55 protein-coding genes (2 of these 55 cut by a window edge) are annotated in these 56,074 nt (G+C 69.9%); 23 read left to right on the top strand and 32 right to left on the bottom strand.

Annotated elements, in window-relative coordinates:
- The 3 genes in view from galT to galE are tightly spaced (at most 45 nt apart) and all read left to right on the top strand, a layout consistent with a single transcriptional unit that may run on beyond the window.
- On the top strand, positions 1 to 1,056 hold the 3' portion of the coding sequence (gene galT / locus RS83_RS02410; RefSeq protein WP_045277915.1) for a galactose-1-phosphate uridylyltransferase. Its footprint begins 162 nt before the window's first position; only the last 1,056 of its 1,218 coding nucleotides appear in the window; its start codon lies beyond the left edge, outside the window; it ends in the stop codon at positions 1,054 to 1,056.
- On the top strand, positions 1,053 to 2,339 hold the full coding sequence (gene galK, locus RS83_RS02405) for a galactokinase (protein WP_045277914.1): 1,287 nt from the start codon (positions 1,053 to 1,055) through the stop codon (positions 2,337 to 2,339). Before galT ends, galK begins: the two co-directional genes overlap by 4 nt.
- A gap of 45 nt (positions 2,340 to 2,384) precedes the next feature.
- Entirely contained in the window at positions 2,385 to 3,362 is a 978-nt protein-coding gene (galE, locus tag RS83_RS02400; RefSeq protein WP_045277913.1) for a UDP-glucose 4-epimerase GalE, read from the top strand.
- Positions 3,363 to 3,364: 2 nt separating this feature from the next.
- Here the strand turns inward: galE and RS83_RS02395 are convergent, their stop codons facing one another.
- The 4 genes from RS83_RS02395 to RS83_RS02380 form a co-directional block, all read right to left on the bottom strand.
- Positions 3,365 to 4,702 (bottom strand): MFS transporter, encoded by a 1,338-nt coding sequence (locus tag RS83_RS02395; protein ID WP_045277912.1) that lies wholly within the window; start codon positions 4,700 to 4,702, stop codon positions 3,365 to 3,367.
- On the bottom strand, positions 4,699 to 5,646 hold the full coding sequence (locus RS83_RS02390) for a polysaccharide deacetylase family protein (protein WP_045277911.1): 948 nt from the start codon (positions 5,644 to 5,646) through the stop codon (positions 4,699 to 4,701). The genes RS83_RS02395 and RS83_RS02390 overlap by 4 nt, the downstream gene beginning before the upstream one ends.
- Before the next feature lie 64 nt (positions 5,647 to 5,710).
- The gene (locus RS83_RS02385; RefSeq protein ID WP_045277910.1) at positions 5,711 to 6,835 is read right to left on the bottom strand and encodes an ROK family transcriptional regulator; all 1,125 of its coding nucleotides are present in this window, start codon (positions 6,833 to 6,835) and stop codon (positions 5,711 to 5,713) included.
- 215 nt (positions 6,836 to 7,050) lie between these two features.
- The gene (locus RS83_RS02380) at positions 7,051 to 8,583 is read right to left on the bottom strand and encodes an HNH endonuclease signature motif containing protein (RefSeq protein ID WP_045277909.1); all 1,533 of its coding nucleotides are present in this window, start codon (positions 8,581 to 8,583) and stop codon (positions 7,051 to 7,053) included.
- Positions 8,584 to 8,763: 180 nt separating this feature from the next.
- Here RS83_RS02380 and RS83_RS02375 point away from each other — a divergent pair, with 180 nt between their 5' ends.
- A complete protein-coding gene (locus tag RS83_RS02375; protein ID WP_045277908.1) occupies positions 8,764 to 9,294 on the top strand; it encodes a GNAT family N-acetyltransferase in 531 nt (176 codons plus the stop codon).
- Positions 9,295 to 9,762: 468 nt separating this feature from the next.
- On the top strand, positions 9,763 to 10,497 hold the full coding sequence (locus RS83_RS02370; RefSeq protein ID WP_045277907.1) for a M23 family metallopeptidase: 735 nt from the start codon (positions 9,763 to 9,765) through the stop codon (positions 10,495 to 10,497).
- Positions 10,498 to 10,530: 33 nt separating this feature from the next.
- On the opposite strand, the gene RS83_RS02365 is transcribed toward RS83_RS02370, so the two are convergent.
- Positions 10,531 to 11,964, bottom strand: coding sequence for a gamma-aminobutyraldehyde dehydrogenase (locus tag RS83_RS02365; RefSeq protein ID WP_045277906.1), 1,434 nt, complete (start codon positions 11,962 to 11,964; stop codon positions 10,531 to 10,533).
- A 99-nt stretch (positions 11,965 to 12,063) separates the two neighbouring features.
- On the opposite strand from RS83_RS02365, the gene RS83_RS02360 reads away from it, so the two are divergent.
- From RS83_RS02360 to RS83_RS02350, 3 genes are read left to right on the top strand one after another with little or no spacing between them, the layout of a single operon-like run.
- Entirely contained in the window at positions 12,064 to 12,528 is a 465-nt protein-coding gene (locus RS83_RS02360; protein WP_045277905.1) for an Lrp/AsnC family transcriptional regulator, read from the top strand.
- A 28-nt stretch (positions 12,529 to 12,556) separates the two neighbouring features.
- Positions 12,557 to 13,960 (top strand): NAD(P)/FAD-dependent oxidoreductase, encoded by a 1,404-nt coding sequence (locus tag RS83_RS02355; RefSeq protein ID WP_045277904.1) that lies wholly within the window; start codon positions 12,557 to 12,559, stop codon positions 13,958 to 13,960.
- Positions 13,957 to 14,313, top strand: a complete 357-nt coding sequence (locus tag RS83_RS02350; RefSeq protein WP_045277903.1) for a cupin domain-containing protein — start codon at positions 13,957 to 13,959, stop codon at positions 14,311 to 14,313. The genes RS83_RS02355 and RS83_RS02350 overlap by 4 nt, the downstream gene beginning before the upstream one ends.
- A gap of 192 nt (positions 14,314 to 14,505) precedes the next feature.
- On the opposite strand, the gene RS83_RS02345 is transcribed toward RS83_RS02350, so the two are convergent.
- Genes RS83_RS02345 through RS83_RS02325 form a run of 5 tightly spaced genes read right to left on the bottom strand, consistent with a single transcriptional unit; the run spans position 14,506 to position 21,251 of the window.
- Positions 14,506 to 16,089 (bottom strand): ABC transporter ATP-binding protein, encoded by a 1,584-nt coding sequence (locus RS83_RS02345; RefSeq protein ID WP_045277902.1) that lies wholly within the window; start codon positions 16,087 to 16,089, stop codon positions 14,506 to 14,508.
- Positions 16,086 to 16,952, bottom strand: a complete 867-nt coding sequence (locus tag RS83_RS02340; RefSeq protein WP_045277901.1) for an ABC transporter permease — start codon at positions 16,950 to 16,952, stop codon at positions 16,086 to 16,088. Before RS83_RS02340 ends, RS83_RS02345 begins: the two co-directional genes overlap by 4 nt.
- Complete coding sequence (locus RS83_RS02335; protein WP_045277900.1) at positions 16,949 to 17,905, bottom strand: ABC transporter permease; 957 nt, start codon at positions 17,903 to 17,905, stop codon at positions 16,949 to 16,951. Before RS83_RS02335 ends, RS83_RS02340 begins: the two co-directional genes overlap by 4 nt.
- Complete coding sequence (locus tag RS83_RS02330) at positions 17,902 to 19,560, bottom strand: ABC transporter substrate-binding protein (RefSeq protein WP_045277899.1); 1,659 nt, start codon at positions 19,558 to 19,560, stop codon at positions 17,902 to 17,904. The genes RS83_RS02335 and RS83_RS02330 overlap by 4 nt, the downstream gene beginning before the upstream one ends.
- Entirely contained in the window at positions 19,557 to 21,251 is a 1,695-nt protein-coding gene (locus tag RS83_RS02325) for an amidohydrolase (protein WP_045277898.1), read from the bottom strand. The genes RS83_RS02330 and RS83_RS02325 overlap by 4 nt, the downstream gene beginning before the upstream one ends.
- A gap of 184 nt (positions 21,252 to 21,435) precedes the next feature.
- Here RS83_RS02325 and RS83_RS02320 point away from each other — a divergent pair, with 184 nt between their 5' ends.
- The 4 genes from RS83_RS02320 to RS83_RS02305 all read left to right on the top strand — a co-directional run bounded on the left by RS83_RS02320 (position 21,436) and on the right by RS83_RS02305 (position 24,419).
- A complete protein-coding gene (locus tag RS83_RS02320) occupies positions 21,436 to 22,113 on the top strand; it encodes a TetR/AcrR family transcriptional regulator (RefSeq protein WP_045277897.1) in 678 nt (225 codons plus the stop codon).
- A 79-nt stretch (positions 22,114 to 22,192) separates the two neighbouring features.
- A complete protein-coding gene (locus RS83_RS02315) occupies positions 22,193 to 23,473 on the top strand; it encodes a flavin-dependent oxidoreductase (protein ID WP_045277896.1) in 1,281 nt (426 codons plus the stop codon).
- Positions 23,470 to 23,946 carry a MarR family winged helix-turn-helix transcriptional regulator gene (locus RS83_RS02310; protein ID WP_045277895.1) on the top strand — a complete coding sequence of 159 codons (477 nt, stop codon included), beginning with the start codon at positions 23,470 to 23,472 and terminating at the stop codon, positions 23,944 to 23,946. The genes RS83_RS02315 and RS83_RS02310 overlap by 4 nt, the downstream gene beginning before the upstream one ends.
- Positions 23,943 to 24,419 carry a DUF3237 domain-containing protein gene (locus RS83_RS02305; RefSeq protein ID WP_045277894.1) on the top strand — a complete coding sequence of 159 codons (477 nt, stop codon included), beginning with the start codon at positions 23,943 to 23,945 and terminating at the stop codon, positions 24,417 to 24,419. Before RS83_RS02310 ends, RS83_RS02305 begins: the two co-directional genes overlap by 4 nt.
- Positions 24,420 to 24,569: 150 nt before the next feature.
- Here the strand turns inward: RS83_RS02305 and RS83_RS02300 are convergent, their stop codons facing one another.
- The 4 genes from RS83_RS02300 to RS83_RS02285 form a co-directional block, all read right to left on the bottom strand.
- A complete protein-coding gene (locus tag RS83_RS02300) occupies positions 24,570 to 25,436 on the bottom strand; it encodes a hypothetical protein (RefSeq protein ID WP_156153084.1) in 867 nt (288 codons plus the stop codon).
- A gap of 150 nt (positions 25,437 to 25,586) precedes the next feature.
- Positions 25,587 to 26,576 carry a hypothetical protein gene (locus RS83_RS02295; RefSeq protein ID WP_045277892.1) on the bottom strand — a complete coding sequence of 330 codons (990 nt, stop codon included), beginning with the start codon at positions 26,574 to 26,576 and terminating at the stop codon, positions 25,587 to 25,589.
- Positions 26,577 to 26,787: 211 nt separating this feature from the next.
- Positions 26,788 to 28,320, bottom strand: a complete 1,533-nt coding sequence (locus tag RS83_RS02290; protein WP_045277891.1) for a carboxylesterase/lipase family protein — start codon at positions 28,318 to 28,320, stop codon at positions 26,788 to 26,790.
- Positions 28,321 to 28,349: 29 nt separating this feature from the next.
- A complete protein-coding gene (locus RS83_RS02285; RefSeq protein ID WP_045277890.1) occupies positions 28,350 to 29,657 on the bottom strand; it encodes an MFS transporter in 1,308 nt (435 codons plus the stop codon).
- Between the two features lie 148 nt (positions 29,658 to 29,805).
- On the opposite strand from RS83_RS02285, the gene RS83_RS02280 reads away from it, so the two are divergent.
- Positions 29,806 to 30,375 (top strand): TetR/AcrR family transcriptional regulator, encoded by a 570-nt coding sequence (locus tag RS83_RS02280; protein ID WP_045277889.1) that lies wholly within the window; start codon positions 29,806 to 29,808, stop codon positions 30,373 to 30,375.
- A 36-nt stretch (positions 30,376 to 30,411) separates the two neighbouring features.
- Here RS83_RS02280 and RS83_RS02275 read toward each other — a convergent pair whose 3' ends face one another.
- The 5 genes from RS83_RS02275 to RS83_RS02255 all read right to left on the bottom strand — a co-directional run bounded on the left by RS83_RS02275 (position 30,412) and on the right by RS83_RS02255 (position 35,072).
- Positions 30,412 to 31,332 carry a DNA-methyltransferase gene (locus RS83_RS02275; RefSeq protein WP_045277888.1) on the bottom strand — a complete coding sequence of 307 codons (921 nt, stop codon included), beginning with the start codon at positions 31,330 to 31,332 and terminating at the stop codon, positions 30,412 to 30,414.
- 98 nt (positions 31,333 to 31,430) lie between these two features.
- Entirely contained in the window at positions 31,431 to 32,480 is a 1,050-nt protein-coding gene (locus RS83_RS02270; RefSeq protein ID WP_045277887.1) for a lipoate--protein ligase family protein, read from the bottom strand.
- 46 nt (positions 32,481 to 32,526) lie between these two features.
- Complete coding sequence (locus tag RS83_RS02265; RefSeq protein ID WP_045277886.1) at positions 32,527 to 33,264, bottom strand: DUF1684 domain-containing protein; 738 nt, start codon at positions 33,262 to 33,264, stop codon at positions 32,527 to 32,529.
- A gap of 168 nt (positions 33,265 to 33,432) precedes the next feature.
- The gene (locus RS83_RS02260; protein WP_045277885.1) at positions 33,433 to 34,302 is read right to left on the bottom strand and encodes an alpha/beta fold hydrolase; all 870 of its coding nucleotides are present in this window, start codon (positions 34,300 to 34,302) and stop codon (positions 33,433 to 33,435) included.
- A gap of 20 nt (positions 34,303 to 34,322) precedes the next feature.
- Positions 34,323 to 35,072, bottom strand: coding sequence for a copper homeostasis protein CutC (locus RS83_RS02255; protein ID WP_045277884.1), 750 nt, complete (start codon positions 35,070 to 35,072; stop codon positions 34,323 to 34,325).
- 55 nt (positions 35,073 to 35,127) lie between these two features.
- Between RS83_RS02255 and RS83_RS02250 the strand changes: the two genes are divergently transcribed.
- From RS83_RS02250 to RS83_RS02240, 3 genes are all read left to right on the top strand, one after another.
- Positions 35,128 to 35,568: a MarR family winged helix-turn-helix transcriptional regulator gene (locus tag RS83_RS02250; protein ID WP_045277883.1), complete on the top strand. Its 441-nt coding sequence runs from the start codon at positions 35,128 to 35,130 to the stop codon at positions 35,566 to 35,568.
- A gap of 5 nt (positions 35,569 to 35,573) precedes the next feature.
- Complete coding sequence (locus RS83_RS02245) at positions 35,574 to 36,902, top strand: MFS transporter (protein ID WP_082071477.1); 1,329 nt, start codon at positions 35,574 to 35,576, stop codon at positions 36,900 to 36,902.
- 87 nt (positions 36,903 to 36,989) lie between these two features.
- Positions 36,990 to 37,271 carry a hypothetical protein gene (locus RS83_RS02240; protein ID WP_045277881.1) on the top strand — a complete coding sequence of 94 codons (282 nt, stop codon included), beginning with the start codon at positions 36,990 to 36,992 and terminating at the stop codon, positions 37,269 to 37,271.
- A 116-nt stretch (positions 37,272 to 37,387) separates the two neighbouring features.
- Here RS83_RS02240 and rocD read toward each other — a convergent pair whose 3' ends face one another.
- From rocD to RS83_RS02210, 6 genes are all read right to left on the bottom strand, one after another.
- Complete coding sequence (gene rocD / locus RS83_RS02235) at positions 37,388 to 38,575, bottom strand: ornithine--oxo-acid transaminase (protein ID WP_197072048.1); 1,188 nt, start codon at positions 38,573 to 38,575, stop codon at positions 37,388 to 37,390.
- Complete coding sequence (ddaH, locus tag RS83_RS02230) at positions 38,572 to 39,384, bottom strand: dimethylargininase (protein ID WP_197072049.1); 813 nt, start codon at positions 39,382 to 39,384, stop codon at positions 38,572 to 38,574. The genes rocD and ddaH overlap by 4 nt, the downstream gene beginning before the upstream one ends.
- Before the next feature lie 300 nt (positions 39,385 to 39,684).
- Positions 39,685 to 40,686 carry an NAD(P)-dependent alcohol dehydrogenase gene (locus tag RS83_RS02225; RefSeq protein WP_052678756.1) on the bottom strand — a complete coding sequence of 334 codons (1,002 nt, stop codon included), beginning with the start codon at positions 40,684 to 40,686 and terminating at the stop codon, positions 39,685 to 39,687.
- Position 40,687: 1 nt separating this feature from the next.
- Positions 40,688 to 40,903: a helix-turn-helix transcriptional regulator gene (locus RS83_RS02220; RefSeq protein ID WP_045277879.1), complete on the bottom strand. Its 216-nt coding sequence runs from the start codon at positions 40,901 to 40,903 to the stop codon at positions 40,688 to 40,690.
- Positions 40,903 to 41,337 (bottom strand): hypothetical protein, encoded by a 435-nt coding sequence (locus RS83_RS02215; RefSeq protein ID WP_045277878.1) that lies wholly within the window; start codon positions 41,335 to 41,337, stop codon positions 40,903 to 40,905. The genes RS83_RS02220 and RS83_RS02215 overlap by 1 nt, the downstream gene beginning before the upstream one ends.
- A 325-nt stretch (positions 41,338 to 41,662) precedes the next feature.
- Positions 41,663 to 45,361 (bottom strand): proline dehydrogenase family protein, encoded by a 3,699-nt coding sequence (locus RS83_RS02210; RefSeq protein WP_045277877.1) that lies wholly within the window; start codon positions 45,359 to 45,361, stop codon positions 41,663 to 41,665.
- A gap of 124 nt (positions 45,362 to 45,485) precedes the next feature.
- On the opposite strand from RS83_RS02210, the gene RS83_RS02205 reads away from it, so the two are divergent.
- The 3 genes from RS83_RS02205 to RS83_RS02195 are packed head-to-tail and all read left to right on the top strand — an operon-like array spanning position 45,486 to position 47,304.
- Positions 45,486 to 46,181 (top strand): hypothetical protein, encoded by a 696-nt coding sequence (locus RS83_RS02205; RefSeq protein WP_156153083.1) that lies wholly within the window; start codon positions 45,486 to 45,488, stop codon positions 46,179 to 46,181.
- The gene (locus RS83_RS02200) at positions 46,178 to 46,726 is read left to right on the top strand and encodes a hypothetical protein (protein ID WP_045277875.1); all 549 of its coding nucleotides are present in this window, start codon (positions 46,178 to 46,180) and stop codon (positions 46,724 to 46,726) included. Before RS83_RS02205 ends, RS83_RS02200 begins: the two co-directional genes overlap by 4 nt.
- Entirely contained in the window at positions 46,723 to 47,304 is a 582-nt protein-coding gene (locus tag RS83_RS02195) for a hypothetical protein (RefSeq protein ID WP_156153082.1), read from the top strand. The genes RS83_RS02200 and RS83_RS02195 overlap by 4 nt, the downstream gene beginning before the upstream one ends.
- Here the strand turns inward: RS83_RS02195 and RS83_RS02190 are convergent.
- Together RS83_RS02190 and RS83_RS02185 are read right to left on the bottom strand one after the other, a co-directional pair.
- Entirely contained in the window at positions 47,259 to 48,659 is a 1,401-nt protein-coding gene (locus tag RS83_RS02190) for a hypothetical protein (protein WP_052678753.1), read from the bottom strand. The genes RS83_RS02195 and RS83_RS02190 overlap by 46 nt on opposite strands.
- A 39-nt stretch (positions 48,660 to 48,698) precedes the next feature.
- The gene (locus tag RS83_RS02185; RefSeq protein WP_045277927.1) at positions 48,699 to 49,259 is read right to left on the bottom strand and encodes an acyl-CoA thioesterase; all 561 of its coding nucleotides are present in this window, start codon (positions 49,257 to 49,259) and stop codon (positions 48,699 to 48,701) included.
- 130 nt (positions 49,260 to 49,389) lie between these two features.
- Here RS83_RS02185 and RS83_RS02180 point away from each other — a divergent pair, with 130 nt between their 5' ends.
- Positions 49,390 to 49,896, top strand: coding sequence for a GNAT family N-acetyltransferase (locus RS83_RS02180; protein WP_045277873.1), 507 nt, complete (start codon positions 49,390 to 49,392; stop codon positions 49,894 to 49,896).
- A gap of 110 nt (positions 49,897 to 50,006) precedes the next feature.
- Here the strand turns inward: RS83_RS02180 and RS83_RS02175 are convergent, their stop codons facing one another.
- Genes RS83_RS02175 through RS83_RS02165 form a run of 3 tightly spaced genes read right to left on the bottom strand, consistent with a single transcriptional unit; the run spans position 50,007 to position 53,483 of the window.
- On the bottom strand, positions 50,007 to 51,731 hold the full coding sequence (locus RS83_RS02175; RefSeq protein ID WP_197072047.1) for a cytochrome b/b6 domain-containing protein: 1,725 nt from the start codon (positions 51,729 to 51,731) through the stop codon (positions 50,007 to 50,009).
- A 2-nt stretch (positions 51,732 to 51,733) separates the two neighbouring features.
- A complete protein-coding gene (locus RS83_RS02170) occupies positions 51,734 to 52,705 on the bottom strand; it encodes an electron transfer flavoprotein subunit alpha/FixB family protein (RefSeq protein ID WP_045277871.1) in 972 nt (323 codons plus the stop codon).
- A gap of 1 nt (position 52,706) precedes the next feature.
- Positions 52,707 to 53,483, bottom strand: a complete 777-nt coding sequence (locus RS83_RS02165; protein ID WP_045277870.1) for an electron transfer flavoprotein subunit beta/FixA family protein — start codon at positions 53,481 to 53,483, stop codon at positions 52,707 to 52,709.
- Positions 53,484 to 53,623: 140 nt separating this feature from the next.
- Here RS83_RS02165 and RS83_RS02160 point away from each other — a divergent pair, with 140 nt between their 5' ends.
- Genes RS83_RS02160 through RS83_RS02150 form a run of 3 tightly spaced genes read left to right on the top strand, consistent with a single transcriptional unit; the run spans position 53,624 to position 55,072 of the window.
- Positions 53,624 to 54,160 carry a MarR family winged helix-turn-helix transcriptional regulator gene (locus RS83_RS02160; RefSeq protein ID WP_045277869.1) on the top strand — a complete coding sequence of 179 codons (537 nt, stop codon included), beginning with the start codon at positions 53,624 to 53,626 and terminating at the stop codon, positions 54,158 to 54,160.
- Complete coding sequence (locus RS83_RS02155) at positions 54,114 to 54,632, top strand: SRPBCC family protein (RefSeq protein ID WP_082071476.1); 519 nt, start codon at positions 54,114 to 54,116, stop codon at positions 54,630 to 54,632. The genes RS83_RS02160 and RS83_RS02155 overlap by 47 nt, the downstream gene beginning before the upstream one ends.
- The gene (locus RS83_RS02150; protein ID WP_045277867.1) at positions 54,629 to 55,072 is read left to right on the top strand and encodes a YdeI/OmpD-associated family protein; all 444 of its coding nucleotides are present in this window, start codon (positions 54,629 to 54,631) and stop codon (positions 55,070 to 55,072) included. The genes RS83_RS02155 and RS83_RS02150 overlap by 4 nt, the downstream gene beginning before the upstream one ends.
- Before the next feature lie 99 nt (positions 55,073 to 55,171).
- Here the strand turns inward: RS83_RS02150 and RS83_RS02145 are convergent, their stop codons facing one another.
- Both RS83_RS02145 and mmsB read right to left on the bottom strand, forming a co-directional pair.
- Positions 55,172 to 55,948, bottom strand: a complete 777-nt coding sequence (locus RS83_RS02145; protein ID WP_045277866.1) for an enoyl-CoA hydratase-related protein — start codon at positions 55,946 to 55,948, stop codon at positions 55,172 to 55,174.
- 88 nt (positions 55,949 to 56,036) lie between these two features.
- On the bottom strand, positions 56,037 to 56,074 hold the 3' end of the coding sequence (mmsB, locus tag RS83_RS02140; protein WP_045277865.1) for a 3-hydroxyisobutyrate dehydrogenase. 868 nt of this gene lie beyond the right edge of the window; the window shows 38 of its 906 coding nt (coding positions 869–906); the start codon falls outside the window, past its right edge; its stop codon occupies positions 56,037 to 56,039.

Raw genomic sequence — 56,074 nt, 5'->3', positions numbered from 1 at the left:
CGCCCCGAGACCGCATCGATGCGACTCGACGTGCTCACCGGCGACTGGATCACGGTCGCCGCGAACCGGCAGAACCGCGTCATGATGCCCGGCGCAGACGCTGATCCGCTCGCCCCGCAGACGCCGACGAACCCATCGGAGGTGCCGTCGACCTACGACGTCGCCGTGTTCGAGAACCGCTCCCCCGCGTTCGGCCCCGCCCTCGCCGAGGCGCTCGGCACCGCGCCGGCGGCATCCAATCCCCCGCGCGGTCTCGACGACCTCGGCGCCCTCGGACTCGGACGCAGCCGCACCTCGGTCGGCCGCTGCGAGGTCGTGTGCTTCAGCCCAGAGCATTCCGGCTCGTTCGGCACCCAGTCGGTGGTTCGCGCGCGCACCGTGATCGAAGCATGGGCAGACCGCACCGCCGCACTGTCGCAGCTGCCAGGCGTCGAGCAGGTGTTCCCCTTCGAGAACCGCGGCGAGGCGATCGGCGTGACACTGCCGCATCCGCACGGCCAGCTCTACGCCTACCCCTACGTGACCCCGCGCACGACCCGGCTGCTCGACTCGATCGACCGCACGGCGCCCGACCTGTTCCAGCGTGTCCTCGAATTCGAGCAGGCGTCGGAGCGCGTCGTGTTCCGCGGCGAGCACTGGACGGCCTTCGTGCCGTTCGCTGCGCGCTGGCCGCTCGAGGTGCACCTGATGCCGCACCGCCACGTGCCCGACTTCGCCGCGACGAGCGAGGCCGAGCGCGACGAGCTCGCACCGCTCTACCTGCGACTGCTCCGCGGGGTCGACGCCCTCTACGACACCCCGACGCCGTACATCGCCGCATGGCACCAGGCTCCCGTGCACGTGGGTCGCGACACCGTTCGTCTGCACCTGCAGCTCACGAGCCCCCGACGCGCAGCCGACAAGCTCAAGTTCCTCGCCGGCTCCGAAGCCGCGATGTGGGCCTGGGCGGCCGAGGTCCCCCCGGAGCTGGGCGCAGCACGCATCCGCGAGGCGATCGCCCGCACCGACACTGATGGGGCCGAGAGCCCGTCGAAGGGTCCGGAGGCCCAGGCATGACCGAACAGCACACACAGACCACCGCCCAGCGCGACGCCGTCGCCCTCTTCGAGACCCTCACCGGGCACGCCCCCGACGGACTCTGGTCGGCGCCTGGCAGGGTGAACCTGATCGGCGAGCACACGGACTACAACGAGGGCTTCGTGCTGCCGTTCGCGATCCCGCACCGCACGGTCGCCGTCGTCGGCCGCCGCGACGACGGCCGCATCAGGGTGGCCTCGACGTTCGCGCCCGACGCGGTCGAGGTCGGCGTCGACGAGCTCGACTCGCTGTTCCCGGCCCTTCGACAGGCTCAGGGACCCAAGGCGGGGGCTGAGGGAACCGGGACCGGGGCGGAGGCGCAGGCCGAGGCGGAGGCTCAGGGACCCACGGCGGAGGCTCAGAAGCCGACCGTGCCGGAGTGGGCCGCGTACCCGCTCGGCGTCGCCTGGGCGCTGCAGCAGGCCGGCGCGACCGCATCCGGGGTCGACATCGCGATCGCCTCCGACGTGCCGGTCGGCGCGGGGCTCTCCTCGTCCGCCGCGATCGAGGGTGCGGCGGCATCCGCCCTGAACGACATCTGGGGTGCTGGTCTCGACCGGGTCGCCCTGGCCCGCATCGGCCGCCGTGCCGAGAACGAGGCGGTCGGCGCTCCCACCGGCATCATGGACCAGATGGCATCGATGCTCGGCGAGCCGGATGCGGCGATCTTCCTCGACTGCCGCTCGCTCGAGGCGCTGCCGGTCGTGGTCGGCGCCGCGCCGGCCGGTCTCGCCATCCTCGTGATGGACACACAGGTGCAGCATGCGCACTCCACCGGCGGCTACCGTGAGCGTCGGGAATCGTGCGAACGCGGTGCCGCCGTCATGGGCGTGCCGAGTCTGCGCGACGTCTCGGTCACCGACCTCGGCCGCGCCGAGGAGCTCATGGACGACGTCACGTTCCGCCGGGTGCGGCACATCGTCACCGAGAATCAGCGCGTGCTCGACACCGTACGGGTGCTGCGGGAGCAGGGCGCCCGTGGCATCGGCGATCTGCTGGTGGCGTCGCACGCGTCGATGCGCGACGACTTCGAGATCTCGGTGCCCGAGCTCGACACCGCCGTCGAGGCGGCGCTCGCAGCGGGCGCGATCGGCGCTCGGATGACGGGCGGCGGCTTCGGCGGCGCGGCCATCGCGCTGATCGAGGAGGACTCGGTGGATGCGGTGTCGGATGCCGTCGCCACCGCCTTCGCCGAGCGCGGCTTCGCGGCCCCGCATCTGTTCACGGTCGTGCCATCGGCCGGCGCACAGCGCGACGCCTGAGAGAATGGACCGGTCCGCGCCCGAGCGCGGCAGGAGAGGAACGCAATGTCCTGGATCGTCACCGGCGGCGCCGGCTACATCGGTGCCCACGTCGTCCGCGCGCTCGCGGATGCCGGGCTCACCCCGGTCGTCCTCGATGACCTCTCCAGCGGCGTCTCGTCGTTCGTTCCCGAGGGCGTGGCCTTCGTGCAGGGCAGCATCCTCGACCGCGAGCTGGTCGAGCAGACGCTCCGTGACCACGACGCGGAGGGCGTGATCCACGTCGCCGGCTACAAGTACGCCGGCGTCTCCGTGCAGCGTCCGCTGCACACCTACGCGCAGAACGTCGAGGGCACCCGCGTGATCCTCGAGGCGATGGAGGCAGCCGGGGTCACGAACATCGTGTTCTCCTCATCCGCTGCCGTGTTCGGCACGCCGGACGTCGCGCTGGTCGTGGAAGAGACCGCGAAGAAGCCAGCGAGCCCGTACGGCGAGTCCAAGCTGATCGGCGAGTGGCTGCTGCGCGACCAGGCGATCGCGACGGCCGACTCCGCTGCGCCGCTGCGCCACACCTCGCTGCGCTACTTCAACGTCGTCGGCTCAGCAGACCCGACCGTGTACGACGTCAGCCCGCACAACCTGTTCCCGATCGTGTTCGAGGCGCTGATCGCGGGCAGGACCCCGAAGATCTTCGGCGACGACTACGCGACGGAGGACGGCACGAACGTGCGCGACTACGTGCACGTCGGCGACATCGCGGCAGCGCACGTGGCCGCAGCGAAGCGTCTGTCGGCCGGCGAGCCGATCGAGGCGGCGTACAACCTCGGCTCCGGCGACGGCCTGAGCGTGAAGCAGATCATGGACGCGGTCGCCCGCGTGACCGGCATCGACTTCACGCCCGAGATCGGCCCGCGTCGTCCCGGCGACCCCGACCGCATCGTGGCGACCGGCGAACTCGCGGCCCGCGACCTCGACTGGACGATGCGGTACACCGTGGACGAGATGGTTCGCACGGGCTGGGAGGCTCGGCGCAACGCCGGCTGACCTCAGAGGTCGCGTGCCCTGATCGGGTAGAGCCAGAAGCACAGCCAGGCGAGCGCGGTGAAGCCCAGCGGGATCACGGCGAGCATCAGGCGGATGCCGCCGTCGACGGTCTCCGGCTGCGCATCCTCGAGCGCGGCATCGAAGCCGGATGCCGTGAGCACCACCGCGGCGACGATCGCCTGGAGCACCACCGAACCGCGCACCACGAAGCCGTTCACGCCGAAGTAGGCCCCCTCGCGACGGTGGCCGGTGCGGACGGCATCGTCGTCGATGATCTGCGCGAGCATCACCTCGAGCAGCTGCAGCAGACCGCCGACGCCGACACCCACACCGACCCCCACCAGCGCGGCACCGAGCACGCTCGACGGGATCAGGTAGCCGAGCACGGCGATGCCGAACACGCCGACGCTCCACAGCACGGCGGTGCGGGGACTGGTGCGGCGCACGACGGCGCTCCACAGCAGGATCGAGGGGATCGCGGTGACGAAGATCGCAGCGAGCAGCACGCTGCTCTCACCCTCGGCGGCATGCAGCGAGTACCGCACGTAGAACGGGACCGACGCGAGGATCACCGCGACCGACGTCTGGACGAACAGCGACCCGAGCACGTACGGCACGAAGGCCCGGTTCGCGAAGGTGTAGGTGAGCTGGTCGCGGAATCGCATGGCCTCGGATGCCGCTTCCGGTGCCTCTTCGGGCACACGCCGCTCGATCATGCCGCCGAAGAACGACCACACCAGCAGCGCCAGGCACACCGCCGACAGCACGAGCGCCATCCCGGCCCATCCGATCGAGTCGTACAGTGCCGGCGCGCCCGCGGTGCCGAGCACCATGCCGAGGATCGCGAAGATCTGCCGCGGCACGTTGCCGCGCGAGCGCTCTGCGGTGGTGCGGAAGATCTCGGGGAACAGGGCGGAGATGTTCAGCACGACCACGACGAAGGCGATGTCGTAGACCGCGACCACGATGAGGAACCAGGCGATGAGCCCGCCGACCGGCAGCGCCGGTGGCATCCAGATCATCGCGAATGCCACGACGAGCGGCACGATGCCGATCCCGATCCACGGGATGCGTCGGCCCCACGGCGTGCGGATGCGGTCGGACAGCGCACCGACGACCGGGTTCATCAGCGCGTTCACGATGCCGTGCGCGATCATCGCGACCGCCACCCAGCCGGCCGGGACCGCGAGATGCGAGACGTAGAAGTAGACGATGAAGGCCGAGAACGTCTGCGCCATCAGCTGGGTCGGGAACCCGGATGCTCCGAACGCGATGGACTGCTGTCGGGTCGGCGCCGCGTCGAGGCGGCGGTCGCGGAGGCGCGTCGTGAGCGAGGTCACCTGGAGCCGCCCCGCTGCAGATCGCGGAGGTCGCGCCAGCCGATGCGCACCAGCCCCTCATCCTCGATCGCCTGCCGCACGACCGGGTCGGCGAGCAGTCGCAGCTCGTACCCGCGTTTGGCGGAGCCGTAGTCGACGGCGGCCTGCAGCTCGTCCCCGTCGACCATCGGATGCAGGTAGATCTCGGTGACCCCGGCCGGCACCGCGCGCAGCAGGGCGACGAATCCGTCGCGCACCTGCTCGTAGGTCTCCTCGTCGGGGGTTCCCTCGCCGACCAGCTCGAAGGGGTGCGACCAGAGTCGGTCGATGATCTCGACGCCGAGCGCTGCCGCCGCGGCCGATGCGCGCTCGAGGGTCGCCTGCATGGCCGGGTCGGTCCCGGCACCGTCCATGCGGCGGGGCAGCCGGAAGGGCAGACCGTGTCGGGCGGCGAGCGTGAAGACCTCGTCGAGGAAGTCGCGGCCGGTGGCCAGTCCGTAGACCGACCCCATGTGGTTGTCGAGGTGCGTCACGTCGACGCCCGCATCGAGCGCGGTCTGCAGTTGCGCGGCGAGTTCCGCAGCGACCTCGCCGGCGTCGGCGCGCTGCTCGACGGCGACGACGTCGATCGGGAAGTATCCGGCCGCGTCGACCAGGCTGCTCGCGCCACCGGTCAGCGGCCGCCAGCGGTAGCGGGACCATTCGCTCGTGAGCACGAGGTGCACGCCGACGTCGAGGTTCGTGCGACCGGCGGCGAAGGCGAGCGCCTCCGGCGACCAGGAGCACGGCACCATGACGGTGGTGGAGTCGATGTGCCCGGCATCCAGCAGCTCGATGATCGCGGTGTTCGCCGCGTGGCACATGCCGAAGTCATCGGCGTTGAGGATGATCGCCCTCGCGCCCGGGGCGAGCCCGAGGCGCTGGGTGAGATCGGAGGGTTCGGTGAGGTCGGAGGGTTCGGTCATCGTCGACTCCTGTCTGCGGGGTGGATGCTGCGCCGCGAAGCGCCGGTTCGGGCCGGCGCCCCGTTCATGTGGCGAGCACGCGGGTGAAGAGCATGGCGCGGAGAGCTGAGGCGGCTTCGCGCACAGCGCCGACGAGCGGCGCCTCGACGCCGAAGGAGGCGATGAGGAAGCGCACCGTGAGCAGTGGAGCGAACTCTTCAGCGACCCGCACCATCGCCTCGGCGAGCACGGGGTGAGCGGCGTCACCGCTGAGGATGAACGCTTCGGGGTCGAGCACGAGCGTCATGGTGCCGGCGATCAGCACCAGCCGTCTGGCGACCTCGGCGACGATCTGCAGGGCAGCCTCGTCACCTGCGGCCGCCGCCTCGAGGTGCACGCTGAGCGCGGCGCGCGGATCGCGATCGTGGGTCAGCGCCAGGTCGCTGACGACGACGTCGCTCACGACGGGAGCACCGATCGGGAGCGGACTCTGTGGCAGGTACATGACTTCGCCGGCGAGACCGGATGCGCCACGGTGCAGCGCACCGTCGATGACGATCCCGGCGCCGAGTCCGTCTTCGACCAGGAGCAGGAGCGCGAAGCTCGACAGCGATCCCGCTGTGCTCTCGGTGAGTTCGGCGAGGGCGGCGAGGTTGACGTCGTTCTCGATGCGCACGTCGCAGCCGAGGGTCGCGCTGAGCGCGGTGTGGAACTGCCCGCCATCGGGGCCCTCATCGTTGCGGATGCCGCCGTCGGGCGTCACTGCGCCCGGCACGGCGACCACCGCCATGTGCAGCGGACCCTTGGCTGCGCGACGGCATTCGTCGACGAGCCCTGCGATGCAGGCGACGCGGTCGTCGTTCGTCCTGAAGTCGCCATGCGCCTCGGCGCGGACGGAGCCCGTGGCGTCGACGAGCACGACGTGCGCCGCATGATGATCGACGTGGATCGCTGCCGCGTACCCGAGGTGCGGGTGCAGCGAGACGCGTCCGGCTGCCGGTCCTCGAGTGTCGCGGTCGACACCGGCGGGGACGACTGCACCCGCGGTCTCGAGCATCCGCAGCACCTGCGTGACCGCGGTTCGGGACAGCCCGGTCGCCGACATGAGCTCGGCGCGGGTGCGCGGACCGCTGCGTGCGAGCGCCTCGAGGATCGCGCGACCGTTCAGCGTGCGCAACAGCGTCTGTGGTCCTGCCAGCGGCCTGGTCATGAGTGTCGATCCCCCCGGGTCGGCCCCTAGCATGACACATCGGGTCGCACCAGCGTCCGGTCCGTCCGGAAGATGACGACGGCACACGGACGGCGGACTCTGGAATGGGGCTCTCCCGCTGCGCGCACACCGATACGTGGGTCGGTCAACCGAGGTGCGTGCGGTCGTCCGGTGAGCGCGGTCGTCCTCGGTGGGTGTGGTCATCCGGTCGGGCGTCAGCCGGTGAGTGCGTGCGTGAGGGCGGGTTGTGGGGTGCGCCATCGCCGGGCGGGGTCCCACCAGGCCGGTCCGCGGACCTGCGGGGTCCCGTTGCCCATGCGAATCTCCCACCCGCTCGTGTCGAGGGTGCGGTGATGATGCCAACACAACGCGACACCGTTATCCGTGTGGGTGGGTCCGCCTCTGGCGTGTTCGTGCACGTGGTGGATCTCGCACCACGACGCGCGCACGTGGCACCCGGGGATCAAGCATTCCTTGTCGCGGAGGGCGATCGCCCGCCGTTGGTGGGTGGTGAAGATGCGGTCGGTGGTCCCGATGCCGATGATGCGTCCTTCGGGGTCGAACAGCACCCGTTGGATCGTTCCCCCACACGCGGTGTGCCGGGCGGTGGCGACGGAGACGGGGGTGTCGACCCCGTCGACATACGCCCACCCGCGGCCGGTCGCATAGTCGTCCGCGGTGACGGACACGAGCAATGTCGGCGCCGCCCCACCGAGTTTCGGCGTCTCATCGTGTTTCGCGGCGATGCCGAGGATCGCCGCGAACGCATCATGCTGTTTCTGCGGCCGGGTGCGGGTGTCGACCATCCCGCCCGGATCAGCCGACGGCAACACGTCATCGTCGCCCCGCTCATCACTGGCCCGCACATACCCGCCACTGTCGGCATCAGCACCCGCACCCGCTGTGGTGGCATCGGCGGTGTCGCCGGATGGCACGAACCGCACCCCGGGCACCGGTGGCCCGTCGACTTTCGGGTTCAAGTACGCGTCGAACTGCCGTTGCAATGCTCCCGCGGTCTCGGGGAGCAGGTCACCGTGGATCGGGACCAGGCCATGCTTCGCTCGCCCGAACCGGATCCCCCGCCCACGCATCGCAAGCTCCTCCGCCGGCTCCGCCCCGTCGGGGTCGAGGTACGCCATGATCACCCGGGCATAGGTCCGCAGATCCTCCGGCGTCGCCGGCGGCCCGCCCTGCGCAGCCGCATCCGGATCAGCGGGAGCATCCTCCTCGTCGACTGCGACCATCCCCCGCGCAAGCGCCGCGAGCTGGGCATCCGCCCGCCACCGCAACTGCTCACTCACCCGCCGTTGCGCGGCATCCACCGGGCCCACCGCCGCCAACAACCCCGACACCCCGATCGTCCCGTCCAGCAGGGCCTCCCGCAACCTGGGCCACCGCGCCTGCTGCCATCCGCCCGATGACAGGTCCACCTCCCGGAACACCGACGACGCGGCCTTCACCACCCGCCCAGCCCCAGACGCGTCCACCCGCAACACCCGCTGCAACAACTCGCTCATCGTCCGACATCCGAACAGCCCACAGAACGCCGGATCCCCCGACCCCGAAGGCCTGGCGGGCACCGATGCGACCGTCTCCACGACCACCGCATCCACCCGCCGCTGCGCCGCACCAGCCAGCCGCAACACGCGCATCTTCGCCTCATCCGACAGGAGGCCGAACGCAGCCGCGGACAGCACCAGATCCAGGTCGGCGACGACCCGCTCCAAGGCTTCCTCAGTGCTGTTCATACCTCCGATTCAACCCGGGGCCACCGACATTCAGACCCTGAAAACCCCAGACCAAACCAATATTCCGGAATACGATCCACACCTCCGACCCACATCCGAAACCACCCTCGAAACCATCCCGAATCCCGCGCCGACCGACGCCCAGCGCCACCCGCCCACAACCGCCAATACAGTGAATCCATGCCGCAGCTCACTGTCAGAGAAGCCACCATCGCGGATGCCGAGGCCATCGCCGGCATCCATGTGCGCTCATGGCAGGCGGCGTACCGCGGACTCATCGACCAGGCATTCCTCGACGCCCTGTCGATCGCGGACCGCACGGCAGGCTGGCGCGGGATCTTCACGGATCCGCATCCGCTCACACTCGGAACGCTCGTCGGCGTCCGCGACGACACGATCCTCGGCTGGGTCTCGTTCGGCGCATCCAGAGACGAGGAGGAGGGCGGGACTGCCGACGGCGAGATATACGGCATCTACGCCGATCCACTGTTCTGGTCCACGGGAGTCGGCGCCGCCCTCCTCTCCGCGGCGGAACGACGGATGACCGACGCCGGACACGCCCGCGCGCGCCTCTGGGTCCTCGACGGCAACGACCGTGCCGACGGCTTCTACGCCCGCCACGGCTGGGCCGCGGACGGCGCGACCAAGGTCGAGGAGCGCCCCGGCCTCACGCTCGCCGAGCACCGCAGGATGAAGCTCCTCGCCCCCTGAACGGCCCTCACCGTCACCGGGCCTGAGGAGCATCGCGAGCGGCGCTCGATTTGACCCCACGCTGTACAGCGCTTAGATTACAGAACGGTAACGGCGGCATCTGGGGGATCGACTGCCGAACCCGCCCGCCTCCGGAAGGACCCCGTCACGAACTCCCTGCCCACCGAGCCCACTCAGGGGTCATCGGAACCTGCCACAGACGTCTCCGACTCGCAGCGCCCGCTCCTGCGCCGTGATCTCCGGCGCTCCGCGTCCGCGAATGCCGAGAGCTCCCGCACCGCGAACGCGACCGATACAGCCACGACCGATACACCCACATCGGACACAGCGGCTGCACCCGCAGCGGATGCACCGGCGCCCGCCCCGGATGCACCGGCGCCCGCCCCGGATGCACCCCAGCAGCCTCCGACGACGGCCCCACCCCGGCAGACTCCCCCAGCGACGCCCGCACCGACCTCACGAGCGCAGGTGCGCCGCGAGCAGCGGCACTGGGCGAAGGTCAAGACACTTGGGGCCACGCTCGCGATCGGCGTGATGCTCACCGGAGCAGCGTTCCCCGGCCTCAACCCGCTGGGCGATCAGACCGCGTCGGCCAACGCCGCAGCGGTCTCCACGACGGCAGACGGCGACGCGCAGTCCTTCACGGCGACGAATGAGATCCGCGCGGAGATCGCTCCCCGCGGAGCCTTCTCGGCGACGACGCCGGAGGAGATCAAGGAGACCCACTCGCGTGCTATCGCCGCGGCGGTGGCCGCCGGCATGCCGCTCGGCAGCGCGATCGAGATCCCGCTCGCCGATCGCATCGTGATGCCGATGGCAGACGGCACCTACTCGTTCACCGATGGCTTCGGCGCCTCGCGACCAGGGCGATCGCACCTCGGCCAGGACTTCGCCGCCCCCGTCGGCACGCCGATCAATGCGGCCATGAAGGGCTGCGTCTCACGGTCGACCGAGAGCTACCAGGGCTACGGCGTGACCATCCAGATCGAGAGCATCGTCGACGGCAAGGCCGTGAGCACCGTGTACTCGCACATGACCTACGGAAGTCGCGCGGTCGAGGTCGGAGACTGCGTCGAGGCCGGCCAGTACATCGGTGACGTCGGATCGACCGGATACGTGTTCGGCTCGTGCCTGCACTTCGAGGTGCACATCAACACGGTGGCCGTGGATCCCCGGCCCTGGCTCGCGAAGAACGTGACCTGACCCGGATCGTCTCACCGACGCTGCGGGCCCACCTCAGTCCAGCGCGCTCATCACGTGCTTGATGCGCGTGTAGTCGTCGAAGCCGTACTGCGAGAGGTCCTTGCCGTAGCCCGAGTGCTTGAACCCGCCGTGCGGCATGTCCGACACGAAGGGGATGTGCGTGTTGATCCACACGCAGCCGAAGTCGAGGTCGCGTGAGAACCGCATCGCGCGCGCGTGATCCGTGGTCCATACCGATGACGCGAGTGCGTACGGCACGTCGTTCGCCATCGCCAGTGCCTCGGCCTCCGTCTCGAAGGACTGCACCGTGAGCACCGGTCCGAAGATCTCGCCCTGCACCGCCTCGTCGTCCTGCCGCAGTCCAGAGACGATCGTCGCCTCGAAGAAGTAGCCGCTGTCGCCCTGGCGCCGCCCGCCCGTCTCGATCGTGGCATGAGCGGGGAGGCGGTCGACGAAGCCCTGCACCTGGGCGAGCTGCGCCGCGCTGCTGAGCGGTCCGTACAGCACGCCCTCCTCGTGGGGACCGCCGGTACGGGCATGCGTTCGAGCCCGAGCGACCAGCGCCGCCACGAGCTCGTCGTGCACGGAGGCATGCACGAGCACGCGGGTGGCAGCCGTGCAGTCCTGGCCGGCGTTGAAGAACGCGCCGGTGATGATGCCATCGACGGCCTTCTCGATCGAGGCATCCGCGAAGACGATCGCCGGCGCCTTGCCGCCGAGCTCGAGGTGCACCCGCTTGACGTCGTTCGCCGCCGACCGTGCGACAGCCATGCCGGCGCGCACCGATCCGGTGATCGCGACCATCTGCGGCGTCGGATGCTCCACCAGCGCCACCCCAGTGTCGCGGTCGCCCAGCACCACGTTCAACGTGCCGGCCGGCGTGTGCAGCGCCACGATCTCAGCCAGCAGCAGCGTCGTGAGCGGCGTCGACTCGGCCGGCTTCAGCACGACCGTGTTGCCTGCGGCGAGCGCCGGTCCTATCTTCCACACCGCCATGTTCAGCGGATAGTTCCAGGGCGTGACCTGTCCGATGACGCCGATGGGTTCGCGGCGCACGAACGAGGTGTGCCCTGCGAGGTACTCCCCCGCTGCCCGCCCCTCGAGGCTTCGCGCTGCACCGGCGAAGAACCGCAGCTGGTCGATCGACTGCATGATCTCGTCGGCGACGAGGCTCGCGCGCGGCTTGCCGGTGTCCTGCGACTCCAGGTCGGCGAACTCCTCGGCACGGGCGAGCATCTCATCGGCGATGCGGAACAGAGCGAGCTGCCGATCCGCCGGCGTCGTGTCGCGCCAGAGCGGGAAAGCAGCGGATGCCGCGGCGTAGGCGGCATCCACATCACCGGCGTCCGACAGTGGCAGCGAGCCGTACTCCGCCTCGGTCGCCGGGTCGATGAGGGGCAGGCTGCCCGCTCCGCGCACGGGAACGTACCGGCCGCCGATGAAGTTCTGCAGGAGATCTGTGGGCATGCCCTCATGGTAGCCATGCGGAAACGAAATCTGAAGAACTATTTGTCTATGACGACGGAATCAGTTGCCTGAACCGCCTTCACCTGTCAATATCGACACATGAGTACGCCGAAGCAGCCCCTCCTGGACGATGTCTCGAAGAAGATCGTCGAACTCCTCCAGGAAGACGGCCGTCGCCCCTACGCCGAGATCGGTCGCGCGGTCGGACTCAGCGAAGCCGCGGCCCGCCAACGCGTGCAGCGGATGACCGAAGCCGGCATCATCCAGATCGTCGCCGTCACCGACCCGATGCAGCTCGGCTTCCACCGCATGTCGATGATCGGCATCCGAGTCACCGGCGACCCCCGCGATGTCGCCGAGGAGCTCACGAAGATCCCTGAGCTCGCCTACGTCGTGGTCACCCTCGGCACCTTCGACATCCTGGTCGAGGCCGTCTGCGAGGACGACCAGCACCTGATCGAGCTGATCGCCTCCCGCATCCGCACCGTGCCAGGCGTCGCGCACACCGAGAGCCTGCTGTACGCGGGCCTCTACAAAGACCTCTACAACTGGGGAACGCGCTGAGGCGCGCCTCGCAACGATCGGAGTGAACATGGGCACCACCGTCTTCGAGCGCCGTCGACCGGCACAGTCCGTCATCGACCAGTCGCTCAGCGACACCGCCTTCGGGGTGTTCTGGCTGGATGACGTCGCGCGGCCGAAGCATCCGTCCCTCACCGGCAGCGTCCGCGCCGATCTCGCGATCGTCGGCGGCGGCTACGCCGGGCTCTGGACAGCGGTCAGGGCGAAGGAGCGCGACCCGGAGCGCCGCGTGGTGCTACTCGAGGCCTCGCGCATCGCGTGGGCGGCGTCGGGTCGCAACGGCGGATTCTGCGAGGCGAGCCTCACGCACGGGCACGAGAACGGACTCACCCGCTGGCCGGAGGAGATCGACCGCCTCGAAGAGCTCGGCCTCGAGAACCTCGACGGCATCGAGCAGACGATCGAGCGCTACGGCATGCAGGCGGATTTCGAGCGCACCGGCCAGCTGGCCGTCGCCGTCGAACCGCACCAGGTCGAGTGGTACCGCGACGAGGAGGGCTTCCTCGACCGCGAGGCCGTGCAGGCCGAGGTGCACTCCGACACGTTCCTGGCCGGCGCATGGGAGAAGGATGCCTGCGCACTCGTGCACCCGGCGAAGCTCGGCATGGAGCTCGCCCGCGTCGCCGTCGAGCTCGGCGTCGAGATCTACGAGCACAGCCTGGTCCGTCGCGTCGAAGGCGACGGCTCGTCGGCGATCACTCTCGTGACCGAGCACGGGAAAGTGACAGCGGATGCCGTGGCGCTCGCCACCAACGTCTTCCCCTCGCTGCTCAAGCGCAACCGTCTGATGACGGTGCCGGTGTACGACTACGTCCTGATGACCGAGCCGCTCTCCGACGAGCAGCTCGCATCGATCGGCTGGTCGAACCGTCAGGGCCTCGCCGACAGCGCGAACCAGTTCCACTACTACCGGCTCACCGCCGACAACCGCATCCTGTTCGGCGGCTACGACGCGGTCTACCACTACGGGGGCAAGGTACGACCCGAGTACGAGGACCGCATGGAGAGCCACCGCAAGCTCGCGTCGCACTTCTTCACCACGTTCCCGCAGCTCGAGGGCTTGCACTTCACGCACCGCTGGGCCGGCGCGATCGACTCCTCGAGCCGCTTCTGCGCGTTCTTCGGCACCGCCCGGAAGGGACGCGTCGCCTACGCCACCGGCTTCACCGGGCTGGGCGTCGGAGCCGCGCGCTTCGCAGCCGACGTCATGCTCGACAAGCTCGCAGGCGAGCGGACCGAGCGCACCGAGCTGCAGATGGTGCGCGAGAAGCCGATCCCGTTCCCGCCCGAGCCTGCGGCGTCGATCGGTGTGAACCTCGTGCGCGCGGCGATGAACCAGGCCGATCACAACGAGGGCAAGCGCAACCTGTTCCTGAAGACCCTCGACGCCGTCGGTATGGGCTTCGACTCGTGAGCGCACCCGAGGAGCTCGCTGCCGGAACGGGAGCGGATGCCGCGACGCTGCCACTCTCGCATGCCCCGCTCCCGGCCGACGAGGTGCTGGCGGGCTCCCCGACCACCGCAGTGCACGCACTCTCGACGCTCGGCGGGGTCGAGGTCGGCATCTGGGAGATGACGCCTGGCACGGCATCCGATACCGAGACCGATGAGGTCTTCGTGGTGCTGTCCGGTCGCGCGACGATCGCGTTCGACGACCCGGCCCTGCCCGACCTCGAGATCGGACCGGGCTCGGTGGTGCGCCTCGCCGAGGGCCAGCGCACGGTATGGACCGTCGCCGAGACCCTGCGGAAGGTCTACATCGCCTGAGCCCGTCGATGCGTCGCAGCACCCGTCGACTCGCTGCGTCGAGGTGGCACCCGTTGCCGCTTCGGCGCTCCGATTCCGACCAGGGGTGCCACCTTCACGCAGACTCGCTGCACCGAGGTGACACCTCGCGTCGCAATGCGGCGTCCAGAACGGCGACAGGTGCCAACGCTCGCAGCACCGACCGCGCCGCGCTCAGACCACCGGAACCGGCACCGAATCGATCAGCAGTCGCGTGTACGGGTGCTGCGGGTCGCCGAGCAGTTGCTCGGTCGGGCCCGCCTCGACGATCTCTCCTCGGCGCATCACGATCGTGTCTGCGCAGACCGTGCGCACGACCGCGAGGTCATGGCTGATGAACAGCAGCGTCAGCCCCTGCTCGCGGCGGATGCCGGCGACGAGGTCGAGCACCTGGGCCTGCACCGAGACATCGAGGGCGCTGGTCGCCTCGTCCATCACCAGGAGCTCCGGCTCGACGGCGAGCGCCCGCGCGATCGCGACGCGCTGTCGCTGACCGCCCGAGAGCGTGCGCGGCCTGGCGCCGAGATGCTCCTCGCCGAGGCCGACCGCGGTGAGCAGTTCCAGTGCTCGCGCCCGCGCAGCGGCACCGGTTCGCCCGGTGTGCAGTCTCAGCACGTCTTCGATCGCGCGTCCTGCGGGGATCCGCGGGTCCAGCGACAGGTACGGGTCCTGGAACACCATCTGCACGCTCTTGGCCCGCTCGAGCCGCTCCGCCCGTGACCGTGGGATGCCGGCCATCGAGCGTCCGCCGATCCGGATGTCGCCGGTGTCCGGCTCCTCGAGTCCGACGATCATCCGCGCGAGCGTGGACTTGCCGGAGCCCGACTCGCCCACCACGGCGAGCGAGCCGCCACGGGCGATGGCCAGGTTCGCGCCGGCGACCGCCGAGACCGGGTCCTTCCCTCGGCGTCGATACGTCTTGCCGACGCCGGCGACCACGAGCTGCGGCGTCGAATCGGATGCGGCGGCCGGCGCCGTGATCGTTCCGGCGATGCGCGGCGTCGCGGCGACCAGACGACGTGTGTACTCGGCGGTCGGTGCCGTCAGCACCTCGCGCGCCGTCCCCTCCTCGACGATCGATCCGTCCTTCATGACCACGAGCCGGTCGCACAGCGAACCTGCGAGGTTCAGGTCGTGCGTGATGAACAGCATGCCCATGCCGGTCTGCGCGCACAGGTCACGCAGCACCTGCACGATCTCGGCCTGCGTCGTGACGTCGAGCGCGGTGGTCGGCTCATCGCAGACCAGCAGTCCCGGCGACGTGCTGAGGGCCCCTGCGATCATGACGCGCTGCAGCATGCCGCCGGAGAGTTCGTGCGGATGCTGCGACAGGTGATCGGCGGGAGCCGGCAGCCGCACGGCGGTCAGGAGCTCGACGGCGCGCGAGTGCGCAGCATCCTTCGACCAGCCCTCGCACAGGCGCAGGGCCTCCGTGACGTGATCGCCGATCGTGCGCATCGGGTTGATGCCGGCTCGGGGATCCTGGAAGACCATCGCCGCTTCGTGCCGACGGATCTCCTGGCGTCCGACCGCACCGGTCAGGGGCGACCGTCCGTTCACCTCGACCGTGCCGCCGGTGATCGCCCGGTCGGGGAGCAACCCGAGCACCGAGCGGGCCGTGAGCGACTTGCCGGAGCCGGACTCGCCGACCAGGCCGACCGTCTCCCCCGGCGCGACCTGCAGGGTGATGCCGTGCAGCAGCCGGGTGCCGTCAGCCAGATCCAGCGTCAGTTCGTGGATGTCGAGAAGCGTGCTCATGCGGGGATCCCTCCGCCGATCCGATCGGACAGTTCTTCGCCGATGATGTTCACGCACACGACGACGAGCACGACGGCCACCGCCGGTGCGATCGCCGGCAGGAACTGACCGGCCGCCACACCCGACTGCGCCTCGTTGATCATCGCGCCCCAGTCGGCGGTCGGTGCCTGTACGCCGAGCCCGAGGAACGAGAGTCCGGCGAGCTCGGCGAGCACGTACCCGAAGTTCAGCGTGGACTGCGCGCCGACGATCGGCGTGACGTTCGGCAGCACACGCCGCAGCGCGATCCACGCGCCGCCGAACCCCTGCACCCGGTATGCCGAGACATAGGGCCTGGTGCGCTCTGCCGCCACCAGCGATCGGGTGAGCCGTGCCACGAACGGGGCATAGGCGATGCTCATCGCGATGATCGGAGCGACCAGTCCCTTGCCGAACAGGGCGACCGCCATGATCGCGATCAGCAGCGAGGGGAACGCGAACAGCACGTCGAAGACCCGGCTGAGGGCGGCATCGATCCAGCCGCCCCGCCATCCGGCCCACAGCCCGAGCAGGATGCCGATCACGGTCGAGAAGATGACGACGAGCAACGGACCGATGAGCGCGGTGCGCCCGCCGTAGACGAGCCTGCTGAGCAGGTCGCGACCGAGCGAGTCGGTACCGAGCCAGTGCGCGGCCGACGGCGGAGCGAGGAACGACGTGAAGTCCACGGCATCCGGGTCGTACGGCGCGACGAGCGGCGCGAAGATCGCGGCGAGCACGACGGCAGCGAGCACGATGACACTGCCGAGGTACAAAACACGCGGACGCCGTCTGCGGGGAGCGCGGAGCATCCGCACGGCGAGGGTGGGGGGCGTCGCGGTCATCGGGCACCAGCTCCTGCAGCGGATCGCGGGTCGATCCAGGGTTCGAGGATGTCGACGATCGCGTTCATCACGACGAACGCGCAGACGACGAGGAGGACGATGGCCTGCACGACCGGGAAGTCGAGCCGGTCGACGGACTGCACCAGGAGCGACCCGATGCCGGAGAGCCCGAACGCCGCCTCCACGATCGAGCTCGCCACGATGAGACCGGCGACGAGCACGCCGCTCACGGTGAGGATCGGTCCGAGGGCATTGCGCAGCACGTGGCGCCAGACGACCATCGGGCGGGGAACGCCGCGACTCGTCGACACCTCCACATGCTCTCGGCCCAGCTGATCGACCATGGCCGAGCGGGTGACCTTGCCGACCAGCACGATGAACACGAGCGCCAGCGCGATCGAGGGAAGCGTCAGGTGGTAGACCATGTCGAGGAAGCCATCGCCTGCCCCGAACGAGGGGAACCAGCCCAGTTGCACGGAGAAGAGCGCGATGAGCACGATCGCGCCGACGAACGACGGGATCGCCCCGAGCACGGTGAGCCCGATCAGCACCAGCCGGTCGAGCGCCTTCCCGCGGTTCAGCGCTGCGACCGCGCCGAGCACGACGCCGGCGATGAGCACGATCGCCCCCGCCATCGCCACGAGCACGAGCGTGACCGGCAGCCGATCACCCAGCACCGCGGTGACGTCCTGCCGATACTGCAGCGACCGGCCGAAGTCGCCCTGCAGCAACCCGAGCACCCACCGGAGGTACTGCTCCACCGGCGGGAGGTCGAGCCCGTACTGGGCTGTGACCTGTGCCACGGCCTCCGGGCTGGGCTTGCGACCGCGCAGCAGGAAGCTCACGGGGTCGCCAGGCACCAGGAAGCGCGAGAAGAAGACGAGCAGCGATGCCAGGAACAGCGTCAGCAGCAGTCCGCCCAGCTTTCCGGCGACCCGGCGAGCAACGGTCATCGGGCGCCGATCGTGGCGGCCCATGGGTAGTACATGAACGCGATGGACGGCTGGACGCCGGTGATCCGCTCACCGAGGTAGAGCGAGATCGGCGCCCGATACAACGGCAGCCACGGGAGTTCCTCGTTCACGATCTGCTGCGCCTTCGCGGTGAGATCGCTGCGTGCCGCCGGATCGTCGATCGCGACGGCATCCTGCACGACCTGGTCGAACTCCGGGTTCGACCAGCCGCCGTAGTTGCTGAAGTCGCCGGTGCGCAGCACGGAGTACATCTCGAGCGCGTCAGGGCTGGAGAGGTACCAGCTCGTGTAGAACAGGTCGACGCCGTCGCGGGCGCTCGGGTCGGAGAACAGCGCGGTGTAGGCGTTCGGGGTGACGGTCTCGACCTTCACCTTCAGACCGATCGACTGTGCCGCGGCGACCGTCGCCTGTGAGATGACGGCGAAGTCGTTGCTGATCGGCGCCGTGACATACGTGAGCTCGGCGCCCTCCGCTCCGGCGTCCGCGATGAGCTTCTTCGCCTCCTCGACGTTCCGGTCGTACGAGGTGATGTCGTCGAACGCTGCGGTGCGCGCGGCATCCGATGCGTCGCGCCAGACCGATTCGGTCGTCATCACATCGGTCGTCTCGCCGACCCCGCGGTAGGCCGCCTGGAGGATGCCGTCTCGATCCAGCGCGAGCAGCAGCGCCTTGCGCACGCGGACGTCGCCGAGCGGGCCGTCGAGGTTGCTCACCACGATGTCGCCGACCGCCGTGTTCACTCCGAAGAGCACGTCGCCCTTGCCTGCCGCCCTGAGGGTGGGAACCGCTTCCATCGGCACCATCCACGACCCGTCGACGCTGCCGGACTTCAGCGCGTTGATCCGCGCCGTCGGGTCGTTCATGAAGACGAACTTCACCTCGCCGGAGTGGGCTCGCAGGCTCTCGTCCCAGTAGTCGTCGAACCGGGTCATCGTGATCGACTCGCCGGATTCCCACGTCGTCAGCTCGAACGGGCCGGTGCAGTTCACCCCGCCGGTGGAGTTGCCGTAGTCGGCGCCCTTCTCGGCGAGCGTCGCCGCCGACTCGATGACGCCGGCCGAGCCGCCCATGCCGAGGTTGAACTGCGAGTCGGGACCCGTCATCGTGACCGTCACCTGACGGTCACCGGTCTGCTCGATCGACTTCACGTTCTGATACACCGAGAACCAGAACGATCCGACGGCTGGGTCGATGTGCCGGCGCATCGAGGCGACCGCATCGGCGGCGGTCAGCGGTGTGCCGTCGTGGAACATGACCCCCTCGCGGATCGTGTAGACCCAGGTGTCGGGTGTCGGATGCTCGAACGATTCGGCGAGTCCGGGGCTGAGCGAGTAGTCCGGGTTCAACCGCAGCAGCGATTCGCAGACGTTGGCGAGCACGGAGTTGTCCGCATAGTCGAAGGCGTAGGCGTAGTCGAGGGAGTACGGCTCGGCATAGCTCGCGAAGGTGAACGAGTCGATGTCGCCGCTGGGGGCCGCCGTGGTCTCGGTCAGCTTCCAGTCGATCGGTTCGTCCGATCCGGAGCCGGTCGAGCCGGCGGGGCTGCAGCCGGCGAGCGCGGCGACCGCGAGCAGCCCGGCGAGTGCAGCCGCGCCGCAGCGGGCGATGGGACGGGAGAGGAGCGTGCGGTTCATCGGGACTCCGTGGGGTGGGTGTCGGGAACAGCGGGAACGGATGCGGTGTGGACGCGCCGGCCTTCGATCCAGGTCGACGCGACCCTGGCGAGGTGCAGCTCGGGGGCCGGCAGGTCGAACGGGTTCGGCTCGATGACGACGAGGTTCGCGAGATACCCCTCGCGGATGCTGCCGGTGTCGCCGTCGCGACGGTTCACGTACGCGGATCCTGAGGTGTAGGCGGCGAACGCCGTCTCGAGGTCGAGCCGCTGGTGCTCGCCGCCGAGCGGTGGCCGCTCAGAGCCGGGGTAGGCGCGGTTCACGGCGATGTGGATCGCGGCGAGCGGATCCGCGGTGGAGACCGGCCAGTCACTGCCGGCTGCCAGTCGGACACCCTCGCGGACGAGGTCGCCGAACGGATACTGCCGATCGACCTGTCCGTCCTGCAGGAACGGCAGGGTGAGCTCGTCGAGCTGGTCCTCGTGGGTCGCCCAGAGCGCCTGGATGTTGGCGATCGCGTCCAGCGGCGCGAAGCGCGAGACGTCATCGGCCGCGACGACCTGCAGGTGGGCGAGGTGGTGACGACCGTCGGTGTCGCCGTTCGCGTCGCGGGCGACCTGCAGCGCATCGAGGGCTTCGCGCACTGCACGGTCACCGAGCGCGTGCATGTGCACCTGCTGCCCTGCGGCGTCGAGCGCGGTCACGTACTCGCGCAGCTTCGCCGGCTCGATGAAGCTGAGCCCGTGGTTGCAGGTGTCGTGCCCGGTCTCGTCGCGGTACGGGGTGAGCATCGCGGCGGTCTGGTTCTCGGCGACCCCGTCGACCATGATCTTCGTCGTGCCGAGATCGATACGACGGTCCGGATGCGCAGCGGCTGCGTGCGCACGTCGCTCGGCCATCCGCTCGACCTGCTCGATGCCGCCGCCGCGAACCCACCACTGCGCACCGACGACGTGGACGAGCAGTCGCCCGTCCGCGGCAGCCCGCTCGTAGGCGGCGAGCGGATCGGCGATCCCGCCGGAGTCCGCCCCGACCATGGCGTCCTGCCAGCCGGTGATGCCGAGGGCGATGAGTTCGTCCTGTGCCCGCAGCAGCCCCTGGTAGGCGAGGTCGGCCGAGGTCGCAGGACGCACGGCGGCGAAGAGGTCGCCGGCTCCCTCGTGGAAGGTACCGGCCGGGAAGCCGTCCGCGTCGCGCACGATGCGCCCGTCGCCCGGGTCTGGCGTCTCGGCCGTGATCCCTGCGCGCTCGATCGCCGCGGTGCTCGCCCACGTGCTGTGGTGGTCACGGCTCTGCAGCAGGACCGGACGTCCACCCGTCGCCTCGTCGAGCAGCCCGCGTGGCGGGTTGCCGCCGGGGAAGCTGTCCATGCTCCAGCCGCCACCCAGGATCCACTCCTCGTCGGGGTTCGCCTCGGCGTAGGCGCGGATGAGGGCTGCCGTCTGCGCGGCATCCGCTGCCTCCGTGAGATTGCACTGCAGCAGCTCGATGCCGCCGCCGACCGGGTGGATGTGCGCGTCCTGGAAGCCGGGGCTGAGCAGCGCTCCGGCGAGATCGATGCGGGTCGCGTCGGGCGAGGCGAGCGCGGCGACCTCGGTGTCGGCGACCACGGCGGCGATGCGCCCGTCGCGGACGATCACGGCCTGCCCGGTGATCGGTGTGCCGGTGCCGGTGAAGACCGCACCGCCGTGGAAGACGAGCTCGGTGGACATCGTCGTGCCTCTCTACAGCGTCGAAGGGGGAACAGCGTCGAAGGGGAATTGCGATCACGCTAGCCTTCGGCATCACCGGTGTCAACAGCGTTGACCACACTGGGGACTCGCTCTAGGTTGAGAGGGTCGGTTCGCGATGGGAACAGAGCGGACTGCGATGATGGACCAGGAAGAAGGAGGCGCGATGAGCGCGGTCACGAAGAAGGACCGACCGGCCGGACGAACTCGGCTCGATCGAGCACTCATCGTCGAGGCCGGGCTGCAGCTCGCCGCAGCGCCGGGCGTGACGTCGATCTCGGTGCGCGATCTGGGCGCCAGGCTCGGGGCCGACCCCACCGCGATCTACCGCCATTTCCAGAGCAAGGATGCACTGATGGGCGCCCTGCTCGACGAGCTCAACGGCCGCGCCGCGGAGTCGGTCAGCAGCCCCGCGGAGCGGTGGGACGACCGTCTGCGCGAGCTCGCCGTCGCGACGCTCGACCTGTTCAAGCGGCATCCGGCGATCGGCGCGGAGGCGATGACGCTCACGACGCACGGCCAGGGCGAGCTCGCCGCGATCGAGTTGATGCTCGACGCATTCCAGCGCTGCGGCCTCGACGGCGAAGAGCTCGTGCGGCACTACGCCCTGCTCGCCTCGCACGTGCTCTCACTCGCCGCCGGCATCGCCAGGGCGAGAGCGGAGCGACCGAACGACGAGGAGGGCGACCCGTGGGTCGATGCGCCGCTGCTCGCGGACCCGCGGAAGTTCCCCCTGATCGCACAACACTCGGTGCTGCTCTCCGAGCTGCAGGATCGCGATCTCTTCCTGAGCGGCGTCGAGCTCGTGATCGACTCAGCCAGACGCACGGCAGACCCGCACTGAGATTTTCCTTGCACTCCAAATAGTTTTGTGACAAAACTATAGATCACTGTTCGGCACGAGCAGGGATCAGGAGAGATCGATGAAGATCATCATCATCGGCGCGGGCATCGGCGGCCTCGCCGCAGCGGTCAGCCTGCACGAGGTAGGGCTGCGCGACATCACGGTGTACGAGCGCAGCACGAGCATCCGCGGGCTCGGGGTCGGCATCAATCTGCTGCCCCATGCGCTTCGAGAGCTCAGCGAGCTCGGCATCGCCGAGTCCATCACCGAACTGGGCGTCGCGCCGACCACGCTCAGCTACTTCAACCGCCACGGCCAGGCGATCTGGAGCGAACCCCGTGGCATCGCCGCCGGCTACCGGTGGCCGCAGCTGTCGGTGCACCGCGGTCGCCTCCAGCTCGCGCTGCGCGACCTCGCAGAAGCACGCCTCACCGAGCCGATCCGGCTCGGCCACCGCCTCATCGGCGTCCGATCGAACGCCGACGGCACGGAGTCAGCGCGCTTCGCGACCGACGACGGCGAGCTCGAGGTCACCGCAGACGTGATCGTCGGCGCAGACGGCATCCACTCGGCACTCCGCGCCCTGCGCCATCCCGCCGAGGGCGCCCCACCGTGGAGCGGGCTGACCCTGTGGCGAGGCGTCACCCGCATCCCCGCCTTCCTCGACGGCCGCACCATGATCATGGCCGGCGACGCCGAACAGAAGTTCGTCGCCTACCCCCTCTCCGCAGCGGATGCCGATGGGCGGATGCTGGTGAACTTCATCGCCGAGCGTCGGGTCGGCGGCACCGGAGACGCGGACTGGAACCGCGCAGTCGACCCGGCGCCGATCGCCGAGCTCTTCCGCGACTGGCGGTTCGACTGGCTCGACGTCCCAGCAGCGATCGCCGCCGCGGACGAGATCCTCGAGTACCCGATGGTCGATCGGGATGCGCTCGGGCAGTGGACCTTCGGCCGGACGACACTGCTCGGCGACGCAGCACATGCGATGTACCCGAACGGGTCGAACGGCGGCTCGCAGGCCATCCTCGACGCCCGCACGCTCGCGTTCCACCTCGCCACGGCGGAGGACTCACCCGCCGGCATCGACACCGCGCTCGCCCGCTATGAGGACGCCCGCCGCCCCGCGATGACGGCACTCCTCGCCGCGACCAGAGCGACGGGGCCGGAGCGCGTCATGCAGCTCGCCCGCGAACGGGCACCGCAGGGCTTCGCCGACATCGACGAGGTGATCCCCCGCGCCGAGCGGGAGCGGATCGCCGCCGACTACAAGACCGCGGCCGGCTTCCTGCCGGAGATCCTCAACGATCGACCGTCGCTCACGCCGGCGGCGATCCGGCCGAACGGGGCGGTGCGATGAGCGGGTTCGACGCGGCTCGGCTCGCCGCCGTCATCTCGCCGCTGCGCCGCGCGCTGCTCGCCGCGGCGCGAGCCGACGCCAGACTCCCCGAGCTCTCAGAAGCACAGATCGACGTGCTGCGGACGCTCCCCCGCGGCACCGCTCGCGGCCCGGCCCAGATCGCGGCGCAGCTTCGTCTGAGCCGACCGACCGTGAGCAACCTGCTGAGTTCCATGGAGGCCGACGCGCTGGTCGAACGCACGCCGGACCCGACTGACGGCCGCCGTGTCGTCGTGCGCGCCTCGGCCCGTGCGCTCGATCTGTTCGACCGCTTCGATGCGGCGAACTCCGCCCTGGTCGCGACGGCGAGCGCCGACCTCGACGACGACGACCGCGCAGCACTCGCCGCCGCACTGCCGGTGCTGGAACGGCTGTGCGCCGCGCTCACCACCCCTGATCCCACCGCCATCGCACCCGAGGAGACCATCGCATGAGCCACGTCCACGACCTCCTGCCCCTGCCGACGCTCGAGGCCGCCTTCGACGTCTCCGTCGACCTCGGCCAGCTGGAGGACCATCTGGCCACAAGCGCCGGCTCGCGCCGCGTCGTACCGATCCTCGGCGGAACGATCACCGGCTCGATCGACGCCGAGATCCTTCCCGGCGGCGCGGACTGGCAGATCGTCCGTCCCGACGGCACGATCGAGATCGACAGCCGCTACTCGGCCCGGACGGCATCCGGTGAGCATCTGCTCCTGCACGCTCGGGGGCTGCGCACCGGCTCTCCCGAGGTGTTGGAGCAACTGGGCCGCGGGATCGACGTCGATCCGAGCTCGTACTATTTCCGCACCACCGTCTCGATCGAGACCGCCGCAGCGCCGCTGGCTCCCCTGCAGCGGAGCCTGTTCCTGGCCGTGGCCCAGCGACAGGCGAGCACCGTGCACTACCGCGCCTACCGGGTCGGCTGACCCGCCGCATCCGTCCCTGCATCCGCATCCGCATCCGCCGACCCGCCGTGTTGACACCTCTTGCCGCATCGCCGCCCGAATTCCGGCGCCGGGTGCCACCTCCGCACGGCGCCGCCTGATCGACTCGACACCTGGTGGTGGTCGGTTGCCTCAGGAGAGTCGTGCCGAGACGGTGAGGTCGTCTCCCGCCGTGACGCGCAGGTCGGTGAGACGGGGCCCGCCGGCCGACGTGAGGTCCTCGTTCAGGTCGAAGCTCTTGCCGATCTGCTCCTGCACCGACTGGCGGACCGCTCGGAGCGCGAGCATCACGAGGGGGTTCCGGCTCCCGACCTTCAGGTCACGCAGAGTGACGATCCCATCGGGCGAGACCTGGACGTGCGCGGTTCCCTTGGCCGATGCGCCCAGCAGCCGCCAGCGGATCCCTGCCCCGGCGTCGAGGCGGATACCGTCTGCGCCGTCCTGCGTGACCTTCGTCTTCAGCCGGCTCAGATGGATGCCGCTGCCGGTGAGCAGCGGACGAACCAGCGACTCGATCAGCGGAGAGAGATCCTCGGAACGAACTGAAACTGTGAACGCTCCGCGCATGCCGGCACCGTCATCTGCGAGGTCGATGCCGTGGATCGTCTCCGGCTGATCGATGATGCTGGGCTCCGCATAGACGAGCCACTCCACGGGAATGTCACGGAGCTGAGCGTCGATCGAGACCGCGATGCCCTCGATTCGGACGGGGTCGGCGATCAGGCGCACTGTCCGAATCACGCCAGGACGCCGGTGCACGATCTCGGGCACACCGGGGGCGGGGGAACTTTCGCTCGCAGCGTCGTTCACCGGGAGGAGGCCCAGCTCGACACCGCTCGCATCGATCGAGAGCAGTTCGAGGGTCGTCCCCGATGCCTCAGCGGAGATCCGCACGGCGTCCAGGCCGCGGACCAGCTCGGCATCGGTGGGCTGCAGTCCGGCGCGGATCCACCGGATCACGGTGTCGCCGTCGCCGGGCCAGTGCGAGTCAGGTGCCATCTCGCCATTCTCGCGCACCGCTGCGCGGCTTCGGAGTCCTCCCGCCCCGCCGCCGCTGCCCGGCCGATCTGACACCTCTTGCCGCATGGCCGCCCGAATTCCGGCGCCGAGTGCCACCTCCAGCGGGTATCAGCCACCTCCAGCCAGCTGTCATGGGCGCCAGCCGCGCCGGATGAGCGCATCGCGGACGATCGCCGTCGCCGTCGGGCGTTCACCTCGGATGTGCGCCGACGTGAGCCGAACGACCTCGAAGCCCAGCGCGACGTAGGCCGCATACTTCTCGATATCGCGGTGCCATTGCTGACGCGACGTGCGATGGTGGTCGCCCTCGATCTCGACGAGCACGCCGTACTCGGGGTACTCGAACTCCGTGACGCCGAGCAGACGGCCCCGGGCATCGCGGATCTCCACGTCGAGTTCCGCGTCGGGAACTCCAGCGTCCTCGGCATCCAGCCGGTACTCGGTCTCCAGCGGCGACGCACTCTCAGTGCGGATCCGTCCCACAGCGTCACGCAGCCGCCCCACGCAGCGACGGGGTCCTGCAGCGGTCGCAGCCAGCAGCTGTCCCACCGTCGCGAGCGCGCGTTCGGGGCGCCGTCGCGCCTGGTTGTCTCGAGGCACCCGCACAACTGCATCGCCGAGGATGACCAGTTCTCGCACAGAGAGCGTCGCTGCCATCATCGCCCAGGTCGAGGCCGGGCTCGAGACGGGAAGACCTTCGACTTCCCTCACGGTGACGAGGCCCGGCGACATCTGCCGCCCGACGATCCCCTGCCGTCGTGGAGCCCGGTGCGGTGCCGGCACGCCCACCTCCAGATCGCCCGAACAATCGACGGGCAGGCCCCAGATGCCAGCGGCAGTCCGGCCAGCGAAGAAGGCGTGATCGACCATCAACGGTCGATACAGGCGCACCCGCCGACACACGTCCTGGCGCTGTGCCCGGTCTCTCGCCAACGGCTCGCGGTCGCCGCGCCGATCGTCGAGCTGATGCTCATTCGGGGTCACGACGAGCACGCCGCGGTACGGACGCTCCAGGTCTTTGGCACGCAGCCGCCTCGCCGTCAGCCCTGCCGCACGCGCCTGCTCCGGAGTGAACACGGCGCCGAGATCGGCGGGGAGACGGCGGGGATGTCGCGACATGGTTCGAGTGTGCAAGGCGGGAACCGGCGGGCGCGGCCCGTGCACCGGCATCCGTGCAGAACTCGCCGCTGCCAATGCATCGTGGAGAACGAGCACAGACGCAGATGCCGCGTCCGGGACGCCTGTCGGTGTCGTGTTGGCACCTGAGGTCGGAATCAGGCTTCGATTCCGACCTCAGGTGCCAACTCGACGCACCCCCAGGCCGCAGGGGCTACTGCGAGACCAACAAGGGACGAACGGATGCGTACGCGTCGGCGACGTCCCGCGTCGGAGTGTCGTAGACCCGCACGATCCCGGCATCGCCGTGATGCCGCGGCCAGCCGGGGTCGCCCGTGCTGATGAAGGCGACGGCCGCGCCGTGCACCTCGTCCGCCAGCTCCTGCGGCGGGTTCGGTCCGGCGAGCGGTTCCATCGCCGGACCGTCGAGGCAGTCGAAGAAGAACGGCACGTCGAGGCAGTGCTCCGCGAACCCGAAGCGCCCGGAGGGCCACGAGAATCGGTACACCCAGGTCGGCGCATCGCCGCGGTCTGCGACGACGCGCAGCATCGCGGAGCGGAACATCAGGTCGGTCAGCAGCCGGCCGGCGATGCGGGCGGTGCTCAGCGCGGCGATATCGGCGTTGGCCGCGAGATACTCCCGCCTGGCGCTCTTCGGCAGCCCGAGCTTCTTCAGCAGCGGCCCCCTCGGCACCCAGCGCAGCGACTTCTCCGCGCCGGAGAACGCCATCGTGAACTCGTCGTCGGTGGCACCGAGGACGAGCGGCTTGTCGGCCCCGACGCCGGCCGCGAGCGACGCCCGCGTCGACCGGAGCAGCAGATCATCGTCGATCGTGGGTCCGAGCGGCAGCCCCTCGGCGACGACACTGCCGATGGATGCCGGCCCGAGCTTCGTCGCCTGCTTCTGCAGCTCGAGCAGCCGTTCCTCGCCGACCGAGGAGAAGCCGGCGACGGTCGGCTCGACACCGGCCGTCGCAGCCAGCCCCCGCCCGAACGCCTCAGCCCGCGCCGGAGTGACATCGGCGAGCGCACCCGAGATCGCGTAGACGTTGTGGAACAGGTGCTGCGCCTGCTCCATCCCGAGCAGCGTCAGCACCGCACCGCCGCCGGCGGACTGCCCGGCGATCGTCACGCGAGCGGGGTCGCCGCCGAACGCCGCGATGTTCTGCTGCACCCATTCGAGCGCGAGCAGCCAATCGCGAACGCCGCGGTTCGACGGGGCATCCTCGATCCAACCGAAGCCGTCGAAGCCGAGCCGGTACGAGATCGACACGGTCACGACGCCGTCGCGGTTGAAGTTGCGGCCGTCATACCAGGGGCTGGCCGGCGAGCCGGCGAAGTATCCGCCGCCGTGGATCCAGACGAGCACCGGCAGGCCGGCGCCCTCCGCACCCCTGGGTCCCTGAGCCGCACCGCTGGGTCCCTGAGCCTGTCGAAGGGCAGGCGTGAACACGTTCACGTTCAGCGTCGACTCGCCCTCGACGCTCGGCTCCGGGATCAGCGTCACGCCAGGGTCGCCCCGCTGCGCGGTGGCGGCGAACTCGAGCGCGTCGAGCACGCCGTCCCACGGCCGCTTGGGCACCGGCGCCTGGAACCGCAGCGGCCCGATCGGCGCCTCGGCGAACGGGATGCCGAGGAACGCGGCGGAGCGCGGATTCCCTCGGCCCCCAGCGGTCGGACGCCAGCGTCCCCTGACTCGCCCTGCAGCGGTGTCCACCTCGACGAGATCGGTGTCGGTATCGGTCATCACAACATTCTCCCGGTGATTCCTGCGCATCAGCGCACTCCCTTGATCGGCGCGGTCGCCACGGCGGCGAGGATCACGAACACGATCGCGAAGACGAAGAGCGTCGCGTAGCCGCCGAGGCTCGTGATGATGACACCACCGATCGCGGGGCTCAGCGCCTGGGGCACGTTCGTCGCGACGTTGAGGATGCCGAGGTCCTTGCCCGCCGAGACGCCCTCGTTCGGCAGCACCTCGGTCATCAGCGCAGCATCCACCGACATGTACAGGCCGAAGCCGATGCCGTTGATGATGCTCATCAGGATCATCCCGGTCATGTTCGGCTGCAGCAGCGGCATCGCCAGCCCCACCACCATGACGACGGATGCCGCGTAGATGAACACCTTGCGACGGCCGACCCTGTCGCTCCACCACCCGGAGAGCGCGATCGCGATCAGCGTGGGGATGAAGGCCACGAGCGTGAGGGTGACGACGGCACCCTGCGCGTCGGCGAGTGAGAGTCCGATGTAGTCGGTGAGCATGTACAGCTGGTACGACGTGACGACGAAGTAGCCGAGGATCAGCAGGAATCGGGCAGCGAACGCCCATGCGAAGTCGGGATGACGGCGAGGGGCGATCCAGAAGCCCGCGAAGAAGGCACCCCAGCGGAACGCGTCGACCGCGGCATCCTTCGATGACCAGTCCCGATTCACGAGTGCGAACAGCACCGCCGCGACGATCACGGCCCCACCGAACACGGCGTAGCCGATGCCGATCTCAGCCGCGAAGGCCCCGGCGAGCATGATGCCGACCGTCATGCCGAGCTGCGTGCCGAGTCCGATCATCGCGCTCGCGCCACCGCGCTTCGCCCGCGGGAAGCGGTCGGCGGTGATCGCGGTGAGCGGCGCTTGGAAGAAGTTCAGCGCGACCTGGATGATGACCCAGAACACCGTGATCCAGAGGATGTCACTCAGTGACCCGAGGCCGAACAGGAAGATGCCGCCGACGATCGCGCCGATCACCATCCACGGCACCCGGCGCCCGAGACGCGAGCGCGTGCGGTCGCTCAGTGCGCCGACGATGGGCTGCGCGAAGAGGGTGAACACGAACGAGATCGTGGTGACGAGGGCGAGGTTGCCCACTTTGTCCGCCTCGTCGATCAGCAGCACCTGGCTCGGCAACAGGATCGCGATGAGTCCCCCGTAGGTGGCGAACAGGGTGAGCGAGGCGATCAGCAGGCTGGGCAGCAGTCGGCGGTTCGCAGGCGGGCTTGCGGCCGGTTCGCCAGCGGCCGGTGGCGCGGATCGGATCGTGCCGGTGGGTGCGAGATCGGTGGTCGGGTCGAGCGGGGACACAGACATGTCGGCTCCTCGTTGAGCGGATCAGGGCCAATACCAAACCGCGTTTGGTATTCATCGCACATCGTGACAGATCCCCGGATGCCGACGCAAGGGAATCGCGAACATTGTTTGGTTTTTGGGATCCGAGATGGGCGGATACGCTGAGGGAATGGCGACTCGAGGGGCATACGCGAAGGGTGTCGTCAAGCGCGAGGAGATCCTCCAGGCGGCCCTCGCCGCCGTCGCCGAGCACGGCTATCGCAAGGCCTCGGTGCGTGAGATCGCGGATGCCGCCGGCCTCAGCCCCGCCGGACTCCTGCATTACTTCGGCACCAAGGAGGAGCTGTTCGTCGCGATCCTCCGCGCCCGCGACGCCCGAGACGAGCAGGAGTACGCCGGCGAAGACGTCGTCCAGGCGTTCCTCGCCATCACGCGCCACAACGCCTCCGTGCCCGGACTCGTGCAGCTGTACGCGCAGCTCGCCGCAGAGGCCGGCGACCCGGAGCATCCGGCGCACGCCTACTTCCGCGAACGCACCGCCCGCGTGGAGGAGTTCACCCGCGCGCAGGTGGCCGCCGACCAGGCGGCAGGGCTCGTGCGCGACGATCTCGACCCGGCCTGGATCGTCCGGACCATCCACGCACTCGCCGACGGACTGCAGTCGGCCTGGATGCTCGACCCGACGATCGACATGGCCGCCGAGCTCAAACAGTTCCTCGTGCTGCTGCGCCCGGCCTGACACCTTCGGCACCAGCCGCAGCGCCGGGCCCCAGGCTCAGTCGACTCGCGTCACCTCGGCGTGCGACATCCGCTCCTGCATGACGCGGATGGCCTCCGGGTTGTCGTCGACGAGCACGGCATCGCGGCCGAGCGCCGAGGCCACCGCACCGGTCGTGCCACTGCCGGCGAACAGGTCGAGCACCCGATCGCCCGGACGGCTCGACGCGCGCACGATCCGACGCAGGATGCCCTCCGGCTTCTGCGTCGGGTACCCGGTCTTCTCGCGGCCGGTCGTCGGCACGATCGTGTGCCACCAGACATCCGTCGGCAGCTTGCCTCGCGCCGCCTTCTCGGGGGTGACGAGTCCCGGGGCCATGTAGGGCTCGCGGTCGACCTCGTCGGAGTCGAAGAAGTATGCCCGCGGATTCTTCACGTACACGAGGATCGTGTCGTGCTTCGTCGGCCACCGGCTGCGCGACTTCGCGCCGTAGTCGTACGCCCAGATGAGCTCGTTCAGGAACGAGTCGCGGCCGAACACCGCATCGAGCATGACCTTCGCGTAGTGCGCCTCGCGGTAGTCGAGGTGCAGGTACAGGGTGCCGTCGTCGGCAAGCAGACGCCACGCCTCCTCGAGCCGCGGCATCAGGAACGCGCCGTAGTCGTCGAACCGGTCGTCGTAGGCGCGCAGCATCCCCCGCACCCGCTCGTACTGGTGGCCATGGAAGCCGTGGCGCACCTCGGTCGCGGCGGACGGCTGTGCAGTATTCAGCAATTCCGCCGGCGGCGCGTCGTGTGCGCCCGTTTCAGCCCCCGGCTCGACGGATTCTTGCTGAATTGTGAACGCCCGCGTGGCGGTCACCACCTGCCGCTCCTGCGTCCGGCCGGTGTTGAACGGCGGATCGAGGTACACGAGCGTGAAGGATGCCGACGGGAGCGTCGCCGCGACGGCGAGGTTGTCTCCCTCGATGATCGACACGGTCCCCTGCGCCGACCCCTCCTGGGCCCCTGCTGCCGACGCCTCCTGGCTCCCTGCCGCCGACCCCTCCTGGGTCCCTGAGCCTGTCGAAGGGTCCGTCACGGCACCCGATGCAGCCACGCGTCGGTCGCGAACTTCGACTCGACGAGGGCTTCCGCATCCGCGTATTCGTCGGCGCTGATCTCACCGATCTCGGCGTCGGTCAGCGAACGGAAGGTCGCGATGAAGCGGTCGATGATCTCAGCGCGGGTGAGCCCGGTCTGGCTGCGCAGCGGATCGACGCGCTTGGCGGCCGAGGTCGTGCCCTTGTCGCTGAGCTTCTCGCGTCCGATGCGCAGCACCTCGGTCATGACCTGTCCGTCGAGGTCGTACGAGAGCGAGGCGTGGTGCAGCACTCCCCCATTCGCGAGGCGCTTCTGGGCGGCGCCGCCGATCTTGCCTGACGGGCTCGCGATGTCGTTGAGCGGCTGGTAGACCGCGTCGATGCCGAGCGAGCGAAGCGCCTGCAGCACCCAGTCGTCGAGGAAGGCGTAGGAGTCGGCGAAGGTCATGCCCTGCACGAGGGATGCCGGTACGTACAGCGAGTACGTGATGATCTGCCCTGCGGGGATGAGCATCGCGCCGCCGCCGGAGATGCGGCGGACGACCTCGAAGCCGTGGCGGGCCGCCCCCTCGGGGTCGACCTCGTTGCGGTACGACTGGAAGGAGCCGATGACGACCGCCGAGCCGTCCCATTCCCAGATGCGGAGCGTGGGGCGGCGACGCCCTTCGCCGACCCGCGACGTCAGCACCTCGTCGAGTGCCAGATTCATGCTCGGCGACACGGCCTTGTCGTGCACGATCTCCCAGTCGAAGTCGCGCCATCCGGGTGCGGTCACGAGCGCGCGACGCACCGTCGTGCCGACGGCCTCCGGTGTGAAACCGAGCAGCTGTGCGCCGTCGGGGAGCGCGCCGCGGACGACCGCGGCGATCGCCGATGCGTCGGTCTCGACGGGGAGGCCGTTCACTGCGGCGTTGATCGCGTCGAGCGCGGTGTCGGGCTCGAGGAAGAAGTCACCCGCCAGGCGGAACTGCGCGATCCTGCCGTCCTCGACCTCGAGGTCGACGACGACGAGCTTGCCACCTGGGACCTTGTATTCTCCATGCACGGTTCCAGCTTAAGGCGCGCACCGCCGCCTGGCCCGGTGTGCCGGGTCAGCGTCCGAGCACCACCGCACGCTCGCCGGCACGGATGGGGGCCGAGAAGCGGTTCGCATCCGGCGGGAGCGGGCAGATGAACTGGTCGGAGAATGCGCACGGCGGCAGGTAGGCGCGGTTGAAGTCGATCACTGCGGAACCGTCTGCAGCCGGTTCGTCCGCCGGCAGGAACCGGAAGCGGTAGGTCTCGTGGCCGTTCGTGCCGTCGCCGAACACCGCGTTCAGTGCGCCTGCGGAGTTGCGTGTGACGGTGAGCTGCTGCTCCTTGCCGCGCAGCGTGAAGCGCAGCCGTCCGGCGATCGGCGCCTGGTGCTGGCGGCCGTCGACCGAGGTGAAGGTGACGGTCTCGTGCGGCGTCGACTCGAAGTCTGCCGGCACGCGCCAGCTCTCATCCGGCCGGTACGTGTCGATGCCGCTGAACCGCTCCCGCTGCGGCCGCGCCGGGTTGAACACGCGCAGCGCCAGCAGTTCGTCTCGTGGGAAGACCCGCAGCTCTCGCCGACCGAGTCGCAACGTGTCAGCGCCGTGCAGCGCGACGGTCGCGCCCTCCTGTCCGAGCTCGCTGCCACGGATGCCGCCGTCGCCGGTCAGCGCCCAGAGCCCCGGGATGCCGTCGACCGCGGAGGGGATCGTGATCAGCCAGTTCGTCGACTCGAGCGCCGCCGGCCCGTATTCGGCCCCCGCGTAGCGCTCGCGCGCCGCATGCCACGCGCGCCAGTCGTCCTCGAAGCCCATCCGGCCCGCTCCCTCTCTGCGGGGAGGTCGCCGTTCGCACGGGACGCCTCACCCGACCGTCCACGGAATGATGAGCCGAATCTACGTCGGCGCCCACGGCGGGCGAGCGGCGCGTGTCACACGCCTTTATGCGGCGTCACACCGCGTCACATCCCCGGCGACGGGGCCTCAGCGTGCGGGGAAGCGAGCGTCGAGCCAGGCGAGCACGTCTGCGCGCACCTCGTCCTGCTGCAGCTCCGCGAAGATCTCGTGCCGTGCGTCCGGATAGACGAGGGTCGTGATGTCCTCGACCCCCGACCGGGTGCGGTACTCCTCGGCGAGCTTGTGGACGCTGCGGGGTCCGCCGACGGAATCGTCGCGTCCGACGAGCAGCAGCATCGGCAGGTCGACCCCGCCGCGCGCCGCGCGGAGCTCTTTCGCCGGGCGGCCGTACAGCTTGGCCGCCTCGACCGGGCCGAACAGCTTCAGCAGTGGCACATCGGTCGTCAGGGGGTCTTCGTCGAACTGCTTCCAGACGGCGGGGTCACGGCTGAGCCATTCGAGTCCGGTCGCCTCCGGGCCAGCCCACCGTGCGTTGAGCGGCGCGGCGTTGAGCAACCCCGGCATGCGCAGCGCCGAACCCGAGAGGATCACGGCGTCCCAGGCGTCCGGGTGGTCGTTGACCAGCATCTGCGCGAGGAACGAACCCCACGAATGGCCGAGGAGGATCAGCGGCAGGTCGGCGTGCTCGTCGCGGATGATGCCGGTGAGCTGCCAGATCGCGTCCTTGGCGGCGCGGATGCCGCCGGGGCCGAGACGGCCGAGCTTGGCGGGCCCGCCGTGCTGACGGATGCCGGTGCGACCGTGACCTCGATGGTCGTCGGCGTAGACGTGGAAGCCGGCGCCGGTGAGGGCACCGATCAGGGCGCCGTAGCGTCCTGCGTGTTCGCCCACGCCGTGCAGCAGCTGCACGACGCCGCGCGGGGTTCCCTGCGCGGGGTGGACGTCGTAGACGATGGCGATGCCGTGGGCATCCGTGAACTCGCGGGTATCCGTCACGGTGCGAGCCTACCGACGGATCAGCCCAGCGGCGACCGGTCGAGCGCGGCGAGCACTGCCAGTGCCGTCTCGAGATCCGTGACCTCGTACCCGCCGACGCCGTCTGCGGCCGAGCCCATGCGCACGCCGCCCTGTTCCTGCACGGAGCGCTTGGCGGAGAAGTGGATCGCATCGACGCCGATCGCGGCGAGCGCCGGAGCACTCGCCGCAGTGACACCGCTGCCGGCCATGATCTCGATCTCGCCCGCTGCCGCGGCGACCAGCGCGCGCAGGGTGTCGATGCCGTCGATCGCGGCGGATGCTCCGCCGGAGGTCAGCACGCGGCGGAGTCCGAGCTCGCGGGCGACGGCGAGCGTCCCGAGCGGGTCGCCGGTGACGTCGATCGCCCGATGCAGGGTGACGGATGCTGCGCCCGCGGCGTCGCGCAGCCGCGCCATGACGTCGCGGTCGAGGCGACCGTGCTCGTCGAGCGCACCGATTACGACACCGGCGGCCCCGGCATCCACCGCCCTGCGGATGTCGAGTTCGGAGACCGCGATCTCATCGTCGTCGTAGTGGAATCCGCCGGCGCGGGGACGGATCAGCACGTGCACCTCGGGGCCGTGCTCGCCGGCGGCTGCGATGGCGAGTTCGAGCGTGGCCGGCGACGGCGTGAGTCCGCCGAGGGCCAGGGCGGAGGCGAGTTCGACGCGCGCGGCGCCGACCTGTGCGGCGATGCGGACGCCTGCGGCATCCTGCACGGCGAGTTCGAGGGCGGGGGTTCTGGTCACCCGTCCATTGTGCCGCCTTCCCTCCGAGCAGAAGATTAGATAGGCTATCTAAGTAATGTCTGCGTCCGAAGAATCCCTCAGCCTCACCGCCACCGATCTGCGCATGGCCACCTTCCGCCTGGCTCGGCGACTGCGTCGGGTACGCGCGACCGATGCGATCAGCGACGCCCAGCTCTCGGTGCTCGCGACGCTGCGCATGCACGGACGCCGCACGATCTCGGCCCTCGCCGAGCACGAGCGCGTGACCGCCCCCTCCATGACGAGCACCGTGAACGGACTCGAGGAGCTCGGCTACCTGACCCGCACCCCGGATGAGGACGATCGTCGCCGCGTGCAGGTCGACATCACCGAGACCGGCGAGGCGATCGTGGTCGAGACGATCCACCGCCGCGACGCCGTGCTCGCCGACATGCTCGGCGAACTCGACTACACCGAGGAGGAGCTCGAGACGCTCCGCGCTGCGAGCGCCCTGATGCGGAGGGTGACCGACCGATGAGCGCCATGTTCCGTTCCTTCTCGAACATCAACTACCGCATCTGGTTCGCCGGCGCCCTGGTGTCGAACGTCGGCGGCTGGATGCAGGCGACCGCGCAGGACTGGGTCGTGCTCACCGAGCTCACCGACAACGACGCCGCAGCGATGGGCGTCACGATGGCCCTGCAGTTCGGCCCACCGCTGGTGCTGGTGAGCCTGACCGGCCTCGTCGCCGACCGCTTCGATCGCCGCCGCATCCTGATGGTCACGCAGTCCACGTTGCTGGCACTCGCGATCGCGGTCGGCGTGCTGCTGCTGAACGGCGTCATGACGTTGCCGATGATGTTCTGCTTCGCGCTCGGTTTCGGCATCGTGAACGCCTTCGACGCCCCGGCACGCCAGGCCTTCGTCTCTGACATGGTGTCGACGGGCGACACCTCGAACGCGGTCGCCCTGAACTCGGCATCCTTCAACCTGGCCAGGATGATCGGCCCTGCGGTCGGCGGTCTGCTGATCGTGGCGATCGGCTCAGGGTGGGTGTTCATCGTGAACGCGGCGACGTTCCTCGCAATGATCCTGGCGCTGCTGATGCTGCACCGCGAGCTGCTCGCCCCTCGTCTGAAGAACCGCAACCGAGGTGGCCTCGCCGCCGGGTTCCGGTACGTCTGGGGTCGCAGCGACCTGCGGGTCGTGTTCGTGACCGTCTTCCTGATCGGCGCGTTCGGCATGAACTTCCCGATCTTCGCCTCGACCATGGCGATCGAGTTCGGCTCCGGCGCCGACGGTTACGGGGTGCTCAGCTCGATCCTCGCGATCGGCTCCCTCGCCGGGGCGCTGCTCGCCGCCCGCCGCGACCGGGCCAGAGTGCGCGTGGTGATCCTCGCGGCCGGCGGGTTCGGCATCGCCGCGTTCGTGTCATCCGCGATGCCCAGCTACGCCTCCTACGCCGTGACGCTGATGTTCACCGGGTTCATGATCGTGACCCTGCTGACCACAGCGAACGGCTATGTGCAGATGACGACCGACCCGGCGTTGCGCGGCCGTGTGCTCGCGCTGTACATGGCGGTCATCATGGGCTCGACCCCGGTCGGCGCCCCGATCGCCGGGTGGGTGGCCGACACCCTCGGACCACGAGCAGCGATCATGCTCGGCGGGACGGCCGGTCTGATCGCCTGCGCGATCGGCACCGTGTGGGTGCTCACCTCCGGACGGCTGAAGCGTCGGGAGGACCGGCGGTTCCTGCTCACGCTCGACGAGACGCGTCCGCTCAGCATCATCGACGAGGTCGACCCGATCGAGTTCAGCGACGAGGCGGCGGTCACGACGCCGATCCGCTCGGCCAAGCCGAAGGATTGATCCGCGGGGCGCACTGATCGTCGCCCCCTCGACCGCGCGCCTGTCAAGGCCCTCCGCGCCCGATCGGGGCACGTTTACGCTCGCCGCATGGACGAGAACAGCACACCGCACCCCCAGGACCCCGCCGAAGGCGCCGAGCACCCCGACGGCACCGACCACGACCCCCAGGGCGGCAGCCAGGGCGGCGCCATCCAGGGCGACAGCTCGCACGGCGACTCGCCGCACGGCGCGATCCAGGGCGACAGCTCGCACGGCCACTCGACCGACGGCGCGATCCAGGGCGACGCCAGCCGTGGCGACGCTCCCGCTCCCCTCGGCGGCGACGAGCACACCGAGGATCAGCTGCAGGCAGACAACCCGGCAGACTGAGCTCCCCCGCTCGCCCCCACCCCCTGCCGAGCGGCCCCCTTCTGCGCGAACCGGCCCCTTGCGATCGATCGCAAGGGGCCGGTTCGGCTGCAAGGGGGCCGCTCGGCAGCTCTGGGCTAGGCGCCCAGCACGAGCTTGAGCTGCTCCACCGCCCAGTCGAGCTCCGTCGCGCGGATCACGAGCGGCGGCGCGATGCGGATCGTCTGCCCGTGCGTGTCCTTCACGAGCACGCCGCGGCCGAGCAGCCGCTCGGCGATCTCGCGCCCGGTGCCCTTCGCCGGATCGATGTCGACCCCGGCCCAGAGTCCGGCGATGCGCACCTCGGTGACACCGTGACCGATCAGCGGCTGCAGCGCCTGCTCGAGGTGGGCGCCGAGTGCGCGGGCGCGCTCCTGGAACTCCCCCGACTCGAGCATCTCGACCACACGAAGGCCGACCGCCGCAGCGAGCGGGTTGCCGCCGAACGTCGAACCGTGCTCACCGGGCTGGATGACACCGAGCACATCGGCATCGCCCACGACGGCCGACACCGGCAGGATGCCGCCACCGAGCGCCTTGCCGAGCAGGTACAGGTCGGGCACGACACCCTCGCGATCGCACGCGAACGTCTCGCCGACGCGGCCGAGCCCGGCCTGGATCTCGTCGGCGATGAACAGCACGTTCTTCTCGTCGCAGATCTCGCGGATGCGGCGCAGGTACCCCTCCGGCGGGATCACGACGCCGGCCTCGCCCTGGATGGGCTCGACGAGCACGGCCGCGGTGTCCTCCGTGATGGCGGCAGCCACGGCATCCGCATCACCGAACGGGACGATGTCGAACCCGGGCGTGTAGGGACCGAAGTCGTCGCGCGCCGACTCGTCGTCGCTGAAGCTGACGATCGTGGTCGTGCGACCGTGGAAGTTGCCGGCAGCGACGATGATCCGCGCCTTGCCCTCGGCGATGCCCTTGACCCGGTAGCCCCAGGCGCGAGCGACCTTGATGCCCGTCTCGACCGCCTCGGCACCGGTGTTCATCGGCAGCACGAGCTCCTTGCCGGCGAGCTTCGCGAGCGCGGCCGCGAACGGCTCGAGACGATCGCTCTGGAACGCGCGGCTGATCAGCGTGACCCGGCCGAGCTGCTCGGTGAGTGCTGCGACGAGGGCCGGATGCCGGTGCCCGAAGTTCACGGCGGAGTACGCCGCGAGCAGGTCGAGGTAGCGCTTGCCCTCGACGTCGGTCACCCACGCGCCGTCGCCGCGCGCGATCGTGACTGGCAGCGGATGGTAGTTGTGGGCGACGTGCGGCTCTGCGACGACGTCGGTCACTTCGCACCGCGCAGTTCGAGCGTGCAGCACTTGATGCCGCCGCCGCCGAGCAGCAGCTCGGAGAGGTCGATCATGATCGGGTTGTAGCCGCGCTCGCGCAGCTGCTGCTCGAAGCCCTTCGCCCGCGGCGAGATGATCACGTTGTATCCGTCGCTCGCCGAGTTCAGGCCGAACACCGAGCCGTCCTCATCCGACACGAGGATCGCATCGGGGAAGCGCTCCTCGAGGATCGCGCGGCTGGCGTCGTCGAACGCACCGGGGAGGTACGCGATGTTGGCGTGCTCAGGGCCGCCGTGCTCGGTGCCCTGCACCGGATCGAGCACCGTGAGCGCGGTGTCGAGGTGGTAGAAGCGCGGGTCGACCAGGTTGAGCGAGATGACCTCGCGGCCGAACACCTCGCCGACCTCGCGGTGGCTGTCGCCGGTGGAGCGGAAGCCGGTGCCGGCGAGGATCACGTCGCCGACCAGCAGGAAGTCGCCTTCGCCCTCGTTGACCTCTTCGGGCACGACGGTGTCGTAGCCGGCTGCGCGGAACCAGTCCTCGAACGCGGGGGCCTCGCCGGCGCGCTCCTGGAAGCGGAACTTCGGCACGTACGCGCGGCCGTCGATCAGGAAGCCGCCGTTCGCGGTGTAGACCATGTCCGGGAAGCCGGGGAGCGGCTCGATCAGCTCGACCTCGTGGCCGAGCTCGATGTACAGGTCGTGGAGCGTCTGCCACTGCGCGACGGCCTTGGCGGTGTCGGTCGGGTTGGCCGGCTCCATCCACGGGTTGATCGTGTAGCTGACCGTGAAGTGCTCGGGACGGCACATGAGGTACCGGCGGTGCTGCGCGGTGCGGACGGAGGCGGTCTCAGGCGTCGACAGCGTGTTTTCGAAAGACAAGGTGCTCCTCGGAACGGGACGCGGCGGACGCTGTCCAGGGGCCCGGCGGTCCTTCCACTCGCTGCTCACGGAGAGCCTGTGGCGAGGAAGATGCGACTCGGGCACGCCGGTTCCCATTCTGTCACCCGGCGCCTGTGCCTCGCCAGGGTGCAGCATCCGATTGCTCCGGTCGCAGTCGATGCCGCCTTCGACACCCTGGGGCGGCAGCATGTGCGACCGGAATCCCCATCAGGGTGCGGCGGCGACCACGACCTTGCCCACGGTGTGCCCGGCCTCGACATGGGCCAGGGCAGCGGATGCCTCGGCGAAGGGATACGCGCGCTCGATCACCGGCACGATGCGGCCATCGGCGGTGAGCTCCAGGAGTTCGCGCAGCACCTCGGGTCTGGTCGAGGCGGCGAGCGGACGGATGCCGGGGCGCGAGCCGATCGACAGGACGGCGGCCCTCAGCATCCGTGGCACCGGGCCGAGCACGTGGCCGCCGTCACCCGTCGCGAGCACGACCGTGCCGCCGGGCGCGACCAGGCGCTGGAGCTCGCGCAGCGGCATCCCCCCGGCGATGTCGATCACCGCGTCGAAGCGCGCCGCCGGCAGTCCGGCCAGGGGCTGTGTGCGGTGGTCGAGCGTGCGCACGGCGCCGAGCTGCTCGACCAGCGGGGCGTTGCGCGCACCGCAGGTGGCCCACACCTCGGCACCCCGGATCGCCGCGAGCTGCACCGCGAAGGTGCCGACGCCGCCAGAGGCTCCGATGATGAGCACGCGCGGCGCGGTCGCACCCGTCAGCCCGACGCCGGCCAGGTCGAGCGCCTGCCACGCGGTGCCGCCGGCGATCGGCAGGCACGCTGCGCGCTGCGGGGCGATGTCGGCTGGACGCGGCACCAGCCGTGACGCCGCGACCGTGGCGTAGCCGGCCAATCCGCCGCCGCCGGCGAGCTCGCCGACGACCTCGTCTCCGATGGCGGCGCCGACCACATCGGGACCGACCGCGACCACGGTGCCGGCGACATCCATCCCCCGCACCGGCTGCTTCGGCCGCGTGAGTCCGAAGACCGGTCGCACGAGCAGCGGATCGCCGAGCATCAGGCGCACATCGCCGGCGTTCAGCGCGGTCGCCCTGATGCGCAGCAGCACCTCGCCGCGCCGGGGAACGGGGATCGGCACCGCTTCGAGCGTCGTCCCGGCGGCCGGGCCATAGGCTTCGCGCCGCCAGGCGTTCATCGTCTGGGTCATGTCACTGCTCCGGGTAGGCGAAGAGGTCGTCGAGCCCGACCCCGAACGCGCGGGCGATCTGGAAGGCGAGCTCGAGCGTCGGAGAGTACTTCTCCTGCTCGATCGCGATGAGGGTCTGCCGGGTCACGCCGATCGTGCGGGCGAGCTCGGCCTGCGTGAGACCTGCGGCTTCACGATGGGCACGGATGCTGTTCGAGACGAGTGTGGGCTTCACCATCAGACGAGGCCCCGCCGGTAGGCGATGACTCTCGCGATGCCGCCGATGATCGCCGACACCGCGAAGCCGAGGAACATCGTGTGCGCGATCCAGAAGACATCTGCACCGATCGCGCACAACACGATCACCCCGAGTCCGGCGATCACGACGAAGGCCTGCTCGACTCGTCCGCCCATGCGGCTGATGTCGCGGTCACGGATGTCGGAGCGGCCGGTGCCATCGGGGTCCTTCGCATGAGCGATCAGGCCCCAGAGGATGCTGAGCACGATGATGGCCAGGATGCTCAGGCCGATCATCCAGAGCATCAGCGGGAACCAGTCGACAGCGGTCAGCGGACCTCCCCCCGCCCGCTGCAGCACCACCAGGATGTAGATCGGCAGCGCGATGATCCCGACGATGAGCCCCGTCCAGGCGTTGCGCTCCTCGTACGTCATGATGGCCTCCTCGTGTAAAGAATTCTTGACACGTTGAGCGTACGCCCGACATCGGCACATGTCAAGAATCTTTGACACACTTGTCGCTCCGCCACCCGAGGGGTCAAAACACGCCCCACGCGGCCCGCGAGGCGCGGCGCGTCTTGACCCCTCACCACTCCACCACGTGACCTTGGCGCGGCCGACCCCAGGGCGCGGGCCACCCCTGGGTCCCTGAGCCTGTCGAAGGGCCGGGGCCACCCCAGGGCGGGGCCACCCCAGGGCGGGGCCGACCCCAGGGCGGGGGCCACCCCAGGGTCCCTGAGCTTGTCGAAGGGCCGGCGCGTCAGATCACGTCGGCGAAGGTCGCGTCGGGGTTGCCGAAGCGGTGCGCGGTGATCGCGATCGCCTGCTCGTGCACGAACGGCAGCAGCTCGATGCGCCCGGCCGAGGTCACCTCTCCGCCGTACACCGCGAGGTCGGGGTCGCCCTCAAGCGCACGAGCCAGCGCCGAGGACACCGCGTCGACCGATGCGCGAGGCCCGACCAGCCGCACCCGACCGGCACGCGGCGCAGTCGGAGCCTCGCCGGGCGCGGCAGCGGGGCGCGGCCGCATCCGCTCGATCCACTCCTCGTCGCTCTCCAGGAACACCGCTGCATCCAGGTCGCCGAGCGCGTGGCGCACCGCCGACGGCAGGCCGACCGGCGTCGAGAGCGTGAAGCCGGCACCGGCGCGCACCGCCGCGATGACGATGCGCAGCAGGTCCTGCAGTGCGGCATCCGCTGTCGCCCTGATCTCGACCGGCACCGGGCGATACCGGAACAGGTTGCGCTCGACCTCGAGGTGCGAGACGTCGCGCACCTGACCGAACTCGCGGTCCCAGGCGAGCGCATCCGACAGCGCCGAGCGCCGCAGCCACTCGAACGATTCGAAGTCGAGCGATGGCTGAGCCGACTCGATCAGACCGGTGATGCGCGAGTCGAGGCCGCGCAGATGCAGCGTGCTCGAGGGCATGGCGCTCGGCTGCGAACGCCACGAGCCGAGACCGATCAGGTAGTTCGGTCCGCCCGCCTTCGCGCCGGGGCCGACCGAAGAGCGCTTCCAGCCGCCGAAGGGCTGGCGTTGCACGATCGCGCCGGTGATCCCCCGGTTGACGTACAGGTTTCCGGCCTGCACGCGGTCGAGCCAGAACGAGAGCTCGTCCGGGTTCTGGGTGTGCAGGCCCGCCGTCAGCCCGTACGCGACGGCGTTCTGCAGCTCGACGGCTCTGGCCAGGGTCGGCGCGTGCATGATGCCGAGCACCGGGCCGAAGAACTCCTCGAGGTGGAACCGTGAGCCGGGCTGCACGCCGACGCGCACGCCGGGTCGCCACAGTCGCCCGCTCGGGTCGTCGGTCGACACGGCCGGCTCGATCAGCCACTGCTCGTCGCCCTCGAGCTCGGTGAGCGCCCAGGCGAGCTTGCCCTGCGGCTTCTCGATCACGGGCCCCACCTCGGCGAGCGGATCCGTCGGCCAGCCGACATGCAGCGACCGGACGGCATCCGCCAGCTGCCGGGCGAAGCGCTGCGAGCGTCCCACCGGCCCCACCAGGATCGCCAGCGATGCCGCCGAGCACTTCTGCCCTGCGTGCCCGAAGGCGCTCTTCACGAGGTCGGCGACCGCGAGATCGAGGTCGGCGGACGGCGTGATCACGATCGCGTTCTTGCCGCTCGTCTCGGCGAGCAGCGGCAGCTCAGGGCGCCAGGAGCGGAACAGTGCTGCGGTGTCCCAGGAGCCGGTGAGGATGACGCGGTCGACGGCCTCGTGGGCGATGAGCGCCTGACCGAGCTCGCCCTCCTCGATGTCGACGAGCGCGAGCACATCGCGCGGGACGCCGGCCTGCCACAGGGCCTCGGCGATCACGGCTGCGCAGCGGCGGGCCTGCGGCGCCGGCTTGAACACGACGCCGGATCCTGCGGCGAGCGCTGCCAGCACGCCGCCGGCCGGGATCGCGAGGGGGAAGTTCCACGGCGGGGTCACGACCGTCACCCGTGCGGGCACGAATGCGGCGCCGGAGATCGCGTCGAGCTCCCGCGCCTTGGAGGCGTAGTAGCCGGCGAAGTCGACCGCCTCGCTGACCTCGACGTCGGCTTCCGCGATGACCTTGCCGGTCTCGGATGCCGCGACCTCGATCAGCTCACCACGGCGGGATTCCAGCGCGGCGGCGGCGCGCAGCAGCACCTCGGCGCGCTCGGCGGCAGGACGCGAGCCCCAGGCTGCAGCGGCTGCCTCGACCCGTCGCACCGCGCGCTCGAGCGCGTCGGCGTCAGTGATGCGGGCACTCGCGAGCGTCGTGTCGCCGGCCGTCGACCCCTCGATGCCGGCGCGGATACCGGCCGCCCACTCGCGGTTCGCGGGCAGCGCCGGGTCGCTGTCGACCGCGTTCTCGAAGCCCGGCGCTCCACCGGTGCCGGTGTCGACCTCGCGAGCGGAGTAGATGGCCGTCTCGAGGAATCCCTCGCCGGCCGAGTCGTCGAACACGTCTGAACCGTCCGAGCCGCGGGAGATGCCGAGCACGGCCCTCGTCAGGTCGATCTCGGGCTCCGGTGCGGCGAGCGCAGGGCGGACGGACTCGTGCATGGGTGCGAGACGGTCCTGCGTGCGTCGAGGACCCCGCCAGAACGCCGGGTCGCGCGACAGGTCGAGCGCATCGAGGAAGCGGTCCTGCTCGCGCACGAACAGCGACTCGTCGCTGTCGAGGTGGAACGCCGCCGAGAGGAAGTTCTCCGACGAGGCGTTCTCCTCGAGTCGCCGCACCAGGTAGCTGATGGCGACGTCGAACTCGGCCGGTGCCACGACGGGCACGTACAGCAGCACCGGGCCGACCTCGCGCGCCACGGCCTGCACCTGCCCCTGGGCCATGCCGAGCAGCATCTCGAACTCGACGTCGTCGCGCACGCCGCGCTCCCCCGCGAGCAGCCAGGCGTACGCGATGCTGAACAGGTTGTGCCCGGCGACGCCGATCCGGACCGCATCCGTGTGCTCAGGGCGCAGCGCCCAGTCGAGGCAGCGCAGGTAGTTCGCGTCGGTCTCGAGCTTGGTGTCGTAGGTCGCGGGCGTCCACCCGTGCATCTTCGCCTCGACGTGCTCCATCGCCAGGTTCGCGCCCTTCACGAGGCGCACCTTGATCGGGGCTCCCCCGTACTCGACGCGCTCGCGCGCCCAGGCGGTGAGTTCCTGCAGTGCGGGCAGCGCATCCGGCAGGTAGGCCTGCAGCACGATGCCGGCGGTCAGCCCGGTCAGCCGTGGATCCTCGAGCAGTCGGGTGAACACCGCGATCGTCAGGTCGAGGTCGCGATACTCCTCCATATCGAGGTTGATGAACGTCTGGGTCCCTGAGCCTGTCGACGGGCTGGCTGCGGTCAGGTACAACGGCAGCAGTCTTTCGACGACCTGCTCGACGACCTCATCGAACGCCCACATCGAGATGTGACTGATGATGGCCGAGACCTTCACCGAGACGTAGTCGACATCGTCGCGGCGGATCAGCTCATGGATGCCGTCGAGGCGCCGCTTCGCCTCGGCCTCACCGAGGACCGCTTCGCCCAGCAGGTTGAGGTTCAGGCGCGACCCCGTCTCGCGGATCCGCGCGATCGCCGGGCCCAGCTTCGCCGGACGCGCGTCGACCACGAGGTGCCCGACCATGTCGCGCAGCACCCGCCGTGCGATCGGCACCACCGGCGAGGGCAGCATCGGCGCCATGCCGCCGCCGAGTTTCACGGCACCGCGCAGGTACCAGGGCAGGAACTCGGGCACGATCGGGGCGATCCGGTGCAGTTGGGATGCCGCGGCGCCGAGGCTCTCCGGACGCATCACGCCGTCGACGAAGCCGAGTGTGAAGGGCAGACCGTTCGCGTCCTGCAGCACGTCGGCGAGGCGTCGGGCGGCCGGGTCGACCTCGACCGCGGCGGCTTCGGTCACCCACCGACGGGCGAGCTCGACGGCTCGATCGGCCAGGGGTGCGGATGCCGCGGCATCCGTCGGGAAGGACGACGACTCGGACATGGCCTCAGCCTAGGTCGCTGTCACCCCTCCGGCCCGGAGCCTCGCCCGTGATCACGGGGTGTTCGGCCGGGTCCGCTGCGTGAGCGATCTCTGTCAGCGATCCGGCCCGCTCTATGCTGTTGCCGTGACCACGACACCGCCTGAGCGCACCGTCACCGAACATGGGCCGGCGTCGGTCGCGGCCGTGAACGCCGGCGCTCGAGCGAAGGTGCTCGGCTGGGCACGGCAGAGCATCGACCTGGTGCCGACGTCCTGGCTGATCACCGGCGCGGGCGCCCTGCTGTTGGGCGCCACTGCACTCTTCGGTGGGCTGGAGGCAGCCGCGGTCGACCCCACACCGTCGGTCGCCGCCGGAGAGACGTTCGCGGGGTCGGACCTCGAGATGACGGTCCTCGGCGTGCAACTGCGCGATGAGCGCGGGAAGGCACTCGTCTTCCCCGACGAGGAGAAGGGCGAGCGGGTGCTCGTCGTGGTGGTCGACGTCGTGAACACGTTCGACAGACCACGGAGTTCCTCGGACGGCGCGGCCAGATCGCCCGTCATCGACGGCATCCGTCTCGAGGGGCTCGATGAACCTCCCACCATCTCTCGCGCCGATGACGGCGAGGCGTCACCAGCGCTGCAACCCGACGTCCCCGCTCGCCTGCTCCTGGCGTGGCTGGTCGGGCCGGACGACTTCCGCGAGGGCGATGAGGTGACGCTCACGCTCCCCGACTCCACGCACCGCGTCGGCACGAGCGTGGTGCGCGGCGACTACTGGGACGACATCGTCGTCGGTGCGACGGTGACCACGACGATCGACGAGCCGGGAGCATCGTGAAGAAGACGATCCTGGTGTGGTCGCTCACGCTCGTCCTGCTGGCCGCAGCCTGGGGCATCTCGAAGGCGACGCTCCCCGACGACGCATCGACTCTGCCGTTCCCCGCCGCAACCGAGGTCGGCGAGACCGTGACCACACGCAATCTCGCCGTCACGGTCACCGACGTGCACGTCGCGAACCGCGTACGAGATGCGGCGGAGTGGTCGGCGGACGGCAGCTGGGTGGTCGTCGACCTCGAAGCCGCCGGTGTACTGACCCAGGACGAGGGCACCCTGGCGCTCGCTCAGCTCGTCATCGGCGATCGCACCTTCGGGGCGACGGACCGCGGCACCACCTTCCTGGACCAGCGCCTGGTCACCGGCGTCCCCCGGTCCGGCAGCCTCGCCTTCGAGCTCCCGGAGGACGCCCTGGCTGGCACTGCGACGCTCCGACTGGGGACAGCCCGCGAGGTGCAGCTCGACGATGTGATCGAGCTGACCATCGAGCTCGGCTCGCTGCCGGTCGACGCCGAGGTCGCACTCGACGAGAACGGATGGGCGCGATGACCATCCCCATCCCACCCGCGCGCCCGTCACCTCAGCCTGAGCCCGCGAGACCGCCATCCTGGTGGCGGCGCAATCGGCTCGCGCTGATCGCCCTCGCCGTCCTCGTCCCCGGAACAGCCGGCGGCATCGGCTGGCACGAGTGGCACCAGTACTACGGTTTCGACGCGCGGCCGTTCCAGCCGATCACCGTCGGGGAGGGCGACACCGCGGATCTCGTGGGAGCCACCTGGGGTCCGATCCGCGGCGGAGAGATCGACGACATCAGCGGCCTCGACGTGCCTGACGATGCGACGGTGATCGCCGTCGGCATCCCGGTCGCCGCGGGCACCGACGGAGTCGCCTGCGCGGGCCCCGTGCTCGTGCAGCAGTCGACCGGCCGCGAATGGCGCACGGCGCGCTCCGAGATCGGGCTCCTGTCGGATTCCGAGGAGCCCGAGTTCTGCGTGCAGAACCAGAAGGGCGACTACGAATTGATCGTCCCGTTCGTCGTCCCGGACGACGCCGAAGGCCCGTTCTGGGTCGACGTCTGGCCTCAGGATGCGGGCGGGTCGTTCTTGAGGTTCGCGCTCGAGGACTGACCGCCGACCACATCCCGAGAGGGCGCCGCGACGATGGCGGCAGCGACGGTATCCGCCGACGAAGGCAGGAGCCCGGCGGCATCCGCCACCGCCCGCATCTCGGTCTCCTCTGCCGAGACGGACGCGGAATCCGACCGTTCCTGCGGTCGACGCCGCAGCCGACCCAGGGTCGCATCGTAGGCGCCCGTGATGACCGCGATCCGCAGGGGTTCGGTGACCATCAGCGGGACGAGCGAGACCACCGGCAGGATGATCGCCCAGGTGAGGTACTCGTGCGGGCCGATCAAACGGGTGATCCCGAACGACAGGTACGACTCCAGCGCCTTCACCGTCACATACAGGAGCGCGTATGACGCGACGAGGAGCGGGCCCGCTCGCCACATCAGCAGGATCGCCCGTCCGATCGGGCGGAAGCGCGCGCCGAGCTCCTCGCCGAGATCCTTCAGCCGCCGCACCACCGGGTTCGGGATCGCCGTGGCGTGGTCACGGACGCGCGCGATCAGCTCGTTCTCCAGCCGGAGCTTCTCGGCGACGATGGCCTGTCCGAACACGACACCGGCGATGGTGAGCCACGCGAGGGGCGCGATCAGCACGGGGCCCGCCTCGGCGAGCACCCAGCCGATGCCCTCCCAGAGCCAGCGCAGCGGCGCCACGGCGTTGAGGACCTGTTCGCGGACGTCTTCGAGGAACGCCATCGCAGCACGGCTGTCCACCCATGCCTTGATCATGTCGAAGAGGTCTCCGAGCAGGATGACGGAGAAGAAGACCCAGACGACCTCGAAGTAGACGGCGACTGGCGACAGCCAGGTCGAGAGCTTCGCCGACCATCTCGACCACGCCCACCTTCCCGCGAAGGCCAGCACGATGATCAAGATCGTCCAGACGTTGAACGGCAGGTTGAGCACGGTGTCCTGGTCGCTGACCGGACCTTCACCGTTGACTCCGGCTGTCCAGATGATGCCCGTGCGCACCTCGAGCGCACGGATCGAATACGCGTTGATGTCTTCGCGCAGGAGGCCCTGGGCCCAGTACACGGCGAAGAAGGGGAGGATGCCGGCGAGCAGGGCCGAGAGGAAGGTGCGCCGACGCTCGACAGGCTCATCCGGGAGCGGTGCGACCTCCTGAAGATTGCGCAGACCGCCACGCACCACGAGGAACATCGCGACGAGACTGATCAGTCTCGCGAGGATCCCGATCGGCAGCACGAGGAAGCCGAGCGTCGCCGAGGAGGCACCGATGAATCCCGCCACCTGGGCTATCACGTACTGCACGAGCACTCCGGCGAGATACCACGCCATGAGCGCAGGCCAGTGCCGCAGCAGCACGCGTCCGGTCGTGGTCAGGATCCCCAGCACGGCCCTAAACTACCGCGTCAGACCACCGGAATACCGGAACTAGGACCAGACGCTCGGAGCCGGCTGCCGCACGGGCGGCAGTGCGGATGCCGCGGCCCAGTCATGCACCCACGGGTCGATCTCCGGCACGCCCTCCGGCTTGCCGACCGCGGCGAACAGCTCCTCGTTGCTGACCGTGCCGCCGGTGCGGCGCAGCATCCGCGACCGCACGATCACGCGCGCGTAGATCTCGCCGTCGACGACCGCCCTGTGCTCGAGGAACACCGCCTTGTCGTCGTGACCGATGAAACGCGACTGCACGTCGAAGCGCTGCCAGAGCTGCAGCGACTTGCGGAACGTGACGGTCTCGCTCGACACGACCGCGTACCAGCCCCGTTCGTTCATGGCGTCGAACAGGCCGGTGCGGATGAGCAGATCCCATCGTCCGAGGTCGAACAGCGACAGGTAGCGGCCGTTGTTCATGTGGCGCAGGATGTCGATGTCGGTCGGCAAGGTGGTGAGCCGGATGCTGCTGACGGACGATGCGTCGAGCGTCTTCCCCCGGCGCACGCGGCGTCGGGCACGGAGGATCACGAGGAGGGTGCGCCAGATCACGTTCACGAGGATCGATCGTAGCCATGAGTGCATGGACGGCGAATTCCGTTGTGCGAATCCTCCATCTGCCGTTCGGGGAGTTCGGACGGCATCCGCTCGATTTCCGGATCGCTCACGCCCCGCGTAGAGTCGCCGCATGAGCGCCGAAGCCCAGCCAGAAGTCATCGTCCGTCCGGTCCGTGATGTGGATGCGGAAGCCCTCGGTCGCGTGCACGCCCAGTGCTGGCACGAGACCTACGACCACCTGATCAGCAAGGCTGCGCTCGAGAAGGTGTCCCCTCGCCGCATGGCCGAGCTGTGGACGCACTGGGCCTCGCAGGGTCCGGACTTCAAGATGAACGCCGCACTCGTCGACGGCGAGATCGTCGGCTTCGCCGGCTCCGGGCCCGCTCGCGACAAGGATGCTCCGGCGTTCCGCGAGCTCTACTTCATCTACCTGCTCGACGCGTGGCACTCCACCGGCATCGGCCAGAAGCTCTTCGACGCTGCGGTCGAGAAGGATGAGCCGCTGTACCTCTGGGTCGCCGAGGACAACCCCCGCGCGCACCGCTTCTACACGCGCAACGGCTTCACGCTGGACGGCGCACAGCACACCGAGCCGTTCCTCGGCGAGACGCTGACCGAGGTCCGCTTCACGCGCTGACGCTCCCTCCTGCCGAGCCACCCCTTTGTGTGCGAGCGGCCCCTCTGAATGCATCACTCAGGGGGGCCGCTCGCGTGTAAGGGGGCCGCTCGGCAGGGGGGTGGGGGGGGTCAGCGACTGGAGACCTGGCCGAAGGCCTTCGCGATCGGGGCGATCACGAGTGGGCGAGCGGCGAACCAGCCGGCGGCGATCACCACGAGGGATGCCACGAACACCCAGAAGCCGGTCCACGTCACCGCATCCTGCGAGGCGTACATGTGGTTGAGGTTGCGCAGGAACCCGGTGAGCATCACGAGCGCGACGTGCGCGATGATGAACGCCACGAAGTACAGCATGATCGGGAAGTGCAGCGCGCGGGCCCACTCGACCGGGTACGCCTTCGACAGGCGCTCGGCCCTCTTCGGCCACAGCCCCGACATGCGGAACCCGGTGATCGCGGCGAGCGGGGCGGCGATGAAGACGGTCGCGAAGTATGCGAGCTGCTGCAGGCTGTTGTAGTTGTTCCAGCCGTTCTCATGCGGCCAGTCGAACGAGACGTACTGCAGCGCCGCCGACAGCGCGTTCGGGAAGACCTCCCAGCTCGTCGGCACGATGCGCACCCAGTGCCCGGTCACGATCAGCAGCACGATGAAGATCACCCCGTTGACCAGCCACAGGATGTCGAGCGCCTGGTGGAACCACAGCGTGAGGCTGATCTTGCCCTTCGGGTTGTTCCGCGGGGTCCAGAACGCGGTCGGACGCTTCTCGGTGCGCACCCTGAGCCCTGAACGGATGATCAGCACCATCAGGAACACGTTGAAGAAGTGCTGCCACCCGATCCACGGCGCGAAGCCGGGCTCGACCGCGATCGGCGACTCGTACTCGCCGGGGAACGCCGCCAGGAAGTCCTGCATGAACGGGAAGCTCAGCAGCGTGCGCACGAGCGCGACGGCCGCACCGGCGAGCACGCCGAGCGCTGCCGCACCCATCAGCCCGGCGATCGCCTGCGTCCAGGTCGGACGACGACGAGCGGATGCCGCCGGCGCGGCGAGCTGACGCGGCGCCCGGCCGTTCCAGACGGTGCGCGTCCACGCCAGCGGGACGTCGATGCTCCGCGCGGGGATCGCGACCGCCGCCCCTGCATCCGCAACCGGGACCCCTGCATCCGCAAGTTGGGTCCCTGAGCCTGTCGAAGGGCCTGCATCCACAACCTGGGTCCCTGTATCCGCATCCTGGGTCCCTGAGCCTGTCGAAGGGCCGACCATCGGAGCAGTGCCGGCCGGTGGCCACGGTTCTCCACCGACGACACGTGGGAGGCCGCGCCGAACCATCGTGTCTGCAGTTGCCGCGGCGGGTGCCGGCGCAGCACCGGCAGCCGCTGTCGCGGGTGCGGTGGCGATCGGCGCCGCTGCCGCGGGCGCAGCAGGGCGAGCGGATGCTTCGACCGGAGCGGATGCCGCACCGGCGCTCACGCGAGGGGCGGTCGCCTCAGCAGGCGGCCAGGGCTCGCCACCGGGCACGCGCGGGAGGCCGCGGCGAATGGGGGCGGTCGAGGCGTGGGGCGCTTCGACAGGCTCAGCGACCCGCTCCTGCTCAGCGACAGCATCCGGCTCAGCCTCAGGAACCTGGGTCCCTGAGCCTGTTGAAGGGCCCCCGCCCGCCTCAGAAACCTGGGTCCCTGAGCCTGTCGAAGGGCCCCCGCCCGCCGCCACAACCTGGGTCCCTGAGCCTGTCGAAGGGCCCTCGTCCACCGCCGCCTCGACCTCGGTCGCCGGCGGCCACGCCTCTCCGCCCGGCACTCGCGGCAGTCCGCGCCGGAGCATCCTGGGTCCCTGAGCCTGTCGAAGGGCGCCCATGACTACTTCTTCCGCGCCTCGAGCGCGGCGATGAGCTGCGGCACGACCGTGAAGAGGTCGCCGACGATGCCGAAGTCGGCGACGTCGAAGATCGGAGCCTCACCGTCCTTGTTGATCGCGACGATCGTCTTCGAGGTCTGCATGCCGGCACGGTGCTGGATCGCACCGGATATGCCGAGAGCGACATACAGCTGCGGCGACACCGAGACTCCGGTCTGGCCGACCTGGTGCGACTGCGGGATGTACCCGGCGTCCACGGCGGCGCGCGAGGCGCCGACCGCCGCACCCAGAGCGTCGGCGAGCTCCTCCACCAGCACGAACTTCTCCTTCGATGTGAGGCCGCGTCCGCCCGAGACGACGCGCGTCGCGCCGCGCAGCTCAGGGCGGGACGACGCGACCTCGACGGCCTCGATCGCACCGGCTGTCGCTGCGACCGCGCCGGACGGCGTCACCTCGATCGCCGAGACCTCCGGCGACGCGACGGCTTCGGCGCGAGCGTCGACCGCGCCCTGTCGCACCGTGATGATCGGCGCACCGAAGGTCGGCGCCGACTCGACGAGGTATGCCCCGCCGTAGACCGAGTGGTGCGCGACGATGCCCTCGTCGTCACGAGACACCCCGACCGCGTCGACCGACAGCGCGAGCTTCTGGCGCACGGCGAAGCGTCCGGCGACGTCGCGACCGGCGATCGAGTTCGAGATCAGCACGGCGTCGGGCTGCACGCGCTCGAAGGCGGCCTGCAGGGCGTCCACGATCGGCACGGTGAGCGCTGCGGCATCCGCATCCGCGGTGAGCACGACCGGTGCTCCTGCCGCTGCCGCCTGCGCGGCGGCATCCGCAGTCCCGCCGACGATCAGCGCGACGGGGGTGCCGACCGCGGAGGCCGCACCGATCAGTGCGGCAGTGCTGCTCGCGACGTTCCCCGACGGGTCGACGTCGACCAGGACGAGGATCGGGTTCTCGGGATTCGCCATGTCACACCAGCCTGTTCTGCACGAGGTAGTCGACGAGCTGCGCGGCGGCATCGCCTTCGTCGGTGATCTTCACGCCGGCCGCACGTGGGGGCTTCGCTGCCACCGAGGTCATGATCGTGCGCGGCGCGGCACTCGGGTCTGCCGAGACGTCGAGGTCGGCGAGCGAGAGCACCTCGAGCGGCTTCTTCTTCGCGGCCATGATGCCCTTGAAGTTCGGGAACCGGGCGTCAGGCAGCGCCTCGGTGATCGAGATGACGGCCGGCAGCGGGGCAGACACCGGCTGCGATCCGGCATCCGCGGCGCGTGTGCCGGTCACGGCCTCATCGGTGATCTCGACCGAGGAGAGCGCGGTCGCCTGCGCGAAGCCGAGGTGCTCGGCCAGCATCGCCGGGATGACCCCGCCCGACCCGTCGGTCGACAGGTTGCCGGTGATCACGAGGTCGGGCGCCCCGCGTCGGATGGCTGCTGCGAGCGTCTCGGCGGTGAGGCCGAGGTCGGCGCCGGCGAGCTGCTCGTCAGCGATGTGCACGGCGGATGCCGCCCCGATCGCGAGTGCACGCCGCACGGTCGCGGTCGAGGTCTCCGGCGCCATCGAGAGGGCCACCACCTCGGTGCCCTCGTGCGAGTCGGCGTAGCTCAGGGCGACCTCGAGCGCACGCTCGGTGATCTCGTCGAGCACCACGTCTCCGCCGGCACGCTCGGCGAGCCCCGTCTCGAGATTCAGGGTGCGATCACCGTAGGTGTCCGGCACCTCTTTGACCAGGACGAAGATCTTCATCGATTGCTCCTCACGACTGCCTTGATTCTAGTCCTGCGGTACTGGGTTCCACTTGTTGCGCGACCGAGAACCATCGACGGCTGCGCCTGCGGTGTGCGCGTCACCCTCGCGCGGCCCGCCGCCACCGCTACCGTAGACCTGTGGTCCGACCCCGTCCGCTCCCCGTCGATCCGCTCGCTGAGGCGAAGCGGCAGTGGGTCGCGCACGGATGGGCGGATGCCGCAGACGGCATGGCCGTCGTCACCTCGGTGATGCGTGCACAGCAGCTGCTGTTGGCGCGCGTGGATGCCGCCCTCAAGCCGTTCTCGCTGAGCTTCGCCCGCTACGAGGTGCTGCGGCTCCTGGCCTTCAGCCGGGCCGGACGACTGCCCCTGTCGAGCGCGGTCGCCCGCCTGCAGGTGCACGCGACCACCGTCACCAGCACGGCCGACAGGCTCGTCCGCGATGGGCTCATCGTGCGCGAACCGCATCCGCACGACGGCCGCGCCTCGATGCTCGCCCTGACCGACGCCGGCCGCGAGCTCGTCGAACGTGCGACCCAGGCGCTGAACGCCGACGTGTTCGCGAATCCGGGGGTCGCGCGCGACGACGCCGCCGAGCTCGTCGCGATCGTCGCCAGACTGCGCAGGGATGCCGGCGACTTCACCGATCCGCGCCCGCATCCGGAACCGCTCTGACATGGCCGGCTTCGTGCTCGAGACCGTGATCACCGCACCGCCGGCGACAGTGTTCGCGGCGTCCCTCGATCCGGAGTTGCACGTGCGCTCGATGGCGCGGCACGGCGAGACCATGGTCGAGGCGCCGTCCGGCGGACGGTTCACCGAAGGATCGACGGTCACCTGGCAGGCGCGGCACTTCGGCATCAGGTTCCGGCTGCGATCGATCGTGTTCGACATCGATCCACCGCGTGCCTTCAGCGACCGCCAGATCGCCGGGCCCTTCGCGGCGTTCCGGCACGAGCATGCATTCGAGGAGCACCCGCGCGGCACGCTGATGCGCGACACGATCACGTTCCGCTCGCCGTTCGGCCCGATCGGCCGCGCGGTGGACGCATTGTGCATGCAGGGGTACCTGCGGCGACTCATCGAGCAGCGCAACGCGACGCTGGTCGACGAGATCGAGGGCGACGGGCGTACCCTGTCGGCATGAGCGAACTGCGCCTGCACACCACCCTCACCGGCCGCGGCCCCGCTGCGGCGATCGTGCTCAGCGATGCGCAGGTCGCCTCGCTCGGCGGCGGCAAGGCCTTCCCCGTCGCGGTCACGATCGGCGACCGCACCGCGCGCCTGCGGGTCGCCCGCATGGGCGGGGCGAACCTGATCGGCTTCAGCAAGGCGGTGCGGGCTGAGCTCGGGGTCGAGATCGACCAGGAGGTCGACGCCGTGATCCGTGTGGACGCCGCAGAGCGCACGGTCGAGGTGCCGGCCGAGCTCGAGGCGGCGCTCGACGCCGACCCCGCAGTGCGCGCCGCCTTCGACGCGCTGTCGTACTCGATCCGCAAGGAGCACGCCCGCACGGTCGCCGAGGCCAAACAGGACGCGACGCGCGAGCGCCGCATCGCGAAGATCATCGAGTCTCTGCAGAACTAGCCGTTCACGATTCAGCAAGAATTCGCCACGGCGACCGAAAACGGGGTCTGCGACGGCGACCCGGCCCGGTTCTTGCTGAATCGTGCACGGCCGCATGGTTCAACGGTTCCGGAAGTCCGGAGCGCGCTTCTCCCGGAAGGCAGCCATGCCCTCCTTCTGATCCGCCGTGTCGAACAGTGCCGCGAACGCCTGCTTCTCGTGGGCGAGCCCCTCGGCGAGCGTCGTCTCCATCGCGGCGTCGAGCGCAGCCTTCGCCGCGTACACGGACGGAAGCGAGCGCGCCGCGATCGTCTCGGCGAGGGTCGTCGCCTCGGCCAGCAACTCGGATGCCGGAACAACTCGCGAGACGAGGCCGGAGCGCTCGGCCTCCTCGGCACCCATGAAACGCCCGGAGAGCACCAGCTCGGCAGCCTTGTAGTAGCCGACCGCCCGGATCAGACGCTGCGTCCCGCCCATGCCGGGGATCACACCGAGGTTGATCTCGGGCTGTCCGAACTTCGCCGTGTCGGCGGCCAGGATGATGTCGCACATCATCGCGAGCTCGCAGCCTCCACCGAGCGCGAACCCGGAGACGGCAGCGATCACCGGCGTGCGCACGGCGGCGAACTCGCGCCAGATGCCGAAGTGGTCGGTCGCGATCATCTCGGCGGCGGACATCCCCTCCATCTCCTTGATGTCGGCGCCGGCGGCGAATGCCTTCTCGGATCCGGTGAGGACGATCGCCCCGACGCCGTCGTCGGCATCGAAGGCGATGGCTGCCGCGGTGACCTCTTCGGCCACCCGGCTGTTCAGGGCGTTCAACGCCTGCGGACGGTTCAGGGTGATCCACCCCACTCGTCCGCGCTGCTCGACGAGGATCGTCTCGAATTCGGTCATGGTGTGTCTCCCTCGGCTGTCACGTCGTCGTTGCCTTCAGTATCCCCGAGCCCTCGGCTCCCTGAAGGAGCGGAGCAGGACGACGGGCTCACACGCGGTCGTCGCGGATGTCGGTGATGATGCCGG

The sequence above is a fragment of the Microbacterium oxydans genome (assembly GCF_000956525.1).
GTDB classification, from domain to species: Bacteria; Actinomycetota; Actinomycetes; order Actinomycetales; family Microbacteriaceae; genus Microbacterium; species Microbacterium oxydans_A.
Note: the sequence above shows the minus strand (reverse complement) of the source record. Positions and strands in the feature narration are given on the sequence as shown.

Coding starts and splice junctions, on each gene's coding strand:
- RS83_RS02210 (WP_045277877.1), bottom strand. CDS start 45,361: ATGTCCGAGTCGTCGTCCTTCCCGACGGATGCCGCGGCATCCGCACCC.
- RS83_RS02155 (WP_082071476.1), top strand. CDS start 54,114: ATGCCGGCGACTTCACCGATCCGCGCCCGCATCCGGAACCGCTCTGAC.
- RS83_RS02390 (WP_045277911.1), bottom strand. CDS start 5,646: ATGACCGAACCCTCCGACCTCACCGAACCCTCCGATCTCACCCAGCGC.
- RS83_RS02250 (WP_045277883.1), top strand. CDS start 35,128: ATGTCTGCGTCCGAAGAATCCCTCAGCCTCACCGCCACCGATCTGCGC.
- RS83_RS02285 (WP_045277890.1), bottom strand. CDS start 29,657: ATGTCTGTGTCCCCGCTCGACCCGACCACCGATCTCGCACCCACCGGC.
- RS83_RS02150 (WP_045277867.1), top strand. CDS start 54,629: ATGAGCGAACTGCGCCTGCACACCACCCTCACCGGCCGCGGCCCCGCT.
- RS83_RS02300 (WP_156153084.1), bottom strand. CDS start 25,436: ATGGCACCTGACTCGCACTGGCCCGGCGACGGCGACACCGTGATCCGG.
- RS83_RS02365 (WP_045277906.1), bottom strand. CDS start 11,964: ATGCCCACAGATCTCCTGCAGAACTTCATCGGCGGCCGGTACGTTCCC.
- RS83_RS02305 (WP_045277894.1), top strand. CDS start 23,943: ATGAGCCACGTCCACGACCTCCTGCCCCTGCCGACGCTCGAGGCCGCC.
- RS83_RS02240 (WP_045277881.1), top strand. CDS start 36,990: ATGGACGAGAACAGCACACCGCACCCCCAGGACCCCGCCGAAGGCGCC.
- RS83_RS02225 (WP_052678756.1), bottom strand. CDS start 40,686: ATGACCCAGACGATGAACGCCTGGCGGCGCGAAGCCTATGGCCCGGCC.
- RS83_RS02335 (WP_045277900.1), bottom strand. CDS start 17,905: ATGACCGTTGCTCGCCGGGTCGCCGGAAAGCTGGGCGGACTGCTGCTG.
- RS83_RS02290 (WP_045277891.1), bottom strand. CDS start 28,320: ATGACCGATACCGACACCGATCTCGTCGAGGTGGACACCGCTGCAGGG.
- galE (WP_045277913.1), top strand. CDS start 2,385: ATGTCCTGGATCGTCACCGGCGGCGCCGGCTACATCGGTGCCCACGTC.
- RS83_RS02310 (WP_045277895.1), top strand. CDS start 23,470: ATGAGCGGGTTCGACGCGGCTCGGCTCGCCGCCGTCATCTCGCCGCTG.
- RS83_RS02280 (WP_045277889.1), top strand. CDS start 29,806: ATGGCGACTCGAGGGGCATACGCGAAGGGTGTCGTCAAGCGCGAGGAG.
- RS83_RS02170 (WP_045277871.1), bottom strand. CDS start 52,705: ATGGCGAATCCCGAGAACCCGATCCTCGTCCTGGTCGACGTCGACCCG.
- RS83_RS02380 (WP_045277909.1), bottom strand. CDS start 8,583: ATGAACAGCACTGAGGAAGCCTTGGAGCGGGTCGTCGCCGACCTGGAT.
- RS83_RS02245 (WP_082071477.1), top strand. CDS start 35,574: ATGTTCCGTTCCTTCTCGAACATCAACTACCGCATCTGGTTCGCCGGC.
- RS83_RS02165 (WP_045277870.1), bottom strand. CDS start 53,483: ATGAAGATCTTCGTCCTGGTCAAAGAGGTGCCGGACACCTACGGTGAT.
- RS83_RS02355 (WP_045277904.1), top strand. CDS start 12,557: ATGGGCACCACCGTCTTCGAGCGCCGTCGACCGGCACAGTCCGTCATC.
- RS83_RS02340 (WP_045277901.1), bottom strand. CDS start 16,952: ATGACCGCGACGCCCCCCACCCTCGCCGTGCGGATGCTCCGCGCTCCC.
- RS83_RS02330 (WP_045277899.1), bottom strand. CDS start 19,560: ATGAACCGCACGCTCCTCTCCCGTCCCATCGCCCGCTGCGGCGCGGCT.
- RS83_RS02315 (WP_045277896.1), top strand. CDS start 22,193: ATGAAGATCATCATCATCGGCGCGGGCATCGGCGGCCTCGCCGCAGCG.
- RS83_RS02215 (WP_045277878.1), bottom strand. CDS start 41,337: ATGACGTACGAGGAGCGCAACGCCTGGACGGGGCTCATCGTCGGGATC.
- RS83_RS02345 (WP_045277902.1), bottom strand. CDS start 16,089: ATGAGCACGCTTCTCGACATCCACGAACTGACGCTGGATCTGGCTGAC.
- RS83_RS02265 (WP_045277886.1), bottom strand. CDS start 33,264: ATGGGCTTCGAGGACGACTGGCGCGCGTGGCATGCGGCGCGCGAGCGC.
- RS83_RS02375 (WP_045277908.1), top strand. CDS start 8,764: ATGCCGCAGCTCACTGTCAGAGAAGCCACCATCGCGGATGCCGAGGCC.
- RS83_RS02385 (WP_045277910.1), bottom strand. CDS start 6,835: ATGACCAGGCCGCTGGCAGGACCACAGACGCTGTTGCGCACGCTGAAC.
- ddaH (WP_197072049.1), bottom strand. CDS start 39,384: ATGTGCCGTCCCGAGCACTTCACGGTCAGCTACACGATCAACCCGTGG.
- RS83_RS02145 (WP_045277866.1), bottom strand. CDS start 55,948: ATGACCGAATTCGAGACGATCCTCGTCGAGCAGCGCGGACGAGTGGGG.
- RS83_RS02320 (WP_045277897.1), top strand. CDS start 21,436: ATGAGCGCGGTCACGAAGAAGGACCGACCGGCCGGACGAACTCGGCTC.
- RS83_RS02295 (WP_045277892.1), bottom strand. CDS start 26,576: ATGTCGCGACATCCCCGCCGTCTCCCCGCCGATCTCGGCGCCGTGTTC.
- galK (WP_045277914.1), top strand. CDS start 1,053: ATGACCGAACAGCACACACAGACCACCGCCCAGCGCGACGCCGTCGCC.
- RS83_RS02325 (WP_045277898.1), bottom strand. CDS start 21,251: ATGTCCACCGAGCTCGTCTTCCACGGCGGTGCGGTCTTCACCGGCACC.
- RS83_RS02360 (WP_045277905.1), top strand. CDS start 12,064: ATGAGTACGCCGAAGCAGCCCCTCCTGGACGATGTCTCGAAGAAGATC.
- RS83_RS02180 (WP_045277873.1), top strand. CDS start 49,390: ATGAGCGCCGAAGCCCAGCCAGAAGTCATCGTCCGTCCGGTCCGTGAT.
- RS83_RS02220 (WP_045277879.1), bottom strand. CDS start 40,903: ATGGTGAAGCCCACACTCGTCTCGAACAGCATCCGTGCCCATCGTGAA.
- RS83_RS02195 (WP_156153082.1), top strand. CDS start 46,723: ATGACCATCCCCATCCCACCCGCGCGCCCGTCACCTCAGCCTGAGCCC.
- RS83_RS02175 (WP_197072047.1), bottom strand. CDS start 51,731: ATGGGCGCCCTTCGACAGGCTCAGGGACCCAGGATGCTCCGGCGCGGA.